This is a genomic window from Lacisediminihabitans profunda (assembly GCF_008040105.1).
Taxonomy (GTDB): Bacteria; Actinomycetota; Actinomycetes; order Actinomycetales; family Microbacteriaceae; genus Lacisediminihabitans; species Lacisediminihabitans profunda.
The window spans coordinates 736,748-791,708 of record NZ_VRMG01000005.1; the positions used below are offsets into that span (position 1 = coordinate 736,748).

Consider the following 54,961-nt stretch of genomic DNA (forward strand, 5'->3'; position numbering starts at 1 on the left):
GCCGCGCATGTTGTCGGGCACCGCGGTCTGCAGCATCGTCTGGCGGAAGATGCTGCTCACGTTGTCCGCCGCCCCCGCGCCGGCCAGCATGACCGACGCCACAACGATCGCGGCGATGTTCGGGCTTCCGACCGAACCGGCGACCTGGCCGAAGAGTCCGAGGCCGAGAATCGCCAGCACCACACCGAAGCCGACGATGAATGCGCCGTAGGTGAGGATCGCGTTCGTGATTTCGCGGCCGTGCCAGCGCCGATGGCCGACGCGGCCGGACAGCAGGCTGCTGAGCAGTGCGCCGAGCGCCCCGGCCGCGGTGAGCACGCCGACGGTGACCGGTCCGCCGCCGAGCACGAGCGCGCCGGCCGCGGGGAACAGCACGCGCGGCTGACCGAAGGTCATCGCGATGGTGTCGACGACGAAGGACATGCGGATGTTGGGAGCGGTGCGCAGGAAGGCGAGCCCATACCGGAGCGACTCCAGTCCCGGGCGATGGATGTCGCCCTCCGGCGCGAGTCGGGGGAGTGCGGCGATGCCGAGGAAGGCGCTGAGGAACAGCAGGACATCCACGGTGTATGTCCAGCCGAAGCCGACGGTGGCCACGAGCACCCCGGCGATGGCCGGCCCGACGGTGACCATGACCCCGAAGCTCGCCCCGGAGAGCGCGGCGGCCGCCGGCAGCAGCCGAGGCGGGAGTAGGCGCGGGAGCACGGCCGAGCGCACGGTGCCGATCACCGTCGCGGCGACCGCGTTCACCGTGGTGAGCAGGTAGAAGGGCCAGACGACCTCCACCCCCGTCCAGGCGAGCGCGGCGAGGGTGATCGTCGACGCCCACGCGACGATCGCGGCGACGAGAAGCACGAGCCGTCGGTCGAACGCGTCGGCGAGCATTCCGCCGTAGAGGCCGAACACGATCATCGGAAGCAGCGCGAAGGCCCCGACGAGGGAGACCGCGAAGGTCGACCCGGTGATCTGGTAAATGTGCAGCCCGACGGCGACGATCGTCATCTGAGCGCCGACGCCCGAGATCGAGTTGCCGACCCAGAGCTTGGCGAAGGCAGGGCTCTCCCGCAGCGGGGCGAGGTCGATCAGGTGCGACCGCGTGGGCGGCGCGGTGTCGAGGGGTGGGCTCACTCGATCCATTCTTGCGTGCTCGGGGCAACCCTTCCGAAATCCATGCAATTCTCGCCCGACACGCTGCCCGATGCGCAGTTGAGCGGCGTGTCGGCCAGGAATGCATGGATTTCGGAAGGGGGGACGTCGGGAGTGAGCGGTGCCATGCTTGAGCGGTGACGATTCTCGACGATGCCCTGCTCGCCCGCATCCACGACCGGGCGGCCGGCTACGACCGCGACAACCGGTTCTTCTCCGAAGACCTGGCCGAGCTGCGGGCCGCCGGCTATCTCGCCGCTCATGTTCCGGTGGAGCTCGGCGGAGCGGGACTCACGCTCGTCGAGCTCGCTCACGAGCAGGCGAGGCTCGCGAAGGCCGCGCCCGCGACGGCCCTCGCCGTGAACATGCACCTGGTCTGGACCGGCATCGCGAAGACGCTGCGCGATCGGGGGGATGACTCGCTCGAGTTCGTGCTCACCGAGGCGGCGGCGGGCGAGCTGTTCGCGTTCGCGATCAGCGAGGCGGGGAACGACCTCGTGCTCTTCGGGAGCACGACGGATGCCCGGCCGCTTCCGGGCGGCGGCTACGCCTTCACCGGCACCAAGATCTTCACGAGCCTCTCGCCGGCCTGGACGAGGCTGGGGCTCTTCGGCCTGGACACGATCTCGGACGACGCGCCGAAGCTCGTTCACGCCTTCGTGACCCGCGACGCCGCGGGCATCACGATCCTCGACGACTGGGACACGATCGGCATGCGGGCGAGCCAGAGCAACAGCACCAGGCTCGACGGGGTGGTCGCCGCCGCCGACCGCATCGTGCGACGGCTTCCCCCGGGCCCGAACGCGGACCCCCTCATCTTCGCCATCTTCGCCAACTTCGAGATCCTCGTCTCCGCCGTGTACCTCGGCATCGGCGAGCGTGCCCTCGAACTGGCCGTCTCCGCCGCTCAGTCCCGCGTCTCCGCCCGCACCGGAACGACGAAGGATCGCGACCCGGCGACTCGGTGGAAGATTGCGGATGCGGCGCTCGCGCAGGACGCGCTCTGGCCGCAACTGGAGTCCCTGGCGGGGGACATCGACGCGCTCGCCGACCGGGGCGACCAGTGGTTCCGTGCGCTCGTCGGGCTCAAGTGGCGGACCACTCGCAACGCCCGCTACGTCGTGGACCAGGCCGTTTCCGTGGCCGGCGGCGCGGCCTTCTCGACGTCGAGCGAGCTGGGTCGGCTCTACCGCGACGTGCTCGCCGGCGGCTTCCACCCCAGCAACGACGACTCGGTGCACGCGACCGTCGCGAACGCGATTCTCGGGCCGGACACCGACTAGGCTCATGCGCCGCCGCTGAGGGTTCGGCATCCCGGCCGAATCGGTTTGCCCGAGGGGATGCGGATCGCCCGAGAGGCTCCGCCTAGGCTGTAGTCATGTCGTCCAGTTTCGCCATCGACCCGTCCGCCGTCGTCTGGTCGGTCCCCGAGGCTGAGCGGGTTCAGGCGCTCGCGTCCCGGCCGTTGCTCGTACTCCTCCACGGCCGAGGGTCGCACGAAAACGACCTGTTCGCCCTCGCGCCGCTCCTTCCGTCCCAGGCGGTGATCGCCTCGGTTCGGGCACCCCTCGCCCTCGGCGACGGGTTCTCCTGGTTCCCGGTCGGTGAGCCCGGGCTGCCGAGCCTCGTCGCGGCCGACGCCGCGGTCTCCGCGGTGCTCGAGTGGCTCGACACCGTGCCCGCGATGGGCCCGGTCGGCCTGCTCGGCTTCTCGCAGGGCGGGGCCATGACCCTGCACCTGGCGCGCCACGCCCCCGAGCGGTTCGCCGCCTTCGTGAACCTCGCCGGTTTCGTCATCCAGGGCGAGGCTCCGGCCGACGAGCGGCTCGAGGTGCTGCGACCGCCCGTCTTCTGGGGGCGGGATGCCGCGGACCCGGTCATCCCCCAGTCGGCGATCGAGCGCACCGTCGCCTGGCTGCCGTCCCACTCGACCCTCACCACCCGGCTCTACTCGGGCATCGGGCACTCCATCTCGCGCGACGAGCTCGACGATGTCAACGAGTTTCTCGCGGCGAACCTCCGGTAGGGGCACCGGGCGGCGTCTTCGCGCGCCACGGGAGCACGACCTCGGTGCGCCAGGTGCGCGGATCCGGCTCGACGGCGGAATCGGAGTGGTAGATCTCCCAGTGCCCTCCGGCAGGTTCGCCCCCCTGCGCGATGATCCACTCACGGAGCGCCCCCACCGCGGCCTCGAGGTCTTCGTACGGGCCCACATGGGTCGTCACCGCGGCGGCGCCGCCAGGCAGGCTCCCGGGCACCACCCGCCCATCCGGCGTCACCGGGCGCTGCACCGGTAGGCCCGCCTCCAGTCCGATCGCGTCCGGATGAAAGACGTAGCGCGCGAACGGCATTCCGCCGGGTCGCACTCCCTGCCGTGCCAGCGCCTCGACGACCTCCTGGAAGGCCTCGGGGAGCCACTGCGGCACGTCGGCAAAGGGAAGACGGGCGCTGATCACGGCCGTCGGCTGTTCCTCGAGCGTTCGGGACTCCACCTGGTAGTTCACGACGTCCTCCCCTCCCGATTGCGCTGCTCGGCGCTCCGGCGGAAACTGCGGAGGCTGTCCACAGGGCGCTCATAGAAACCGCATAGGCGCGATCCCCACACTGTCACTATCGCGCGAGACGCGCAGCAACGGAAGGCGAAGACCATGAACCCACGGGAGTCGGGCAAGCGTAGGGCGAGAGCCCTCACCGCTGTGCTGGCGGTGGCCGGCGTGATCGGCTCGGCGGCAATGGGCGGCATCGCCCTTGCGGCCGGCCCAACGACGTCGGCCTCGACCGCCGCCACATCCACGAGCACCGGCGGATCGACGGCCTCGAGTTCCGGCTCATCGGTCGGGTCGAGTTCGGCCAGCAGCAGCCAGGCCCAGACGACCGGCTCCTGACGTGCCGGGGAACGCGGCCGACTGGCCGGTCTGGAGCACGACCGCCCGCGTGGTGGTCACGGAGCCGCACCAGCTCGATCGGGCGGTGGAGATCACCCGGCTGGTGCTGGATGAGGTCGACGCGGCGTGCAGCCGCTTTCGGGCAGACTCCGAGCTCGCCCGGCTTTCGGCGGACTTGCCGAACGGCGTCGAGGTGAGCGGGATGCTCGCGGAGCTCGTGCGCGAGGCCCTCCACGCCGCCGAACTCACCGACGGCGACGTCGACCCGACGCTCGGCAACGAGCTCGCCGCGCTCGGCTACGACCGCGACATCGCCCTCCTGGCTGATCGCACATCCGGCCTGACCGTCACCCGGGTGGCGATCGTGCCCGGCTGGCGGAGGGTTCTGCTCGACGGACGCCGTCTCACGGTGCCGTCGGACCTCGCCCTCGACCTCGGCGCGACGGCGAAGGCCTTCGCCGCCGACCTCGCTGCGGCCCGCGTCGCCGCCGAACTGCCCACCGGGGTGCTCGTGAGCCTCGGCGGCGACATCGCGACCGCCGGAGAATCGCCGGAGGGCGGGTGGGTCGTGCTCGTGCAGGACCTGCCAGCGGATCCCCGCTCCACGGTCACCCTCGCGGCGGGGTTCGCCCTGGCGACGTCGAGCACGCAGAAGCGCCAGTGGACCCGCGCGGGCGAACGGATGCACCACATCCTCGATCCGCGTCTCGGACGCCCGGCCGAGCCGGTCTGGCGGAGCGCCACCGTCTCGGCGCGCAGTTGCGTCGAGGCCAACACCGTGAGCACGGCGTGCATCGTGCGCGGGCACCGCGCGCTCGATCTGGTGCGCGACCTCGGCCTGCCCGCCCGCCTCGTGGACAGCGAGGCCCGCGTCGTCACTCTCGGCGGCTGGCCGGCCGAGGCGCCGGTCACCGAGGAGGTCGCGCCGTGAACGAGGCACTGTGGGCACTGGGTCGCGGGACCGGCGTCGTGGCGCTGCTGCTGCTGACGGTGTCGGTCGTGCTCGGGATCGTGACCCGCTCCGGGCGGCCGCTCCTCGGGCTGCCGCGATTCTCGGTCACCCTCGTCCACCGCAACTCCTCGCTGCTGGCGAGCGTCTTTCTCGTGATCCACATCGTCTCGCTCTTCTTCGACTCGTACGCCCAGCTCAGAGTGGTGGATTTCTTCGTGCCGTTCCTGGGCGCCGCCAAACCGTTCTGGCTCGGTCTCGGCACCCTCGCGCTGGACCTGATGCTGGCCATCATCGTCACGAGCCTGCTGCGGCGCTGGATCGGCCGGCGCGTCTTCCGCGTCGTGCACTGGTTCACCTACGCCCTCTGGCCGGTCGCCCTCGCGCACTCGATCGGAAACGGCTCGGACGGAACATCCGTCTGGTTTCTCGCCCTCGCGCTCGCCAGCGTCGTGCTCGTCGCGGTCGCGGTCGCCTGGCGGGTCTCGGCGAACTTCATCGAATTCGGGAACGCGCGGAAGGGAGAGACGCGATGAGCGGAATGGGTGGAGAAGTGCGACCGCCACGGGGCGCCGGGAGGCTGTTCGCCGCGCCGGCTTCCGACCTGACGAGCCACCTCGCCACCTTCGGCCCCGTGCCGGACGGGCCTGCGGCGTCCCACCTCCTGGACGAACTGCAGGCGTCCGGGCTGCAGGGCCGGGGCGGCGCGGCGTTCCCGGCCTGGCGCAAGTTCGCGGCGGCCGGAAGTGGCCGGGACCCGCGCTCTCGTGGCGGCGCGGCCGTGGTCGTGGCGAACGGGGCGGAGGGCGAGCCGCGGAGCGCGAAGGATGCCACCCTCCTGCGAGCCGCTCCGCACCTGGTGATCGACGGCCTTCTCCTCGCCGGGCGCACCATCGGGGCGCGGGAGCTCTACCTCGTGACGACGGCGGCCAGCCTGCCGTACGTGGCGCGGGCCATCGCGGAGCGCACCGACGCCACGGCCATCCGGCTGCGCGAGGTGCCCGAGGCGTTCCTCTCCGGCGAGGCATCGGCAGTGATCAGCTCCCTCGAGGGGGGACCGGCACTGCCCAGGGACAAGAGTCGCCGTCTGAGCAGCTCCGGGCTCGCCGGCCGGCCCACGCTGCTCAACAACGTGGAGACTCTCGCTCAGGTGGCGCTCATCGCGCGTTTCGGGGCGGAGTGGTTCCGGAGGCTCGGCACGGAGGAGGAGCCGGGCACGAGGCTCGTCACGGTGAGCGGCAGCGACCTCGCGCCGACCGTACGCGAGGTCGTGGGCGGAATGACGGTCGCGGCCATCGTGCGGGCGGCCGGCGGGAGCACGGACACGCTCGGCGCGGTGCTCGTCGGCGGCTACCACGGTGCCTGGCTGCCAGCCGAGCGGCTGGACACGCCACTCACCGGACACGACCTGGCCCCGTTCGGCGCGGCACCCGGGGCCGGCATCCTGGTGCTTCTCGAGTCGGCATCCTGTGGCCTGAAGGCGTCGGCGGCCATCGCCGGCTATCTCGCCGCGCAGTCGGCTCGGCAGTGCGGCCCCTGCGCCAACGGTCTGCCGAGGATGGCCGAGGTGCTCGAGAAGCTCGCCGGCGGCAGTCGCGACACCGCACTGCCGGCCGAGATCCGTCGGCTGGCCGCGCTCGTCACCGGGCGGGGGAGCTGCCACCACCCCGACGGCACCACCAGGCTCGTGCTGAGCGCCCTCACGGTGTTCTCCGCGGAGGTCAAGGCGCACCTGGCCGGAGGATGCCTCGCCGACCGGCGGGCGCGCGCCGGGGTGGCGGCATGAGCCGGGAGCGTCGCCCGGCGGCCACCCTGCACATCGACTGGACGCTGTGCGACGGTCGGGGCCTGTGCACAGAACTGCTGCCCGAACGCCTTGCGCGGGACGAGTGGGGCTACCCCCTCGCCCGCGACGGCTCGGGCGGCGACGTGCCGCTCGCCGCGTCCCAGCTCGAGGCGGCCAGGGATGCCGTCGCGCTCTGCCCGAGGCTCGCCCTCACACTCCGGAAGGACTGAGGACGGGGAGCTCTCGATCGCTGCCGCGGTGCTGCCGCGGTGCTGCCGCGGGGATGCTCACCCGCACAGACTCGTCGCCCGGTGCGGCACACTGTGCGGCTCTTCCGGGCGACGAGTTGATCTGGTTCCACCCTGCCCCTCGGGTGCCGGGATTGCAAGGTTTTTCTGCTCGCCGGCGCCATCCCGCGCGTGTCGCCACCCCGTTCTGGGGAGTTCGCGAGCGCCGGGATGTCGCTACCGTGGAGGAACGCGCACAACCGTTGGGGGACGGAATCATCATCGTCGAGGACTCAGCGGTTGGCTCGCCTGACGGGGCGGTCACGGGGTCTGTCGACTCGACAGTCCCGGTCCTGGCCGCGGTGCGCGAGATGATGCGGCGGCAGTCCGAGGCGACTCCGCTTTCCCCGTTCGCCCGGTTCTTCGGCATCGACCCGGTACCCCGGGCGTCGTCCCGGTGGTTTCGCGCAGCCATCGCCGAGCTGCGCATCGCGGAGGCGCTCGCCGAGCTCGGCGACGACTGGTTGGTGGTGAGTTCGGTGCCTATCTCGACGGAGCGGCCACGCCTCGAGTACCTTCTCGTCGGGCCGCCCGGCCTCATCGCCGTCAGCATGGCGTATTCGGTCGGTCAACACGTGTGGGTGGGGGAGCGGACCTTTCTCGTCGAGGACGAGCTGCGTCCGATCATCCAGGACTCCGAGGCGGATGCCCGGCTCGTCGGCGAGCTGGTGGCCGCGTCGGCGGGCACGGCGGCGCCGGTGACGCCGGCCATCGTCGTGGTCGAGCCGGCCGCCCTGGAGATTCGAGCCCACCCTCGCGCGGCGGAGGCCATCCACTCCAGCGACTTCTCGCGCTGGCTGCGCGATCTTCCGCGCCTGCTCGCCCCGTCGTCGGTGCGACGCCTCGCGGCCGCGGCGGCCGACCCGGCGACCTGGCCGCTCGGCGTCGACGCGCCGGCGGCGCTGCCGTCGCTTCTCGGCGAGTTCGAGACGTTGCGTCGGGAGGTCGCCCGGGCGCGGCGTCGCCGGCTCTCCTGGGTCGTGGTGGGGATCGCGCTCAGCTACGGACTGCTGTTCGTGCGTTTCGGCGGCCTCGCGGCGTTCGGCGTGCAGCTCGCATTCCCGGCCGATTTCCCGCTCTGAGAGCCGGCTCGGCCCTACTGTTCCCGCAGGTCGCCCTTCGCGGCGAGTCGGCTCGGCAGGAGGCGTGCGAGAGCCACGATCAGCTTGTAGCGCACGGTGGGGATCGACACGGCCCTCCCGCGCCGAACATCCGCGAGGGCCAGCCGCACGACCTGGTCGGCGTCAAGCCAGAGGAACCGTGGAACGGAGGCGCCGCTCACCCTCATGCGCTCGTGGAATTCGGTGTGCACGAGGCCGGGAGCGACGGCGGTCACGGAGACTCCGCGCGACCGGTAGGCGACGTTCGCCCAGCGACTGAAGCTCAGCAGCCAGGCCTTGGCCGCGCCATAGCTGCCCCGCGGGGTGTAGCCGGCCACGCTCGCGATGTTGACGATGGTGCCGGCACCGTGCGGCAGCATCTGGGCGAGCGCGGCGTGGCAGAGCCGCATCGGCGCCGTGACGAGCACGTCGAGCAGACGCTGCTCATCATCGATGTCGCTCTCGTCGAACGGCCGGCGCAGGCCGAACCCGGCATTGTTGACCAGCAGGGTGATGGGAACGGCAAAGTCGTCGGCGGGTTCGGAGACCGCCGCCCGCGCCTCCACCCTGGCCAGGGCATCCGCCTGCCCCAGGTCCGCGACCAGCACCTCCACGCGCACGCCGAACTCGAGCCTCAACTCGGCGGCCTTCCGCTCGAGCCGCTCCTCATCCCGGGCCACGATCACGAGATCGTGGCCGTCCGCGGCGAGCTGCCGCGCGAATTCGGCACCGATGCCGGCCGTGGCTCCCGTGATGAGCGCCGTCGGCCGGCGCGCGGTGGGCTTCGCGTCCATCGGCCCACCGTATCGCAGGGACGGGGTCGTGACAGACTCGGACGATGACCGAAACGATCTCGCTCGGCGGCGGAGCCTTCGAGGCCTATCTCGCCCGTCCCACCCTCGCGACGGGCGCGCGCCCCCAGGGCGCCATCGTGCTCATCCACGAGATCTGGGGCCTGGTGCCGCACATCACCGGCATCGCCGACCGCCTCGCGACGGAGGGCTACCTCGTGATCGCCCCGGACATCCTCAGCCGGATCGGCGTCCGCCCGCAGATCGGGCTCGAACTCAATGCCATCATGACGAGTCCGGATGAGCGGGTGCGCACCGAGGGCCAGCCGCGTCTTCGCGAGGCCTTCGCTCCGATGCGCGCACCGGAATATGCGGAATGGGCCATCGCCGCCCTCGTCGACTGTGTCGACTTCCTCGCCGAACAGCCGGGGATAAACGGTCGCATCGGGGTCATGGGATTCTGTTTCGGCGGCACATACAGCTTCGCCCTCGCCGCCGCCGACGCCCGTATCCGGGTGGCGGTGCCGTTTTACGGATCGCCGCCCGACCTCTCCCTCGTGCCGAGGATCACGGCGACCGTGCGGGCCTTCTATGGGGAGAACGACACATCCCTGATGGAGTCGCTGCCCGGGGTGACCGCCGCGATGCAGTCGGCGGGAATCGACTTCTCCTCCCGGGTCTACGAGGGGGCAGGGCACGCGTTCTTCAACGACACCAACCCGATCGCGTACCGCGAGGACGCCGCGACCGACGCGTGGGCCAGGGTGCTCGCCATCCTCGGCGAGAACCTCGCCGCCGATTAGCCCGGCGGGTGATGCCCGGCACTAGGCTCGGACGCCATGGCGCTGCGACTCGTTCAGGTGAATATCAAGGCTCGGGACGACTCACTGGTCGGGCGGTTCTGGGCGCAGGCGCTCGGCTGGGGAGTTTCCAGCGAGGGACCCGGGGTGACCAACGTCGAACCCCGGGCCTCAGCCCCGCGGCCTCCGCTGCCGAGCCGGAGCACCCTCCGGCCAACACGCTGGGCCTGCATCGCGTGATGTTCGCCGTCGACGACATGGTGCGGTACGAGAACAGCTACCGGCTCTGCTACCTGCGCGGCCCCGCGGGTATCATCGTCGCCCTGGCCGAACAGATCGGCTGATCCGCCGGGCGGTGACCCGCCGCCGCTCGGCCCAGGGACGCGACGCTCAGCCGCGCGTGCAGTGCCCGGATGAGACGGCCGACACGAGCGACGGCGCCTTCGCCACCACGGTCGTGAGATCGTTCGTGGTCATGGCGAACCCGAGTCGATCGGTCGTCGCCGACTTCGCGAAGATGACCCCGGCCACGCGCCCGCCCGCGTCGATAACGGGACCGCCGGAGTTGCCCTCCTGCACGTCGGCGGAGAGGTAGTACACCTCGCGCGGCGCGGGATTCGCCCCGTAGATGTCCGGCACCTGCACGGTGTTGACGCCTCGCACGGCGGCGGGCGCCGAGCTGAACGGCCCGCCGAGGGGATAGCCGTCGAACACCGCGGTGTCGCCCTGCCCGAGGTTCGCCCCGAGCGGAAGCACCCTGGTCGTGAGCCCGTCGACCGCGATCACCGCGAGGTCGTGCACCCCGTCGAAGAAGACGACTCGACCGGTGTAGGACCCGCCGGACGGCGTCTGCACCACCGGCTCGGTCACCCCCGCCACCACGTGGGCGTTGGTGATGATGCGCCCCTTCGCGGCGACGTAGCCGCTGCCGGACTGGTTCTGGCCGCACTGGTAGGCGTTACCGACGATCTTCACCACCGACGCCGCGGCCGCCTGCTGCGCGGCGGTGCCCGCGCCGGCGGCGGGAACCGGGATGTTCGTGTTGGAGCCGATCGCCTCGAACAGCCGGGGCAGGCCGTCCTGGGCGACGAGGCCGCGCACCTGAGCCTCGAGGGCCTTCACCGGGTCGGGGGTCACCCGGTCGATCGTCTGTACGACCGCCGAAGAGGAGATCGCGCTCGAGACGAACGGCACTCCGAGGGATCCGATGCCGAAGGCGAGCATCGACGTGACGACCGCGGCGACGACGAGGGTGACCATCGCCCCGAACACCCGGTCCAGGATGCGCAGGGGCGTACGGTCCACCCCCCGGCGAAGCGCCCGGCCGATCAGGGTGCCGGCGGCCTGACCGAGGCCGATGAGAACGACGACGGCGAGCAGGATGAGCGGAAGTCGCCACTGAGAGGAGGTGACCCACGAGGCGATGAGGGGGATCGCGAAGAAGGCCACGACGGCCCCGGCGATGAAGCCGGCGATTCCCGTGATGCTCAGCACGAAGCCGGCGCGGAAGCCGTGCACGGTGTAGGCGAGGAGCAGAATGCAGAGAATCACATCGAGCACGAGGGAGCCGGTCATTCGTGTTCCTCCGGGATCGCTGCGGTGCCGTCGTTCGCGGCCCTCCCCAGTTTCGCACGGCAGGATGACAGCTTCCTGCCGCTCTGCCGGGCGCAGCCCCGGCCCGCGCGACCGTTCCCAGCGGATTCATACCCTTCGCACGACCGGCTCAGATCCTGGCCATAGGGCATGCCGAGCGTATCGGAGGAGTGTCGTCCCCGACGGCACACCGAGAAGGGCGCGAATGATGGACAGCTTCGAGACAGGCGAGACAAGCACCGGCCACGCGGATGCCGGCCAGGCCCACACCGGCCAGGCCGGCGGCATCCCGATCGACACTCCGCCGGCCGAGGATGGGTCGCGCCGACGTCGCGGCCTGCTCGTCGGGGCGGTGGCCGCGACGATTCTGCTCGCCGTCGGGGCAGGGGGAGTCGTCATCGCCACCTCCCTCGCCTCCTCGACGGCGAAGTCGGCGAGTAACTCCGCCGGCCAGGCCGTGCTCCCCGACCAGCGCGTGGTTCCCGGTGACGGGCGTCAGGGCTTGGACCTCCGCGGCACGACCCAACGGGCGAGCGTCACGACCGGCGCCGTTCCCGCCACCGCGGCCGAGAAGGTCGGCGTCGTGACCATCGTCTCCGTGCTCGACTTCGACCGGAACAGCCAGGCAGCCGGCACCGGAACCGTCATGACCTCGAGCGGACTCATCCTCACCAACAACCACGTCATCGCGGGCGCCACGAGCATCGAGGTCACCGTCGAATCGACCGGGGTCGCGCACCGGGCAGAGGTCGTCGGCACGGACGCGACCGACGACATCGCCGTGCTCAAGCTCGCCGGGGCGTCCGGGCTGAAGACGGCGACCTACGACTCCGCCCAGTCGGTCTCGGCCGGGGACGCCATCTCGTCGGTCGGAAACGCCGAGGGCACTGGCGAGCTCGTCACCGCCACCGGCACCGTGGCGGCGACAGGACAGTCGATCACCGTGCAGGGCGAGTCGGCCGGCTCGTCGGAGAGCCTCAGCAACCTGATCGAGGTGGACTCGGATGTCGTCTCCGGCGACTCGGGCGGACCACTGCTCGACGCCCAGGGCGAGGTCATCGGTGTCGTCACCGCTGCGTCCTCCGGCATCCGGTCCGTCGTCGGCTACGCGATCCCGATCTCCTCGGCGCTCGGCATCGCCCGACAGATCGAGTCCGGCCAGGCCAGCGCCACCGTCACGATCGGCTACCCGGCCTTCCTCGGGGTGCAACTCGCGCAGGGTTCGGCCTCCGGCGCCACGATCGGCGGAGTGCTCGCCGGCACACCGGCGGCCACGCTCGGTCTCGCGGCGGGCGACACCATCACGGCCGTCGGTTCGACGCCGGTCGCCTCCGCGGCGGACCTGAGCGCGGCGATCGCCGCCCACTCCCCGGGCGACACCGTCTCGATCGCCTGGACGGATGACGCCGGCGCGAGCCACGCCGCGAACGTCACGCTCGCCGACGGGCCCGCCCTGTGATCCGCTCCACTGGCCGGCGGCGCAGTCAGAGCAGGCTCTTGATCGCCTGCTCCAGGGTCAGTCCGCGCGACGACGCCCTCGCCTCGAGCCGGCCGAGCTCGTCGGGGCTCAGGCGAACGACGAGAGTCGTGCCAGCGGCCTCGGCCGCTTCGTCCGCGTCGTCGAAGCCGAAGAGGGCCGGCGTGGGGGCCGGTTCCGTGGGCCGCCCGCCCGGCGTCCACGCCACGTCCTGGGCCGTGGCCGCGACGGCATCCCCGTCGCGCACCCACCCCGGTCCGCTCGGGATCGACCGACCGCGCTGGAAGGCCTCGGACACCGCGCGCGCGCGGGAATCCGCCGCCTCGTTGAGGGGATGGTTGTCGTGCCCCTTCACCCATTCGAAGAGGTAGCGGCGGCCGACGAGCGCCTCGTCGATCTCCTTGAGCAGTTCGACGTTCATCACGGGCTTGCCGTCGGCCTTGCGCCAGCCCTTCTTCTTCCAGCCCGGCATCCACTTGGTGACGCAGTTGATCACGTACTGGCTGTCGCAGAGCACGAGAAGGTCGTCGTCGAGGTGCGCGGTCGCCCGAAACAGCTGCAGAACGGCCATCAGCTCGGCCTGGTTGTTGGTGGCGTGCTTCCAGCCGCCGGCCGCCCAGCAGTGGTCGTCGACGTACCACGCCCAGCCGGCCGGCCCGGGGTTGCCTAGTGCCGAACCGTCTGCTGCTGCTCGAATCACGTGCTGCCTTTCGTTGCGGATACCGATTCAAGTGTGTACCAGCAGTCCCTCCCCGCACGACAGGGGTCTCGGCCGCCCGGCGTTTCGGGGACGTCGCCGCCGGACTCCTCCGTGTTCTGTGGGGGAAATCCCGAATTACCGCGAACGTGGACCATGTCGCGCCTGACTCGATAGCGGCGCGCCCCTCGCGTGTCGCGTGAGTCGGGGGCAGGGTGGAGTCATGGACGCCGTCGACGCGATAGTGGTGGGCTCCGGGCCGAACGGCATGGCCGCGGCGGTGACGCTGGCGCGGGCCGGCCTCACGGTGCGGGTCTACGAGCGCGCCCCCACCATCGGAGGCGGCGCGCGCACGAGCGAATTGACGCTGCCCGGATTTCATCACGACGTGTGCTCCGCCGTGCATCCGCTGGCCCTGGCCTCCGGATTCTTCCGTCGGTTCGAACTTCGGGAACGCATCGGACTCGTCGTTCCGGAGATCTCCTACGCGCACCCGCTCGCCGACGGTCGAGCAGGAATCGCGTGGCGAGACCTCGACCGCACCGCGGACGGCCTCGGGCGTGACGGCGCGGCGTGGAGGCGGCTCTTCGCGCCCCTCGTGCGGCGCGCGAACGATGTGGCGCAGTTCAGCGGCTCGGCGGTGCTGCAGGTTCCCCGGCATCCGCTCACCGTCGCTCGGCTCGGGCTGCGGGTGCTGGAGCAGGGCGGCCGCGGTTGGAATTCCCGCTTTCGGGATGACGTGGCGCCCGCCCTGCTCACCGGTGTCTTCGCCCACGCCGTTCGGCCGATGCCGAGCCTCGCGACGGCGGCCACCGGGCTCGTTCTCGGCACCACGGCCCACGCACAGGGCTGGCCCATCCCGATCGGCGGCAGCCAGTCGATCATCGACGCGATGGCGGCCGACCTGATCGCCCACGGCGGGCAGATCGTCACCGGCACCGAGATCGCCCACCTCGGGGACCTCCCGCCGGCGAGGGTGGTGCTCTTCGACACGAGCGCGCGGGCCCTGGCGAGAATCGCGGGGGAGCTGCTGCCCGAACGCTACCGGCGCGCTCTCGGCCGGTATCGATACGGGAACGCGGTCGCCAAGGTCGACTTCGCCCTCTCCGGCCCCGTGCCGTGGCGGAATCGGGATCTCGCGGCTGCCGGCACCCTCCATCTCGGGGGATCGAGGCGGGACATCGCCCGTTCCGAGGGTGAGGTCGCCGCCGGCCGCCATCCCGGCAATCCCTACGTGCTCGTCTCCCAGCCGACCCCGTTCGACGGGTCGCGGGCGCCGGCCGGCTCGCACGTGCTGTGGGCATACACGCACGTGCCGCGCGGCTCGACCGTCGACCGCACAGAGGCGATCACAGCCGCGATCGAGAGCCATGCACCGGGGTTCCGGGATGTCGTGCTCGCGAGCGCGAGCAGCACCGCCGAACAGGTGGAGGCCTACAACCCCAACTACGTGGGTGGAGACATCGCGAGTGGAGATGTGACGGTGGCCCAGCTCGTGGCGCGGCCGGTGTTCTCGGCCACGCCGTGGCGCACGCCGGCGAGGGGGATCTATCTCTGTTCCTCATCGGCATCCCCGGGCCCGGGAGTGCACGGACTCGCGGGCTACTACGCCGCGTTGACCGCCCTGCGGGACGAATTCGGCGCGACGTCCTCGCCCCCACTGGGGAGGACCGGGGCGGGACAACTGCCCTAGGCGCTCGCCGACTTCCGTGCGCGCGGCAGGGTGAACAGGGTCGAGATGCTCACGATGATCAGCAGAATCGACGCGATCGCCACAAACGTGCTGATCGCGAGGGCGGGCAGCACGAAAATGATGATGCCGGCGACTATGGAGAGGATGCCGCTCAGCCAGCCGAGCCAGCGGGGATTCCCGGTGCCGCGCACCGCGCCGATGATGTCGACGGCGCCCTCGGCGATCCAGCCGACGCCGATCACGAAGGCGAGCACGATGAGGGAACCGAAGGGGTTCGCGAGGCAGATCACGCCCGCGGCGACCACCAGGACGCCGACGATGCCGGTGAACCAGCGCAGACCGGTGCTCAACTGGTCGGCCACGAACGCCACCGTGATGCGGAAGATGCCGGAGGCGACCAGGTAGATGCCGAACAGGATGGCCACGGTGAGCAGCGTCGCCCGGGGCCAGACCAGGCCGATGATTCCCAGGATGAGTCCGATCACGGCGACGGCGACAAGCTCGCCTCGATGGATCTTGATCATGCCGACGGGGTAGCCGCCGAAGGGGTCAGTCGGATTGTTCACCGAGGTCGTCATAGCGTTCTCCTGTCCCGTGGTCACCCGTTTGTCGTGCTGCCCGGCGCTGGTCGGGCCGAGGCGTCGGCCGGCGTGCCCGGCTGGGGCGTCACCGCGACGTCGGAGAGGCTGGGGTCGCACAGGTGCACGATCAGGATGATGAGGCCGACGAGCGGGAGCAGGATCCAGAACAGGTCCGCCCAGCCGTGGCCGGCATCCCTCAGCCTCCGCACCGTCACGGCGAGGCTCGGGATGAGGATGACGATTCCGAAGACGCCGGACAGGCTCGCCCCGACGTAGAGAGTGCCCTGGGGCGTGAACAGGTTGAAGGCGTTCAGTGCGGCGTGGCCGAGTGCGCTGAAGAGCACGAACCACCAGAACTCGGAGCGCGAGGCACGTCCGGTGAACTCGGCGTACTTGCGAAAGACCGTCTGGATGGACTGGGCGAAGGTCACGGTGTTCCTCCCTGTGGTTTCTTCTAGCCCCATCCCACCGTTGCCCCTCGGGAGGATGAAGGGTCCAAGGTCCCGAATCCCCGGAGCCGCGGCAGGGCCGCGGCCCCTGGGTGTGGGTTGGGCACACCAGGGGCCGCGTTTTGTGCCCGCCTAGCCGGATGTCGGTTGGGGCTATCACGATCTTCTCGGGTAGCAAAGGGTGGTGGCCCCAACCGCAACCGGGCCTTATCCAGTCGGCGGGAACGACCACGGGTCGCCGGTGCTCGCCCCGTCCGGGCGCTCGGCGGACGCTGAGCGAGACCCCGGTGTGAGGTGGTGGAGCGGCATCATGACTACATCCTTTTGTTCAGGCTCGCAGTCAGGCGCCCCGTGCGATGTTCTGGACACGTCGACTAACTGACACGGTAGTCCTCGGGCTCGCCGTGCAATAGTGCGAAAGACCTTTTTTTTGAGCCGATTCGATGAGATACACCCACGCCGGTGGGTCGGGAGCGCTCCCGACCGTGGATACCCTCAGCGCGGGGTGCCCTCGTCGCGTTTCCTGGCCCGTTCGGCATCGGCCTCGGCGGCCTCCAGTGGGCTCGGCGCGGTGCCCCCGAGCGCACGCGGCTGCCACCAGGCGCCGGCGCCGTCCACCGGGTACTCGGCCTGGAGGCGGTCGACGAGGCCCTGTAGGGTGCGCCGAAGGCGCTCGGTCGCGGCGCGCATGTCATCCGTCGCCTCGACCACGATCGGGGCTCCCACCGCGAAGCTGACCGGCACCCCGAACCGCTCGCGCAGGCGGATCCGGCGATTCTTGGTGAGGAGACGCTGGCCTCCCCAGACCGCGACCGGAATGATGGGCACTCCGGCCTCCGCCGCCAACCGCGCGGCTCCGGTCTTGAGTTCTCGAACGGTGAAGGAGGCGCTCACGCCGGCCTCGGGGAACACTCCGATGAGCTCCCCGTCGCGCAGGGCGGCCACGGCGCTCGCGTACGCGTCCGCACCGGCCGCCATGTCCACCGCGATGTGATGCATCCCGCGCATCACGAACCCCAGGACCGGCCTCTCGAAGACACTCTTCTTGGTGAGGAAGCGGATGCGTCGGCGGTTGTGCAGCCAGGTCACCCATTCGATGAGGGCGAACTCCAGGTAGCCGAAGTGCGTCATCGCGAGCACGGCGCCTCCCGTTTCCGGAAGGTTGTCGAGCCCCGACTCGATTCGCCTCACCCGCAGCGCCCTAAACAGGGCGGTGCCGGCCACAATTGCCGTGCGATAGATGGGCTCGGCGCGTCGGGGTGTCACCCTGTAAATGATATTCTCAGAGCCTGCATGCGCACCCAGCTGCCGAACTGCCCTCCTTTGGGGGCTTTCCCGGGCCCGTGGCGCTCGCTTAGGTTCGGGACAGGCCATTCGGGATAGGCCACTTGAGGGGGAGCGCATGACGAGTGTCACCTCACGCGAAGGCGCAGAGTCGACAGTAGGAGCCTCGCCGTCGGCTCGTGGCGCGCAGATCCTTCGCGACCTGCTTCCCTCATGGAGGGTTCCCCGCGGCACGCCCGCCCGGCCCCGCGGCTGGCGCCGTCGTCCTCCCGTCGAGGCGGAGGTCGCCGCCCTCCTCGCCCAACTCGGTGACGGCTGGACCGTGTTGCGCGCATCGGACGCGCTCGCCGAACTCGGCACCGACTTCCTGGTCGTCGGCCCTTCCGGCGTCTTCACCATCACTTCCGCGCGACCGACCGGGGGAAACGTGTGGGTCGACGAGAAGGTGCTCTGGATCAACGGGCGTCCGACCGACCATGTTCGAGTCGCGCGTCGATGCGCGGACGGCGCGGAGACCATCATGTCCGACCTTGCCGGTGTGCCGGTCGCAGTGACGCCGGTCGTCGCACTGCTCGACCCGGTCGACCTCAGTTTCGGGGGCGACCCCGCGCGACGCGTGCGGGTGCTGCCGGCCGACATCCTCGTTCGCTCGCTCGTCGAGAACGCGGCAGTGCATTCGACCCAGGCTGTCGAATATCTCTCGTCGGTCGCCGAAGAGTGCTCAACCTGGAGCGCCACCCGTTGATCCGCCCGCGCTGATTCACCCGTACTGATTCAACGGTGCCGAGTCTGTCGCGCAGAGTGGACCGCACCGAGGTGATCGCCGCGTGCCTCCGGCGTCACGCGACCGTGCGTTCCCGCCGCGTGACCGCACCCGTTCTGGGGCTGCCGCGCGTCTCGCGCCGCCGCCTATGGTCGATATATCGGTGCTTGGGGGAGCGATGACAGACCTGGCAGAACGGGATCACGTGGAGTCCGTCGCGCCACCGGCACCGATCCAGTCGCTCCCGGTCCGGCCGGCACCGGTGGGCCCACCGCTGTCGCTCCGCTCGAGGGGACCGGCGTACGCCGTGATCCGCGAGTGCCTGGCCGTGCAGCAGAAGGCCGCACCGCTCGGGACCGTCGCCCGCGTTCTCGGGAGAAGCCCACTCGATCCGGCCGCCAGAACCTGGTACCACGGGGCCCTCGGCGAAATCGAGGTGGCGCGAGTGCTCTCGCAACTCGGCGCCGGATGGACGGTGTTGCACGCGGTCCCGGTCGGCTCGGGGCGCGCGGACATCGACCACATCGTGATCGGCCCGGCAGGCATCTTCACCATGAGCACCAGGAACCATGCCGACCGCCGCGTCTTCGTCGCCGGCAGCACCTTCGTGGTCGCCGGCCAGAAGCACGACCACCTCCGGGCGGCCCTGCATGAGGCCGAGCGGGCCTCCCAACTCTTGAGTGGCGTGACCGGTCGGCCAGTGACCGTCACGCCGCTCATCGTCGTCGTCAACCCGGCCTCGATCACGGTCGGCCGCAAGCGCCCCACCGTCGCGGTACTGGCTTCCAGCCGGCTGCGACGCTGGCTTCTCGCCCGGCCGCACGTGCTGTCGGCGAGGGCCGTCGTGCATTTCTCGATGTTCGCCGAGGAGCCGACCACCTGGCACACGCAGCCCTTCGTGAACGACGACAACGGTCCGCACCTCCAGGCGTTCGAGGAACTGCGCCGGCAGGTCGATTCCGCGCAGACCCGATCGGTGATCTGGCTCCTGGGGGTCGTCGCGGCCTTCATCCTGACCATCGATCTCCTGCTGCCCGGCATCCTCGATCTGCTCGCCGGGCTGGTCCGCCTGATCTAGCTCCCGGTCGGGTGACTCGGCCGGTGTCGACTCGGCCGGTGTCGACTCGGCCGGTGTCGACTCGGTCCGTGTCGACTCGGCCGGTGTCGACTCGGCCGTCGGTAAGTGCTGGCTGGGGCCGGTCGGGGAGCAGTTGCTGACGGTTGGGTTGCACGCCGTGCGCTCGAGTTCGGCGTGACGTGCGGGATTGCCCTGGGGGGCCGAACGGGCCCGCCCGGAGAGTCCGTTCGGCCCCGAACGGAGGGGCCTAAGGTCCCTTTCGTCGGGCCCGGTGGCCCCGTAGCGTCGCAGTGACGACTATCGAAGGGACATCATGAAGGCGCTCGTTTACAAGGGACCTGGTCAGAAATCGTGGGAAGACGTGCCGGATCCGGTGCTCAAGGAGCCCACCGACATCATCGTGAAGATGATCACCACCACGATCTGCGGAACCGACCTGCACATCCTCAAGGGGGACGTCCCGGCGGTGACTCCCGGTCGGATCCTCGGCCACGAGGGTGTGGGCACGATCACCGAGGTCGGCTCGGCGGTGACCAGCCTGAAGGTCGGCGACCAGGTGATCCTCTCCTGCATCTCCGCCTGCGGGCACTGCGACTACTGCAAGCAGGGCGTCTTCTCACACTGCCTCGGCGACGAGGGGCGCTCCGGAATCGGCTGGATCTTCGGTCACCTCATCGACGGCACCCAGGCCGAATACGTGCGTGTGCCGTACGCGGAGACCTCGGTCTACCTGCTGCCGGCCGGCGTCACGCCGCAACAGGGCACGGTGCTCTCCGATATTCTGCCCACCGGATACGAGATCGGCGTGAAGTACGGCCAGGTGAAGCCGGGCGACGTCGTCGCCGTGATCGGGGCCGGACCTGTCGGTCTCGCCGCGATCGCCACCGCGGGGCTCTACGGTCCCTCCCGGATCATCGCGATCGACGTGGACGCGAACCGCGTCGAGCAGGCGAAGAAGTTCGGCGCGACGGATGGCGTGGTCTCGACCGACGCCGACTGGAAGGACCAGGTGCTCGCCCTCACCGACGGGCTCGGCGTCGACGTGGCGATCGAGGCGGTCGGAATCCCGCAGACGTTCACGATGTGCGTCGACATCGTGCGCCCGGCCGGTCATGTCGCCAACGTGGGGGTGCACGGGCATCCGGTGGAGCTCGCGCTCCAGGATCTCTGGATCTCCAACATCACCATCAGCATGGGTCTCGTGAACACCGACACGCTCGGCACCCTGCTCAAGCTCGTCGCGCAGAAGAAGATCGTGGCCGAGAACTTCGTGAGCCACACCTTCACCCTCGACAACATCCTGGAGGCGTATGACGTCTTCGGCCGCGCGGCCGAAACCAAGGCGCTCAAGGTGATCATCAACGCCTGACCGAACGTGCGGCGGCCTGTCTCTTCGGGTGAGGCAGGTCGTCGCCCCTTCGCCCCCCTCGATCGATCACCCCCCTTCCGAAATCCATGCGTTTGTCGGCGACACGCCGCTCGGCCGGCCAGACACGCCGTCGCCTGGTGCGGATTGCATGGATTTCGGAAGGGAATTGCCCAGTTGCGCGGCCTACAATCGCGGTTATGACCGAGCAGCAGGCGTACGAGCTGATCCGTCACTACGACGGCTTCGAGTTGCGCCACTATCCGGACTACGTTCTCGTTCAGGTCAGCGCGCAGGGCGATTTCCTGCGTGCCGGAAACCTCGGATTCCGTCCCCTGATCGGGTACATCAGCGGGCGAAACGCCTCCTCCGCGCGCATCCCCATGACGGCCCCGGTGCTCCAGGAACCCATCACCGAGAACGCGCACACCGTGAGCTTCGTGCTGCCAGACGGCACGGACATCGCGTCAGTGCCTGTTCCGACGGATGCCCAGGTGAGCACCAGGGCAGTGCCCGCTCACGACGTGGCCGCTCGGCGTTTCGGCGGTGGCTGGAGCGAGGCGAAGTTCGAGGAGAACGGGACGGCCCTGCTCGAGGCGGTGGAGCGAGCCGGACTGCACCCGGTGGGGAGCCTCTACTTCGCCAGGTTCGATCCGCCCTGGAAGCCCGGATTCCTCAAGCACAGCGAGGCGCTCGTCGCGATCGGGAGCTAGCGGACGCGGAGACCCGACCGGCCCACGAGGAAGCGGGGTGTCCCCGAGATGCTAAACTCGCAAGGTTGCCGTCGAACGGCCGCGGACAAAGAGAGCTCGCACATCCAGTGACGGGCACCGCGCAACGAGTGAGAGGGGCCATCTATGCCATTAGCACCAGATGCCAAGAAGACGATTATCGACGAGTACGCCACCCATCCTGGTGATACCGGTAGCCCCGAGGTGCAGGTCGCAATGCTGACCGCACGCATCAAGGATCTCACCGAGCACTTGAAAGAGCACAAGCACGACCACCACTCGCGTCGTGGACTGCTTCTGCTCGTTGGCCAGCGCCGTCGCCTGCTGGGTTACCTGCAGGACATCGACATCTCGCGTTACCGCACGCTCATCGAGCGTCTCGGCCTGCGCCGCTAGGTCTCCCCTCGCTGCGCCGGATCGCGATCTGGCTCGAAGGCCCGCCCCCTGCCGGGGGGCGGGCCTTTTCGCGTCTCCACCAAGGAATCAAAAGCCCCCGTCAGACGTTGAATTGGTCAGGTGATGATTGCGCGGAGATTGCGCGGTCACGCCTCGAGCAGTGAAGGAGGTCCCAGTGGGAAGAGTGAATGAAGAAGTCGAAGACTCCACCGGGACGGTAGTGAAGTATCGGCGCCACGCCAACGGCAGCGGACTGGTTTCGCCCCGAGCGCGTGTGCAACCGGGCGCTTTCGTCTCGTCGACCGCCTACGTGGAGGCAGACGCCCGCGTCGGTGACGGATCGTCGATCGGCGCCGGAAGCTGGATCGACCAGGGCGTGACGATTGGCGAGCGCGTGTTCGTGGGACAGAACGTGCATGTCGGGCGCGACAGCACGGTGGGCAGCGGAGCCAGACTGGGCAGCCACTCCCGGATCGGCAGCAACGTGCACATCGCGAGCGGCGCGCGCATCGAGCCGGACGCAGTTGTTGCGGATGACGCGGTGATCAGCGCCCCGACTCGTCTGGAGCGCGCCCCCGGGCAGCTTCGTCGCCGCGTGCCCGGGCGATCGAGCCGGTATTCGGCGGACGAGGCCGCCTAGCCTTCGCGGTGGGGCCTGCGCGGTTGGCGGCGCGGCATCCGCCCGTCCGTCGTTCCGAAATCCATGCAATCCGCGTCGATTTGCGGCGCGTCGCGCAGGGGAAGCCGGCGTGTCGCGAGCGATGCATGGATTTCGGAAGGGGGATCGGCCGGGGAGCGGGGGTCGCTGTGGATAGCATCGTGACATGGCTTTCTGGAATCGCGACGAAGACACCTCCCTGCCCAAAGGCGATCGGGGGGCCGGATCGTTCAGCAATTACAAGTACGACCTGATTCCCTCGAATGGCCGAGTCACCCTCCGACTGGCGAACAGCAACCCGCACCAGGACGAGATCGCGAAGGTGCTCGAGAGCGGCGCGGAGGGCATCGAGACCGCCATCTCGCGGCGGAGCCCGGAGGATGAGCGCACCGACGCGCCCCTCGTCATCCGGCTGTTCGCCGGCGGCCGGGTGACGGGCGTCGTCGGAACGGTGCCGCGGGGTCTCGAGGCGGTCGTCGATGAGGCCCTCAGCCGGCTGGAGAAGCGCGGCGTGAAGGTGCGGATTCCCGCGAAGGTCGTGAAGACCCGCGACGGCCTGAGGGTGGACCTTCTGATGGGCCAGACCCGCTGATGGGCCAGTCCCGCTGATCGGCCAGCCCCGATAGGGCATTCCGGCCCGCGACACGCGCCGGACGGTGCGAGAATTGCTGTATGGCACGGTCGCGCCGATGGGCCGCGACGCTGGCCCTTCTCGCCGGCGCTGTACTTCTCGCTGGGTGTGCGACCGCCTCCACCCGGGAGGTCGTCTCGCAACAGGACCGGCATCGCATCGCGTCGGAGATCATCAACTCGAACTGGTCGACGGTGGCAGACGAGTTCCCGGGCACCGAGCAGCCCGTCGTCGTGATCACTCGGACGATCCCCGACGAGGCCTGGGCCGGGACGATCGTGGCCTGCCTTCGCGACAGTGGTTTCAGCGCCATCGTGCTGCGTGACGGCCTCACCTACACCGCCCCGCCCGACTTCTCGGCCGCCCGGGTGGCGGTCTCCCTCTATGTCTGCAACACCTCGACCCCGACGGTGACCGAGGTGACGCGGTACCTCAATCGCCCACAACTCGACGCCCTCTACCGCTACTACGTGGGGTCGGTGCGCCCGTGCCTGCTGGTGGCCGGGGCGCCGTCGAGCCCACCGCCCGACTGGTTCGCGTTCGTCACGGGTGCCTTGAGCAAACCGATCTGGCACCCGTTCGACCTGGCCTGGCGGGCGTTGCCCGACCCCGTGGTCCGCTACCTCGAGCAGCGCTGCCCTCCCGTGCCGCCGTGGCTCGACCTCGGGCGGTGACGGCGCCCCGGTTCCCTCGAGGCGATGGCGAACCAGTGCGACACTGGAGCATGGTCTTTCGGGGCTGGGTTCCGCGTGGTGTGGCGCTCGCGGCATCCGTGCTGCTCCTCGCCGGGTGCTCAGGGGGGCCGGCGACGTCCCCGCTCAGCCAGGCGGACCGGGTGAGCATCCGGACCGAGCTCCTGGATGCCCGCTGGCAGAGTGTGACCGACCAGTACCCGGAGGCGTTGCGGCCGAGGCTCTCGATCGCGCCCACCGTGCCCGACCACGACTGGCCGGCAGCCGTGATCGTCTGCCTGCATCGGCTCGGGTTCGTCGCGGTGCAGTCGGGCGGCGGCGTGGAGTACCGCAACGGCCGCGGAAAGACGCCGCTGGAGTACGCGGTGGCGCTGTATACCTGCGAGGGGAGCCATCCCGCGGAGTCCGCGGTCGCCGCCCGCCTGGGGCCGCGGCAGTCGGCGTCGCTCTACGGGTACTACCTCAACGTGGTGCGGCCGTGCCTCCTGCTCGCCGGTGCGCCCTCCCCGGCCTCTCCCGACCGATCGGCGGTCGAGAGCCTCGCCGGCCTCGCGGGGTGGAATCCCTACCAGGTGATCTGGACGAGCGGCGTCCCGGCCAGCCGGCTCGACTACCTGGAGCGACGCTGCCCGCCGGTGCCCGCGTGGCTCGACCTGGGCAGCGGATGACCGGCCGGCGTCGTGCACGGCTCGGCCCGCTGGTGGCCGCCGCCCTGGTGGCCGCTCTGCTTGCGGGCTGCGCCCCGGCGGCGGCGCGCTCACCGGTGAGCGCCGCCGACCTGCATCGCGTGCGCCAGACCTACATCGACGCCGCCTGGGCCGGTGTCACGCATGGGCACCCGGAGGCTCTGCGCCCCCGGGTGCCGGTGACGAAGGTCGTGAGCGACTGGAACTGGCTGCGATCCCGGGTGGGCTGCCTGCGCGCAGCCGGTCTGAAGGCCACGCTGTCCGGTGACGGGTCGAGCTACAGCCTCAGCTCCACGGTCGGCCAGACCACACTCGAGGTCGCGATAACGAACTACAACTGCGCGGCGCAGTTCGCGCCGGTCAGCACCTTCAGTTCCGGCCTGCCGCAGAATGACTACAGGTCGCTTCGCTCCTACTTCGTCGGCTTCGTGCGGCCGTGCCTGCTCGCCTCCGGGCTGCCCTCTCCCGCTCCGCCGGGGCGCGCCGCCTTCATCTCCGGCGACAGCCAGGGTCGGTTCTGGAATCCCTACGAACAGGTGTGGCTCGGCGGACTTCCGGATGCCACGATCGACTACTTCGAGCAGCGCTGCCCGCCGGTGCCGTCCTGGCTGGCACTCACGCGCTGAGACTCAGCCGGCCCAGCGGTACTCGAGCTCCGGCCGACCGGGGGTGCCGTACCGCGGGGACCGGGTGACCTGGCCGGCCTCGGCGAGGTGCTCGAGGTAGCGGCGAGCAGTCACCCGTGAGAGGTGGAGCGGCTCGGCAAGTTCCGCGGCGGAGAGTGCCCGATCCGCGCTCCGCACATGCTCGAGAACCGCCTCGAGTGTCGCGCCGGCGAGCCCCTTGGGAATGGGCAGGTCTACCGGGGAGCGCAGGGAGGCGATCATCCCGTCCACGTCCGACTGGGTGGCCGACGACGACGCCGCCTCGAGCCGCCGCCGATAGTCGAGATAGGTTCCGAGCTTGGCGGCGAAGGTGGCGAAGCTGAACGGCTTGATCAGGTACTGCACGATGCCGACCGAGATGGCGGTGTGCACCACCTCGATGTCCCGCACCGCGGTGATCGCGATGATGTCAACGGCGACCCCGGTGGCGCGGAGCCGGCGGGCGAGGTCGATTCCGCGGCCGTCCGGCAGGTTCATGTCGAGCAGCACGAGGTCGATCGGGCCGCCACCAGGGGCGGCCCTGATCGCCGCGAGCGCCTCGGTGAGGGAGGCGACGACACCCGCCACCTCGAAGCCGTCGAGGCGGCCGAGGTAGGCGGCATGGGCCTCGGCGGTCAGGGCGTCGTCCTCCACGACGAGCGTGCGGATCACGAGCCGGCCGAATCGTCGGCCGAGGCGGGGATCTGCGCCACCGCGATGGGCCAGCGGGCGCGGAATTCGGTGGCCGAGCCCGGCAGCAGTTCGATGGTGCCGCCGTGGATCTGCAGCACCTGGCGGACGACCGCCAGCCCGAACCCCCGTCCGGTGGCGCCAGCCGGCTTGGTGGAGAATCCCGGGGAGAAGATGCGCTCGCCGAGGGCGTTCTCGACCCCGCGTCCGCTGTCGCTCACGGTGAGCTCCACGCAGCCGTGTTCGTGATTGGTGCCGAGGGTCACCCTCACCCACGGCGCGGCGGAGCCGGCGGCCGCGGCATCCATCGCGTTGTCGACGAGGTTGCCGACCACCGAGACGAGATCCGCCGGGTCCATCGCCGAGGGGGCGAGGTTCTGCTCGATCTCGAGGCGCAGTTCGATGCCGCGCTCGCCGGCCTGGGTGGACTTGCCCAGCAGCAGCGCGGCGAGTGCTGGCTCGTTGACCGCACCGACGACGTCGTCGGCGAGCGACTGGCTGAGCTGCACCTGATGGGCGATGAGGTCGATCGCGTCCCTCGTGCGACCGAGCTCGAGGAGCGAGACCACCGTGTGCAGCCGGTTGGCGTACTCGTGGGTCTGCGATCGGAGGGCGTCGCTCAGCGTGCGAACCGACTCGAGCTCGCCGGAGAGCCGCTGCACCTCGGTGCGGTCGCGCAGCGTCATCAGCGTGCCGACCGAGGCGCGGGTCGAGCCGCCGGGCGGTGTCGCCGACTCCTGGTTCACCACGAGCACCCGGTGGCCGGCGACGTGCGACTCCTCGACCGCCCGCCGCCCGCTCGTCACCAGGGTGGCGATGGTCGGAGGCAGGTCGAGCTCCGTCGACGTCCGGGGCTGCAGGTCGTTCGTCACGGGCGGAAGGCCGAGCAACTCGGCGGCCTCGTCGTTGTAGAGCACCACCCGTCCGGTGGCGTCGGCGAGGATGAGTCCCTCGCGCACCGAGTGGAGCACCGACTCGTAGTAGTCGACCATGCGCGACAGCTCGGACGGTCGCATCGAACCGGTCATGCGGCTGAGCAGGCGCCGGGCGGCGAAGGCTCCGATGCTGCCGACGATCACCAGCAGCGCGGCGGCCCCGATCACGAACGGGATGCGCGGGGCGAGGGACGCGGCCACATTGGTGACGGTCTCTCCCGCCGCCACGATCCCGATCACCGTGCCGTCGACGACCACGGGGACCACCGAGCGCACCGACGGCCCGAGGGTGCCCGTGTAGGTCTCGGTCAGTGTCTTGCCGCGCTGCGCGAGGGAGATCGTGCCGATGAACTTCTTGCCGATCTCGGCGGGATTCGGATGCGTGAAGCGTGTGCCGGTGGGGTCCATGATCGTCACGAAGTCCACGCCGGTCGATCGCATCACCCGCAGTGCGAATGGCTGCAGTTCGGCGCTCGGATCGGGGGACCGGACGCCGGAGACGACCACGGGGTCCGTCGCCAGGGTGTTCGCGACGGCGAGCGTCACCCGGCCGGCGTTCTCGTTCGCGGAGTCGCGCAGGCTGAGCCACAGCACGAGGGTGAGGCACCCGCTCAACACGATCACGGCAGCGAGCTGCACGGCGAAGACGCGGCTCGCAATGCTCCACCGACTCGCCAGTCGCACCATGCCCACCTCGCCGTGTTCGCCGGACCGTGTCGATCGATCCGTGCCGTGATCAGTATGACCACAAGTAGTACCGCGCCACCCGAGGGACAAGGCTAACGCCATCGCCACGAACCGTGGTCGGGCACAAAGACGTTCCGATTGAATAGGACAAGCACATGGCACACAAGCTGGGCGCCCTTCGGCGCATGGATCGAAACCACTACCTCTACATCGCGGTCATCGTGGCCGTCGTGGCCGGGGCAATCGTCGGCCTCGCCGCCCCGGAATTCGCCAAGACCCTCGACCCGATCGGCAAGGGCTTCGTCGCCCTCATCAAGATGATGATCGCCCCGGTGATCTTCTGCACCATCGTGATCGGCGTCGGGTCGATCGCCAAGGCGGCGACCGTCGGCAAGATCGGCGGCCTCGCGATCGGCTACTTCACGGTCATGTCCACCTTCGCGCTCGGGATCGGGCTCGTCGTCGGCAACATCCTGCACCCCGGTACCGGGCTCAACATCGCCTCCTCGAGCTACACCGCGGTGGGGGAGGCCGTGAGTGGAACCGATTTCGTGCTCGGCATCATCCCGACGACGCTCTTCTCGTCGTTCGTCTCCGGCAGTATCCTGCAGGTGCTTCTCGTCGCCCTGCTCGTCGGATTCGCGTTGCAGGGCCTCGGCTCCCGAGGCACCGCCGTGCTCGAGGCCGTGAAGAGCCTGCAGGCCGTGGTCTTCCGCATCCTGAGCATGGTGCTCTGGCTCGCCCCGCTCGGCGCGTTCGGGGCGATCGCCGCGGTGGTCGGCAACACCGGCGGCGGCGCGCTGGTGAGCCTCGCGACACTGCTCGTGGGCTTCTACATCACCTGCGCGGTGTTCATCATCGTGATCCTCGGCGGACTGCTGCGTCTCGTGACGGGCGTCAACATCTTCGCCCTGATGAAGTACCTCGGCAAGGAGTACCTGCTCATCGTCGGCACCTCGTCGTCCGAGGCCGCGCTGCCGAGGCTCATCGCCAAGATGGAGCACCTGGGAGTGTCGAAGTCGGTCGTGGGGATCACCGTCCCGACCGGCTACTCGTTCAACCTCGACGGCACCGCGATCTACCTCACGATGGCGTCGCTGTTCATCGCGAACGCCATGGGGACCCCGCTGGCCCTCGGAGAGCAGATCGGTCTGCTCGCGTTCATGATCATCGCCTCCAAGGGCGCCGCGGGAGTCACCGGGGCGGGACTCGCCACGCTCGCCGGCGGCCTGCAGACCTACCGGCCGGACCTGGTCAACGGCGTCGGCGTGATCGTGGGCATCGACCGCTTCATGTCCGAGGCGCGCGCCGTGACCAACTTCACCGGCAACGCGGTGGCGACGGTGCTGATCGGCCGCTGGACCCGCCAGATCGACGCGGAACAGGTGCGGCTCGTGCTCGCGGGCTCGCGACCGTTCGACGAGGCGTCGTTGGCGGGCGCACACGAGCCGGCCTCGACGACCGCGGAGCTTGCAGCGATCGTCGACTCGAGCGCCGTGCCCGTCGCCGACCGGGCCGGGCGATGACCCGAGCTCTCGGCGGCCAGGCGGGCACCACCGAAAGGGTGGTGCCCGCGCGGCTCGCGCGATCCTGGCACCTCGTCTCGGCCCTGCGGCTGGACGAGGCGCACGGATCGCTCGCGGACTCGATCGTCATCGATCTCGAGGACGCGGTGCCGGCGGCGCAGAAGCCGGGGGCTCGGGAGGCTGCCGCCGGCTGGCTCGCCACCGGGTCGGCCTGGGTGCGCGTGAACGACGCCACCTCGGGCGAATGGAGGGCGGACCTCGCCGCCGTCTGCCGGGTCGCCTGCCTCCGCGGGGTCATGCTCGCCAAGGTCGAGACCCCGGAGCAGATCGAGGCGACCGCCGCCGGGCTGCCAGCCGGCACGCGCATCGTCGCCCTGATCGAGAGCGCGCGGGGCCTCGAAGCGGCCGCGGACATCGCGCGGTCGGCCGGCACCTTCCGGCTCGCGTTCGGCTCAGGGGACTTCCGCCGGGACACCGGCGTCGGGGACGACCCCCTCGCCCTGGCCTACGCACGGTCTCGGCTCGTCGTGGCGAGCGCCGCGGCCGGCATCCCGGGGGCGATCGACGGTCCGACCATCACCGAATCGCCGGACGCCCTGACGGCGGCCGCCCGGCACACCCGCACCATGGGGCTCACCGGCAAGCTCACGTTGCGCGGAGACCACGCTGCGCTGATCAACGACGCGCTGAGCCCATCGGCCGACGAGCGCGAGTGGGCGGCCGGGCTGCTGGGGAGCGCGCCGAGCCGTGACGCCAGGGACGGCAGCTACCTTCCCATGCTCGCGCGGGCGAGATCGATCGTCGCGCTGGCCTCGGCATTCGGTCCGCTCGCTTCCTAGAATCGGCGTCTACGTCGCGGTTCGCGCCGCCGACTGGGGTGCGGGAATAACTCTCCCGTGTGCCCCGTTGAGTAGGCTATTCATGCAAATGCATGGAAAGCGGATGAGCTCCGCGCGCGAGAACAGGACTGGACAGCAGCATGCAATTCGGAATCTTCACCGTCGGCGACCTCACGACGGATCCCACCAACGGTTCGACTCCCTCCGAGCACGAGCGCATCAAGAACATCCTGACCATCGCCCAGAAGGTGGAAGAGGTCGGCCTGGACGTCTTCGCGCTCGGTGAGCACCACAACCCACCGTTCGTGCCGTCGAGCCCGACCACCATGCTCGGCTACATCGCGGCGAAGACCGACCGCATCATCCTCTCCACCTCCACGACTCTCATCACGACCAATGACCCGGTGAAGATCGCCGAGGACTACGCGATGCTGCAGAACATCGCGGACGGCCGCGTCGACCTCATGATGGGTCGCGGAAACACGGGGCCGGTCTACCCCTGGTTCGGCAAGGACATCCGCGAGGGCATCCCGCTCGCGATCGAGAACTACGCGCTGCTGCACCGCCTGTGGCGTGAGGACTACGTCGACTGGCAGGGCAAGTTCCGCACGCCCCTCCAGGGCTTCCAGTCGACCCCGCGCCCGCTCGACGGGGTGCCGCCCTTCGTCTGGCACGGCTCCATCCGCAGCCCGGAGATCGCCGAACAGGCCGCCTACTACGGAGACGGCTTCTTCGCGAACAACATCTTCTGGCCGAAGGAGCACTACATGCGCCTCATCGGCTACTACCGTGAGCGCTTCGAGCACTACGGGCACGGCACGGCGAGCCAGGCGATCGTCGGTCTCGGCGGGCAGGCGTTCATGCGTAAGAATTCGCAGGATGCCGTCAACGAGTTTCGGCCCTACTTCGACGAGGCCCCCGTCTACGGGCACGGCCCGTCGCTCGAGGAGTTCACCGAGCAGACGCCGCTCACCGTCGGGAGCCCGCAGCAGGTGATCGACCGCTACGCCGGGATGCGCGATCACTTCGGCGACTACCAGCGCCAGCTGTTCCTCATGGACCACGCCGGACTCCCGCTCAAGACGGTGCTCGAACAGCTCGACATCCTCGGCGCAGAGGTCGTGCCGGCGCTCCGCAAGGAGTTCGCCACGAACCGCCCGGCGAACGTGCCGGACGGCCCGACGCACGCGGCGCTCGTCGCCGCCCGCGCCGCCGCCGCGTCCGCGTCATCCGCTCCCGCGACATCCGCTTCCGTGTCGTCCGCTTCTGCATCGTCCGCTTCTCCGGAGGTTTCGGCGCTTTCGGCGAACGAGGTGCGGTCATGACCGCGTTTGAGGGCGGGAACTCCGGAGAAACGCGGGTCACGCGCCGGATCGCGGTGATCTCGGCCGGGCTGAGCCAGCCGTCGTCGACTCGGCTGCTCGCCGACCGGATCGCGCAGGCGACGGTTCGGCGGCTCGTCGAGCTGGGCGTGGATGCGACGGTCGACGTCGTCGAGCTTCGAGACACGGCCCAGGATGTGACCAACAACATGCTCACGGGCTTCGCCAACCACAAGCTCGAGGCGGTCATCGAGTCGGTGACGAGCGCCGACGGCCTGATCGCCGTCACGCCCATTTTCACCACGAGCTACAGCGGGCTGTTCAAGTCGTTCATCGACGTGCTCGACCCGCAGTCCCTCACCGACATGCCGGTGCTCATCGCGGCCACCGGGGGCAGCGAGCGCCACTCGCTCGCCCTCGACTACGCGATCCGGCCGCTGTTCAGCTACCTGCACGCGTCGACCGTTCCGACGGCCGTCTACGCGGCGTCGAGCGACTGGGGCACTGGGGCGGATGCCGCCACCAGTTCCCTTCCCGAGCGAATCGAGCGGGCGGCAGGCGAGCTCGCCGCGCAGGTGCGCGACTCCGACCGATCGAGCCGGGTGCAGGATCCGTTCGCACTGCCGGCCGGGTTCAGCCCGATCGGGGCGTACGGAGCGCAGTAGCGCATCGCTGGGTCAGCGCCAGCGGCTGCCGTCCACCTGGACGGCGACCACGTACAGGTGCTGGCCCAGCTCGATCTTCTCGACCTCGTAGACCCGGAGCGGAACGCGAACGCCCGCGTCTGCCGACCCGCCGATGCCGATCCCGAAGGTGAGCGTTCCCTCGAAGTCGCCCGCCGGTGCCCAGCGCGAGATGGCCTTGTGGCCGATCGCCGTCTGCGGCTTGCTGACGACCGTCGACTGGCCGTTCTCGTCGTGCGCCTGGGCATCGCGGAAGACCACCCGCAGGATGGACCCGGCCCCGGGAAGGGGAACCGGATTGCCGCTGCCGTCCATCGAGAGCTGGCTCACGTAGTCGATCGTGTAGCTGGGGAATCCGCCCTTGAAGCGGAAGCTCAGCTGGTCGTAGGGCGGCGCATCATTCGGATGCGTGCCCTCGCCGATCTGGTAGAGGTACGGAACGGGCGGCAGGGGTGGTGAGGCGATCGGTGGGGTCACCGGGTGGCTCGCCGAACAGACGGCGCTCGGCGACGGCACTCGCCAATCGCACCCGATCCTCGACGCGATGACGTGGTCCCCGGCCTGGGGCTGGGCCGTCTCATCGCTGTCCGGCGCCGACGAGTTGGACGGCGCCGGGCTCGACGGCCCGGTGGTCGGCGCCTGGGACTGGCTGCCGCTCGGCGCGGGAGCCGGTTGCACGCAGCCGGCGAGCAGGACCAGCAGCGGCGCGAACAGGAGGACGGCGGTGCGACCGCGATGAAACATTTCTGGCCCCTCCCTCGAGAGCGTCTATGGTGAGGCTAGGTCTCCGCTCGACCCGGCGGAGTGCCGAAGGTCCCGCGGTGCAGCCGCGCCCGGTGGTGGTTCGGCCCCGCCGTGGCACCGGCGCGCGATGCCTCATCTTGTCCCGTGATCGAACGGTGCCCGCCGCTGCCGGCCCGGATCGAGGGTGACCGGGACCGTTCAGAATGGCCGGGCATGATGGGGGGATGTTCCGCCGTCATCCGCTGCTCACCCTGGTGACTCTCGCCTACCTCGCATTCGTGGGTTGGGTGACGCTCGGACCCCAGCCGATCGGGTCCGGCAACGACGCGTGGCTGTGGCGGCTGCTGCGGTTCTTCTCCGGTCACGAGCTCACGAGCTGGCTCACCTACTCGCGGGTGGAGTTCCTCGCGAACGTGGCCATGTTCATCCCGATCGGGGTCTTCTTCCTTCTGCTCTTCGGCCGGCGCCTGTGGCTTCTCGGCGTGGGGGCCGGAGTGGTGCTCACCCTCGCGATCGAGGGCGCGCAGCTCTTCATCCCGGGTCGGGTGTCCGACCTGCGCGACATCGCGGCCAACTCTCTCGGCGCCCTCGTCGGCGTGGTGGCGGCGCTCGTGATCACCGCTCCCGCCGCCCGCCGCCTCCGCCGACAGCGCGCCTGAGGGCGTCGAGCACCCTCGGTCGCGGTTGCGCACCAGGTCGAGGGGGGCGCACTCGAACCAGGCTCCGGCCGCCGGCCCTCCGTTGCAGGTGCCGTCGCTCGCGCCTGGTTCGAGAGCACCGTGTCGAGCTTTCCGATGCGGAGACGACGCCCGGGTTTCGGCCGAGGGCCACTGCGCCTCCCGACACGCGTTTCTCCGGAGGTTTCCTGCTGCGGGGGTCCGAATCCGGCGGAAAGGGCAACTTTTCGGCAAGATTTCACGAAACCTCCGGAGAAACGCGTGATGGGAGCGGATGTCGCGGGTGGGACGGCGCCCTCGGGTCGCGATCGGCCCGGTGCCGATCCGGCTGGCGGCCGATCCGATCGCCTCGGCCGCCCAGCCCCTCGCCCGCGAGCGGCGACGCGCCCCGGCCGAATGCTAGGCCGCGAGAACTCGGCCTGATAGCATGGACGAGGTTGTCTGGTGTGTCGTTCCCTCTCAGGGACGGGCGCCGGCAGCCACGGAGCAGGCCGGCAAGAAGCTGGTCAGTAGTGGTGACGTTCTGAACTCGCCGTCCGAGTCTTGTTGGTCGAGGCCGGGTTCAGCGCCTTTCTACTGTTGACCAGAGCTGTGTTCGCGAGTGAAGACTCCGGACACGCCGCCAAAGCGACACCGGGCACCCATCGATCGATGATGTGGCCCGAGCGCCCCTTTCTGCTTATCTCCTGCTCCTAGACGAGTCGCCTCCCATGCGGGGAGACGACGTAAAACAAAGGAGAAACCCCCCAATGGAGGGTCCAGAAATCAAATTCGCCGAAGCCGTTCTCGATAACGGCAAGTTCGGCACGCGCACCGTGCGCTTCGAAACCGGTCGTCTCGCCCAGCAGGCCCAGGGAGCAGTCGCTGCCTACCTCGACGAAGAGACCATGATCCTCAGCGCCACCAGCGCTGGCAAGCACCCCCGCGAGGGCTTCGACTTCTTCCCCCTGACGGTGGATGTCGAAGAGCGCAGCTACGCCGCCGGCAAGATCCCCGGATCGTTCTTCCGCCGAGAGGGCCGCCCGTCCACCGAGGCAATCCTCGTCTGCCGCCTGATCGACCGCCCGCTGCGCCCGACCTTCGTCGAGGGCCTGCGCAACGAGGTGCAGATCGTGATCACCGTCCTGGCCATCGCGCCGGACGAGTTCTACGACGCCCTCGCCATCAACGCGGCCTCGCTGAGCACGCAGATCTCCGGTCTGCCGTTCTACGGGCCCATCGGCGGCATCCGCCTCGCCCTCATCGGCGACCAGTGGGTTGCCTTCCCGAAGTACAGCCAGCTCGAAGAGGCCGTGTTCGACCTCACCGTCGCCGGTCGCCTCACCACCAACGACAACGGTGAAGAGGATGTCGCGATCATGATGGTCGAGGCCGAGGCCACCGAAGGAAGCTGGGACCTCATCAAGGCCGGCGCGACCAAGCCGGACGAGACCGTCGTCGCCCAGGGCCTCGAGGCGGCGAAGCCGTTCCTCAAGCAGCTCATCAAGGCCCAGCTCGAGGTCGCGGCCCAGGCCGCCAAGCCGATCCAGGACTTCCCGCTGTTCCCGCCGTACGCCCAGGCCACCTACGACTCCGTCGCCGGTCTCGCCTACGACGACCTCAAGGGCGTGTACCAGATCGCCGACAAGGTCGAGCGCCAGAACGCCGACGACGCCCTCAAGGATCGTGTCAAGGGACACATCGCCTCCGAGGTCGAGGCGGACCGCCTGCCGGCATCCGCTCTCTCCGAGGTCTCCGCGGCGTACAAGTCGGTCAGCAAGAAGGTCATGCGCACGCGCGTGCTCACCGAGGGCATCCGCATCGACGGCCGAGGACTCAGCGACATCCGTGCCCTCGACGCGGAGGTGCAGGTCATTCCTCGCGTTCACGGTTCGGCGATCTTCCAGCGCGGCGAGACCCAGATCCTGGGCGTCACCACGCTGAACATGCTCAAGATGGAGCAGCAGATCGACTCGCTCGCTCCGGTGAAGAAGAAGCGCTACCTGCACCACTACAACTTCCCGCCGTACTCGACCGGTGAGACCGGCCGCGTCGGATCGCCGAAGCGTCGCGAGATCGGGCACGGCTTCCTCGCCGAGCGCGCCCTCGTGCCGGTTCTGCCGCCGCGCGAGGAGTTCCCCTACGCGATCCGCCAGGTGTCCGAGGCTCTCGGCTCCAACGGCTCGACGTCGATGGGTTCCGTCTGTGCCTCCACCCTCTCGCTGCTCAACGCCGGTGTGCCGCTGCGCGCGCCGGTCGCGGGCATCGCGATGGGGCTCATCTCCGACGAGGTCGACGGAGTGACGCGCTACGCGGCGCTCACCGACATCCTCGGCGCCGAAGACGCCCTCGGCGACATGGACTTCAAGGTCGCCGGCACGTCGGAGTTCGTCACGGCGATCCAGCTCGACACCAAGCTCGCCGGACTTCCGTCCTCCGTGCTCGATGGCGCGCTCAAGCAGGCGAAGGAGGCTCGCACCGCGATCCTCGCCGTGCTGAACGCCGCGATCGACTCCCCGGACGAGATGGCCCCGACCGCGCCCCGCGTGATCTCGGTGCAGATCCCGATCGACAAGATCGGCGAGCTGATCGGCCCGAAGGGCAAGACGATCAACCAGATCCAGGACGACACCGGAGCCGACATCTCGATCGAGGATGACGGAACCGTCTACATCGGCGCCGTCGACGGTCCGTCCGCCGAGGCGGCTCGCGCGGCGGTCAACGCCATCGCGAACCCGCTGAACCCCGAGGTCGGCGAGCGGTTCCTCGGAACCGTCGTCAAGATCGCGACCTTCGGTGCGTTCGTCTCGCTCACCCCCGGCAAGGACGGCCTGCTGCACATCAGCGAGGTCCGTAAGCTCGCCGGTGGCAAGCGCGTCGAGAACGTCGAAGACGTGCTCGCCGTCGGCCAGAAGATCCAGGTCGAGATCACCAAGATCGATGACCGCGGAAAGCTGTCGCTCTCGCCGGTCGAGGCGGACGACGCCGAGATCGCCTCCTCCACCGAGGACGAGCCGGTTCCCGCGATCTAGTCCCAGCCATGACGAAGCCCGTCCCGCCTCCCGGCGGGGCGGGCTTCTTCGTCACGCGGCGCCTCGAATGATTTTCTCGAATTCGCCGGCGGAGGGGTCTAGCGTTGGCCGCATGACCAGACGCCCGCTTGGTGCGACCTCCGTCCTCGTCGCGGCCGCCATCGCCGTGGCGGGCGCGCTGCTGTCCGCCGCACCGGCCGAGGCCGCCGGCGCGCTCACGGTCAGCGTCACGATCGCCGTCGGCTCGACCCAGACGGCCGTCTCGGCCAATCCGGCCAACCCCACCCAGGTCGCCGTCGGGTCCCCGACCGAGGTCGTGACGGTGGCCAACGGCACGGCCGACACCTTCACCCTGACCGGCATCACCTCCCTTGCCCTCACGGCCTGTGACCGCACGGTGATCGCCCCCGGGGCGAGCGCGGTGTGCACCGGGCCCGTCACGGTGGCCGCCGGCCTCGCATCCCTGGCCTACGAGGCGACCGGTTATTTCGCCGCGGACCCCGCCGCCGTCGGCGTGCAGGCCTCCGTTCCCACCTCCCTCTTCGGGGTCGTCTACGACCTCCAAACCGTGTTCTTCGGCGATTTTCCGCCCCCGCTGGGAGGCTCGGCGCCGGCCTCGGATTCGCGCTTCCGCAGCCTGCCGCTCGGCTACTTCCTGGTCATGCACGTCGGCTTCGTCAACGCCTCGAACGTCGCCATCAGCGGGCTGACCCGCACGGGCCTCGCGACCGGCTGTGTACCCCTCCCGGCAACCCTCGCCGCCGGGGCGACCATCCCGCCGACCGACTGCACGTTCACGGCGCCGACACCGGTGACCTGGCAGGACCAGTCACCCTTCACGGTCGGGGCGACGGCGACCGGGGTGCTCGGCGACACGGTGACCAGCTCGGCGAGCCTCGTGTACGGTCCGGGCGAGGACGAGTGCAACACGACAGCGCCGACGGTCGGTCAGGGCGAACGTGTCACGGTGACGTGCTTCGGATTCCTGCCGGGCATCGATGTGGCGGCTACCCTCCACAGCGCGGCAATCCCGCTCGGGGTGAAGAACACCGGTCCGACGGGGGACTTCAGCTTCAGCTTCGTGGTGCCGGCGGCCCTCGACCCCGGATCCCACCGCGTGGAACTGTCGCTCAACGGGACGACGCTGACGATGACCGACCCCTTCACGGTGACCGCGAGTCTCGCCCCCACGGGCGCCGACGGCGGGCCGATGCTCGTCGGAGCGACCGGGGCGGTACTCGTCGGCAGCAGCCTCGTGCTGCTCGGCTTCCTCCGGCGTCGCCGACCGATCCGGTGAGCCGCGGGCCGTGGCGGTCATTGTGATTCCCAGCATTCAGCCGTAGCCTCGAAGCACTCCCGGCAATGTCGCCGGAGCGCAGGCGCCGGTCACAAGCCGATGCCTGTTGGAGAGGGATACACCAGTGGCTCACCCGCCGCGGTGGATCCAGATCGTGAGGCCCTATGTTGCGTCCATCCGCATCCAGTGACATCCGCAATGACATCCGCAGCACCGAGCTGCTCGTCCAACTATTGAATCCCGACGGCGACCGAGTCCCCGATCCGGAGTTCGACCACTGGGTTGCCGACGTCACCGGCGAGCAACTCCGCTCCCTCTACGAAGACATGCTCGTCGTCCGCCGAATCGACACCGAGGCGACGGCGTTGCAGCGCCAGGGCGAACTCGGACTATGGCCGCCGCTGCTCGGGCAGGAGGCCGCGCAGATCGGCTCGGCCCGGGCCCTGCGCGCGGACGACTTCGTCTTCTCCAGCTACCGCGAGAACGCCGTGGCCTACTGCCGCGGGGTGCAGATGGGCCAGTTGCTCGCCGTCTGGCGGGGCACCGCGCTCAGCGGGTGGAACCCGTTCGACGTGGGGATGGCGACCCCGGCCGTGATCATCGGGGCGCAGACGCTGCACGCCACCGGCTACGCGCTGGGCTGCCTGCAGGACGGGGTCGACTCCGTCGCGGTCGCCTACTTCGGCGACGGGGCGACGAGCGAGGGCGATGTGAGCGAGGCCATGGTGTTCGCCGCCAGCTTCCAGGCACCGGTGGTGTTCTTCTGCCAGAACAACCAGTGGGCGATCTCCGAACCGGTTGCGCTCCAGGCGCACCGTTCGATCGCGGACCGCGCACCCGGCTTCGGCATCCCGAGCCTGCGCGTGGACGGCAACGACGTGCTCGCGGTCATGGCCGCGACGAGGATTGCGCTCGACCGCGCCCGGAGCGGGGGCGGACCCACCTTCATCGAGGCCGTGACCTACCGCATGGGGCCGCACACGACATCCGACGACCCCACCCGGTATCGCGATCCGGCCGAGCTCGAGAGGTGGGCGGCGAAGGATCCGATCAGCCGGCTGCGCGCCTACCTCGAGCACGAGGGCCTGCTCACCGAGGAGTTCGAGGCGTCGGTGAAGGCGAAGACGGATGACGTGGCCCGGGAGCTGCGTGCAGCCTGTCTCGCCCTCGACCCGCCGCACGCCCTCAGCGTGTTCGACAACGTGTACACCTCGGCCCATTCGGTGCTCGAGCGGCAGAAGAGCCAGTACGCGGCCTACCTCGCGATGTTCGAGGAGGTGGCGGAGTGACCACCACAGCAGCGACGCCCACCGAGCTCACCCTCGGCAAGGCGCTCAACGCCGGCCTTCGCCGCGCCGTCGCCGAAGACGATCGCGTGGTGCTGCTCGGCGAGGACATCGGCAAGCTCGGGGGAGTGTTCCGGGTCACGGACGGGCTGCTCGACGACTTCGGACCCCGCCGCATCGTCGACACGCCGCTCGCGGAGTCCGGCATCATCGGCACGGCGATCGGACTGGCCTTCCGCGGGTTCCGCCCGGTCTGCGAGATCCAGTTCGACGGGTTCATCTACCCCGGCTTCGACCAGATCGTGGCCCAGGTCGCCAAGCTGCACTACCGCACGGGCGGAGCGGTGACGATGCCGATCACCATCCGCGTCCCGTTCGGCGGCGGCATCGGCGCCGTCGAGCACCACTCCGAGTCGCCGGAGGCGTACTTCGCCCACACGGCCGGGCTGCGGGTGGTGAGCTGCTCAAATCCTCAGGATGCCTACGACCTGATCAGGCTCGCGATCGCGAGCGACGACCCGGTGCTCTTCTTCGAACCGAAACGGCGGTATTGGGCCAAGGGCCCCGTCGACCAGGCGCTCGCCAACCCGCTGCCGCTCGAGAGCGCGCGCGTGGTGCGCGAGGGAACGGATGTCACCCTCGTGACCTACGGGCCGCTTGTGATGACCGCCCTCGACGCGGCGATCGCGGCCTCGGACGACGGGGTCTCGATCGAGGTCATCGACCTGCGTTCGCTCTCCCCGATCGACCACGCGACGATCGAGGAGTCGGTGCGCAAGACCGGTCGGCTCGTCGTCACGCACGAGGCCGCGCAGTCCGGGGGACTCGGAGCGGAGATCACCGCGAGCGTCACCGAACGCTGCTTCGACTTCCTCGAGGCGGCGCCAGCGCGCGTCACCGGATTCGACGTGCCGTACCCGGCCGCGTCGCTCGAAGACCACTTCCTGCCCGACCTCGACCGCATCCTCGATGCCGTCGACCGGGTGCTCGGCAGACGCAACTCTCTCACCGGGTGGAGCGCGGCGAAATGAGCGAACTCAGGGACTTCCGCCTCCCCGACCTCGGGGAGGGTCTCACCGAATCCGAGATCGTCGCCTGGCGCGTGGCCGTCGGCGACACCGTGGAACTCAACCAGATAATCGCCGAGGTGGAGACGGCGAAGGCGCTCGTGGAACTGCCGTCGCCCTTCGCCGGGGTGATCGGCGCGCTGTACGCCGAGCCCGGACAGGTGGTGCAGGTGGGCGCGCCACTCGTGGGCTTCGAGGCGGAGGAGTCGGCGGAGGTGCCGGCCCAGGACGCCGAGGCTCGGTCCCAGGCTCCGGATGCCGCGGCTCCCGTTCAGCGGGAGGCGGTGCTCGTCGGCTACGGGCCGAAGATCGACGGCGGGAGTCGTCCCCGGCGCAAGGCGCGCTCGGCCGGCTGGCTCGAACGGCCGGACACCGCCCACGACTCGCGTTCACATCGCCCGGCGCCGCCCCTGCGCAAGCTCGCGAGCGATCTCGGAGTGGACCTCGACGCCGTCACCGGTTCGGGCACGGGTGGCCTGATCACTCGGGACGACGTGCGCAGGCACGCCACGGCGCCGCCCGCGACGGCCGCGCGCGAGACCCGTACGCCGATCCAGGGCGTGCGCAAGCTCACCGCCCAGGCCATGGTCGCCAGCGCCTTCACGGCCCCGCACGCGACCGAGTTCCTCACCATCGACGTCACCCCGTCGATGGAGCTCCGCGAGCGCCTCAAGACGTCGAGCGCCTTCCGGGGCGAGCGGCTCACCATGCTCACCGTCGTGGCGAAGGCCGTCTGTCTGGCCGCTGCCCGCACCCCCGTCGTCAACTCGCGCTGGGACGAGAAGGCCGACGAGATCGTGCAGTTCGGTTACATCAACCTCGGCATCGCCGCGGCGACGCCGCGCGGTCTGATGGTGCCGAACGTCAAGGACGCGCAGGGCCTCGACCTCTTGTCACTCGCTCGGGCGCTCACCGCGCTCGTCGAGCGGGCCAGGGAGGGCAAGAGCACGCCGGCCGAACTCGGTGGAGGCACGATCTCGATCACCAACATCGGAGTCTTCGGCATCGACGCCGGAACTCCGATCCTCAATCCGGGGGAGGCGGCGATCCTCGCGATGGGCGCCGTGCGCCGCGCACCATGGGAGTACCACGACGCCGTGGCGCTGCGGCACGTGATGACCCTGAGCCTGTCGTTCGACCATCGACTCGTCGACGGGTCGGAGGCCTCGCGATTCCTCGCCGACGTGGGAACCATCCTGTCCGACCCCGGGATGCTCCTGACGATGGTGTGAGGGCCCGGCGAGGGTCAGCGTTGAAGTCGGCAGGCGCCGGGGCGTTGCTCGTTCGGGAGCGAGCCCTCAGCCGAGCAGCGCCCAGGCCATCTTCTCGAGCTCGTCGTGCATGGTCGAGCGGGGCAGCGACCGGCTGCTCGAGTGCGGAGTCGAGTTGAGCAGCCCGAACGTGGCATGGGCCCGCATCCGCAGCACGGCCGTGTCTTCCCCGGGACTCAGCCTGGCCAGCACGCCCACCCACAGCTCGACGTACCGGCGTTGCAGGGTGCGCACGGCGTGGCTGTCCTCGTCGGCCAGGCTCTCCAGGTCGCGATCCTGCACCCGGATCACCTCCGGATTCGAGAGCGCGAAGTCGGTGTGGAAGCGGATGAGCGCGCGAAGCGCGGCCGGGTCGTTCGCCGCGGCGTCGACGACGGCGAGCCCGCCGGCCAGCAGGTCCTCGCTCACCCCCACCAGCAGGGCGGCGAGCACGGACTGCTTTCCGCTGAAGTGGCGGTAGACCGCCGGGCCGCTGATCCCCACGGCGGAGCCGAGGTCTTCGATCGAGACGCCGTTGAAGCCGCGCGCCGCGAAGAGCCTCGCGGCCGCGGCGAGCAGCGCGTCGCGCCGGTCCGCCTTCGCCCGGCTGCGCTCGGTCGCCTGCTCTGCCGGAGCGTCGGCCATGGGTGTCCCTCTTCCGCGTGTCCCGCTCAACTATAGACATTCCCAGTTAATGGACGCTAACCTGATTTGAGTTAACGCGCACTAACCGAATTCGCGGTGGCGCACGAGGGACTCGTCGATGAAGACACTGAGCGACCGGCAGGACACCTCGAGCGCGACCTTCCGTCGCAACGACGCCGCCCAGCGGGCCCTCGTGGCGGACCTCCGCGAGCGGCTCGCCGTGGCAGCCGCCGGCGGCCCCCAGGCCTCCCGGGATCGTCACGTGGCGCGCGGAAAGCTCCTGCCGCGCGAGCGCATCGACCGGCTTCTGGATGAGGGCAGCCCCTTCCTCGAGATCGCGCCGCTCGCCGCCAACGGGTTGTACGACGACGAGTGCCCCGCCGCGGGAGTGATCGCCGGAATCGGCCTCGTGCACGGACGGCACGTGCTCGTGATCTGCAACGACGCCACGGTCAAGGGCGGCACCTACTACCCGATGACGGTCAAGAAGCACCTGAGGGCCCAGGAGATCGCCCTCGAGAACCGCCTCCCGTGCGTCTACCTCGTCGACTCGGGCGGCGCATTCCTCCCGCGGCAGGACGAGGTCTTCGCCGACCGAGACCACTTCGGCCGCATCTTCTTCAACCAGGCCAGGATGTCGGCGGCCAAGATCCCTCAGATCGCCGCCGTGCTGGGCTCCTGCACCGCGGGTGGCGCCTACGTTCCGGCGATGAGCGACGAGGCGGTGATCGTGCGCGGCCAGGGCACCATCTTCCTCGGCGGCCCTCCGCTCGTGAAGGCGGCGATCGGCGAGATCGTGACTGCGGAGGAACTGGGTGGGGGAGACGTGCACGCGAGGATCTCCGGGGTCACCGACCACCTCGCCGACAATGACGCGCACGCCCTTCAGATCGTGCGGGACATCATCGAGACGCTCCCGGCGCCGTCCGCTCCGGGCTGGGCGGTGCTGCCGAGCCGTGAGCCGGTCGCCGACGTGACCGAGCTCTACGGGGCGGTGCCCACCGATGTTCTCGAGCCGTACGAGGTGCGGGCCGTGATCGCCCGGCTCGTCGACGCGAGCGAGTTCCACGAATTCAAGAAGGAGTACGGCCAGACCCTCGTCACCGGCTTCGCGCACCTGCACGGGCATCCGGTGGGAATCGTCGCCAACGCGGGCGTGCTGTTCAGCGACTCCGCGCTCAAGGGTGCGCATTTCATCGAGCTGTGCGACCAGCGGGGTATCCCGATCGTCTTCCTGCAGAACATCTCCGGCTTCATGGTGGGCCGGGATGCCGAGGCGGGAGGCATCGCCAAGCACGGGGCCAAGATGGTCACCGCCGTCGCGACGGCGCGCGTTCCCAAGCTCACGGTGGTGATCGGCGGGTCGTTCGGCGCCGGCAACTACTCGATGGCCGGCCGCGCGTACTCTCCCCGGTTCCTCTGGATGTGGCCGGCCAGCCGGATCTCGGTGATGGGAGGGCCGCAGGCCGCGTCGGTGCTCGCGACCGTACGCCGGGAGCAGCTCGAGTCCCGTGGGGAGGAGTGGTCGGCCGACGAGGAGGCCGCCTTCACCGCCCCCATCCGCGAGCAGTACGAGACGCAGGGCAGCCCGTACTACTCCACCGCCCGCCTCTGGGACGACGGCGTGATCGACCCGGCCGACACTCGAACCGTGCTCGGCCTGGCCCTCGGGGTGTGCGCAAACGCCCCCCTCGGCGAGACCGCCTTCGGCCTGTTCAGGATGTGACCCCCGTGACCACTGCACCCGTCTTCGAAACCGTGCTCGTCGCCAATCGCGGCGAGATCGCCTGCCGCATCATCGGCACGCTCCGCCGGCTCGGCATCCGTTCGGTCGCCGTCTACAGCGATGCGGACCGGGGGGCGAAGCACGTCGCGCTCGCCGACCTCGCCGTGCGGATCGGTCCGGCCCCCGCACGGGAGAGCTACCTGAACATCGACGCGATCCTCGCGGCCGCTGCCGCCTCCGGGGCGCGGGCCATCCATCCCGGCTACGGCTTCCTCTCCGAGAACGCGGAGTTCGCCGAGGCGTGCGCCGCGGCCGGCATCGTCTTCGTCGGACCGGCGGTGGAGGCGCTCGAGATCATGGGCGACAAGATCCGGGCGAGAAAGCACGTCGCCGAGCACGGCGTCGCGGTGATCCCCGGCATCGCTGAACCAGCCCTCGGCGACGAGCAACTCACTAGCGCCGCCCGGTCGATCGGCTATCCGCTGCTCGTCAAGCCGTCGGCCGGCGGCGGGGGCAAGGGCATGGAGATCGTGCGCGATCCGTCCTCCCTTGCCGCGGCGCTCGCCACGGCGCGGAGGCTCGCCGGGGCCGCCTTCGGCGACGACACCCTGTTCCTCGAGCGCCTCGTGTCGCCGGCCCGCCACATCGAGGTCCAGGTGCTCGCCGACGGGGCCGGCAACGTCATCCACCTGGGCGAGCGGGAATGCTCGCTCCAGCGCCGTCACCAGAAGGTGATCGAGGAGGCTCCGTCCCCGCTGCTTGGGCAGGATGCCCGCGCGCGAATCGGTGAGGCGGCCTGCGCCGTCGCCAGGAGCGTCGGCTACACGGGGGTGGGAACCGTCGAATTCCTCGTCGGCAACGACAACGCGGACGAGGCGTTCTTCATCGAGATGAACACCCGGCTGCAGGTCGAGCATGGCGTGACGGAACTCGTCACCGGGGTGGACCTCGTCGAGTGGCAGCTGCGCGTCGCGGCCGGGCAGACGCTCACGCTGAGCCAGGGCGACATCCGACTCGACGGGCACGCGATCGAGGCCAGAGTCTACGCCGAGGACCCGGAACGCGGCTTCCTGCCGAGCACAGGGAGCGTGCTCGCCCTGCACGAGGCGACGGGCGCCGGCGTTCGCGTGGACAGTTCACTGCTGCTCGGCCTGGTCGTCTCCGCCGACTACGACCCGCTGCTGTCCAAGGTCATGGTCTGGGGAAAGGACAGGGCGACAGCGCTCGCCCTGCTCGACCGGGCGCTCGCCGACACCACCGTCCTCGGCGTCGGCACGAACATCGAATACCTGCGGCTGCTCGTCGCCGACCCGGACGTGCAGGCCGGTCGCATCGACACCGAACTCATCGATCGCCGCCTGCCCGAGCTCGCCTTCCAGCAGCCGGACGACGCGCTGTACGCCGCCGCCGCTCTGCTCGAGCACGCATCCCGATGGGACGCCGCGCCGACGGGACACGTGACCGAGCCCTGGACGCACCATGCCGGCTGGCGGATCGGCGAGCCGCGACCGAGCCGGTACAGCTTCACCGCCGCGGCGGGGACGGCCGTCGAAGTGTCCGTCGTCGGGCGGCCGGACGACGCCACCGTCACCCTCGGGAGCGTCCAGAGCGCGAGCCTGAAGGTGTCGGGCGACGGCCTCACCCTCGAGTTGGACGGAATTCTGCAGTCGTTCCGCTTCGCGCGGGACGGTCAGACCATCTGGCTCGGGCGGGGCGGCTTCTCCCGGGGGCTTCGCCTGCGGTCCCGCGAGGAACAGCTCGTGGCCGCCGTCGCCGTCGACGGGCCGCGCAGCCCGGAGGTGCGCACGCCCATGCCGGGTACCGTCGTCGGGGTCTCGGTGGCCAGCGGGGACACCGTCGAGGAGGGGCAGACCATTCTCGTGGTCGAGGCCATGAAGATGGAGCACCGGGTCACAGCAACAACGAGTGGCATCGTCACCGTGGCCGTCCTGCCGGGGGACGTGGTCAGATCCGACCAGGTCGTGGCCTCGGTAGTGTCGCAGGAACAGAGTGCAGGGGAGCAACCGTCATGACCGAGGAACGCCGCATCGTGGAGCAGCGCGGGCTCTACTTCGAGGAATTCGAGTTCGACGTGGTGTACCGCCACAGTCCGGGGCGCACCGTGACGGAGGCCGATAACGTTCTCTTCACGACCCTCACCATGAACACCCAGGCCCTTCATCTCGATGCGGCGTGGGCCGCCACGCAGCCGTTCGGCGAACGGCTCGTCAACTCGATGTTCACGCTCGCGACGATCGTGGGCGCCTCGGTCAGCCAGCTGACCCAGGGCACGATCGTCGCGAACCTCGGCTTCGGGGAGGTCACCTTCCCGCATCCGCTCGTTCATGGCGACACCCTGTACTCGGAGACCGTCGTTCAGGCCAAACGACTGTCGGCATCCCGGCCAGGCCAGGGGATCGTCACCCTCGCGCACACCGGCCGCAACCAGCGCGGAGTAGTCGTCGCGACGGCGCTGCGCTCGGCGCTCGTCTGGTGCGAGGGAGCCGAACGGTGACCTTCACAATGGGACCGTCCCTGCTGTTCTGCCCGGCGGACCGGCCAGACCGATTCGTGAAGGCCCAGGAGCGGGCGGATGCCGTGATCATCGACCTCGAGGACGCGGTGGCCCCGCGGAACCGCGCGGCGGCTCGCGAGGCGCTCATCGCCACCCCTCTCGACCCCGAGCGCACCATCGTGCGAATCAACCCGGCGTCCACCCCCGACTTCGTGCTCGACCTGGAGGCCCTCGAGCTCACCTCGTACCGAACGGTCATGCTCGCCAAGGCGCAGGGCGTGCGGGACCTCGACGACCTCGCGGGACTCGAGGTGATCGCCCTGTGCGAGACCGCCGCGGGCGTGCTCGCCGCGCCGGCACTCGCCGCCGCGCCGGAGGTCGTCGCGCTCATGTGGGGCGCCGAGGACCTCATCGTGTCCCTGGGCGGCTCCTCCAGCCGGCGAGCCGACGGAGGCTACCGCGACGTCGCGCGCCACGCGCGTTCGGCGGTGCTCCTCGCGGCGGCGGCGTCGGGGGTGGCGGCGATCGACGCGGTGTTCCTCGACCTGCCGAATCTCGCCGGTCTCGCCGACGAGGCGCGGGATGCCGCCGAGAGCGGCTTCGCGGCGACGGCCTGCGTGCATCCGAGTCAGGCCTCGGTGATCCGCGAGGCGTACACGCCGGACGACGAGCAGCTGCGGCGGGCGAGGGAACTGCTGGCGGCCGCCGAGAAGGAGTCAGGAGTCTTCCGCTTCGACGGGCAGATGGTGGACGGACCGATCCTCGGCCACGCCAGACGGCTGGTCCAGCGCGCCGGTCACTGACCGTACGTTCGGCCGTCGAATTGGCGAAGGGCCGCCCGGCACCCGAAGCCGGCGGCCCTCCTGTCGCCCGTTTAAAGTCGGCGCGAGACTGTGACGAAAACGCCGCGCGCTGTGGGCGGCGGTTCCTCGGATGCGGTGCGCATCCTCACGCCTTCGAACCTAGGCACCGGACCTTCGATTTGCCAGCGGACTCGAGGAATCCCCGGCAGCCGCAAAGGATTCTCCCAGCATTCGCCGTTTGTGCGGCGCGAATGATAACGATTCGGGCACGTAACGCACAATTCACTCGAGGTTCCGCGGTTTGTCACACGGCTGTCCTATGGTCGAAATCAGAGCGCTGGTTACCCGATTTCTCCGGCGGTCGATAGATAACACCGGGGGGTGGAAATGACACGGGTATTGCCCGACATTGCGAAGGCCGCAGAGAGCGCATCGGCGCTTGGGGACACCCAGCCGATGGTGCTGACGCGCGCCCGCCGCCGACTCGGCCAGTCCGACCTGCGTGTGTTTCCGCTGGCGATCGGCGGCAACGTCTTCGGCTGGAAGGCCGACACCGACACCACGACGGACATTCTCGACACCTACGCCGAGCACGGCGGAAACTTCATCGACACGGCCGACTCCTACGCGGGTGGCCGCAGCGAGATCATGATCGGCAACTGGATGCGCGACCGCCGCAACCGGGCGGAGATCGTGGTGGCGACCAAGATCGGCAAGAGCGCCGACAACCCCGGGCTCTCGGCCGGCGCTGTCCGCCGCGCCGTCGATGCCTCGCTGGAGCGGCTCGGCACCGACTACATCGACCTGCTCTACCTCCACATCGACGACCACACCGTCGACTTCGAGGAGACGCTGCTCGCCGTCGACGACCTGGTGCGCGCGGGCAAGGTGCGGTTCTCCGGGGCCTCCGACCACTCGGGCAACCGGCTCATCGAGGCGAGGGTCATCGCGGCCCAGCTCGGTGTGACCCCCATGGTGGCCCTGCAGAATCACTACAACCTCGTGCACCGCAAGGAATTCGAGGGCGACCTCGCGCGGGCGGCACGCCAGCAGCGCCTCGGCGTGATGCCCCGCTTCTCTCTCGCGAGCGGCTTCCTCACCGGCAAGTACCGCACCAGGGCCGACCTGGCGCGCAACAGCCGGGGCAAGGAATCCGCACAATACCTCAACAAGCGCGGCCTGCGCGTACTCGCGACCCTCGATCAGGTGGCCTGGGAGCAGCGGGTGAGCGTCGGGGCGGTCGCCCTCGCCTGGCTGCTGTCCAAGCCGGACATCGTCGCGCCCGTCGCGAGCGCCACGGGCGCGGATCAGGTGCGCGAACTCGTTGCGGCGGCGCACGTGCAGCTGAGCCGCCACCAGCTGGCCGAACTCGACCGCGTCTCGGTCTGAGCGCGGCCGACCGGCGTCGTTAGCCGAGGCCCGGGATGTGCAGCCAGCCGGCAGCGATGAGAACGACGACCGAGTTGAGCACGAGCGCGATGAACGTGGCCGTCGACGAACCGCCGCGGCGTTTGCCCGGCAGGATCACGAGCGCGATGAGCACGGCCTCGAGTACGAGCGAGAAGACGAACGTGGTGAACGGCACCGGGAGCGCCACGAACACGGAGACGAGCATGAGCCCGGCCAGTACGAGTTCGGCGACGGCGAGGAACGAATTGCCACGCTTGCCCTGCAGCCTGACGATTCCGTCGTAGATGGCCAGGGCCGCGGCCAGAATGGTGATGATCAGCAGCCAGGTGAGCGTGACGGTCATGGGGTCCCCTCGACGAATGACGGCCGACAGGCGACGACCGCTCCCAGACTAACGAAGGGCGAGGAAGGCCGAGGGGGAGGGAAGCTCGAGAACGCTCAGCGTCGGCTATCGGCCAGGATGCGCTCGGCGACTCGCTGCAGGGCGGCGACCGCGGCGATCGAGTCGCCCACGTATCCTCCGGTCAGTGCGCCGTCGCGAGCGAGAACGAACTCGTCGCCGGCGTCCCCGGGCAGCGGATGCCCGATCGCCTTGAAGAGATCGGTGATCACGCCCGCGTACCAGTCGCGGTGTTCGAGCACCAGTTCCCGCACCGGGTGGCGGACGTCGGTGAACTCGATGGCCGCGTTGATGAACGCGCAGCCCCGGAAGCCTGGTGCCTCGATCGTGGCGACGATGCCGTCGATGTGCGCTCGAATGGCGTCCACGGGAAGGGGATGGGCGTCGACGAGGGCATTGAGATCGGCGACGAAGCTCTGGTGGCGCGCCGTGATGTAGTCGAGGATGAGCCGGTCCTTCGACCCGTAGTGCTTGTAGAAGGTGGCCTTGGTCACGCCGGACTCGCTGATCAGCCGGTCGATTCCGACGCTGCGGATGCCCTCGTCGTAGAAGAGCCGGTTGGCGGTCTCCAGGATGCGGATCTTGGCGGGCGCTGGGGGGAGCACCCGGTGCGGGGCCCGGGCACGCTGGCCGATCGGATCAGTCTCAACAATCGGCACAGCGTGGCTCCCTCGGGCTAGTCGGCTAGGTGTCCTCAAGCCGTTCGGCAGCGGCCGGACCTCGGGGATGGTCCGGCGTTTTGCCCCGCAAGCGTTGTGCTTGCGGTGTGTTGTGTGGTTCGCTCGCCTCGGGTGGCGGGCTGTCCGGAGAACCTTCGGGTGGTTTCTCTGACGCTTCAAACACTAACACAGCAGTGAGGACAGACAAGTCGGTTTGTCCTCTTTTTTCGGAGGGGGTCCACCCCAGTTTGGGGGGCCACCCCACGCGTCCCCGAATCCCTCGTCCGGCCCTCGTGACGTAGGCTCTGTGCAATGACTGGTGCAGCCCCGCTTCCCCTCGACCAGGCCGAATTGACCTTCACCGCATCCGGCGACTCCCTCGTGCGACGCAGCGTTCTGCCGAGCGGCGTGCGTGTGCTGAGCGAACAGGTGCCGGGGGCGAGAAGCGCGACGATCGGCTACTGGGTGGCCGTCGGTTCCCGCGACGAGGTGGTCGCCACCTACGGCAGCACCCACTTCCTCGAGCACCTCCTCTTCAAGGGCACCGCGAATCGCACGGCCCTCGACATCGCGGTGAGCTTCGATGCCGTCGGCGGCGAGCACAACGCGATGACGGCGAAGGAGTACACCTGCTACTACGCGAAGGTGCAGGACAAGGACCTTCCGATGGCGGTCGAAGTGCTCTCCGACATGATCACGTCGTCGGTCATCGACCCGACCGAGTTCGAGAACGAGCGCGGAGTGATCCTCGAAGAGCTCGCCATGGCGGACGACGACCCGTCTGACGTCACCAGCGAGCGATTCTTCGAGGCCGTGCTCGGCGAGCATCCGTTGGGCCGCCCGATCGGGGGAAGCCCGGAGACCATCCAGGCGGCCACCCGAGAGTCGGTCTGGGAGCACTACCGAGCCAACTACCGGGCCCGCGACCTCGTTATCACGGTGGCCGGGGCGGTCGACCACGACGAGCTCGTCGCCTGGGTCACTCGGGCGCTCACCGCGGCGGGCTGGGACCTCTCCATCGAGGCGGCTCCCGTCGAACGGCGAGACGCCACCCACGACGTGATCGAGCGCGGCAGCCCCCTCGTGGTGGTGCACCGCCCGATCGAACAAGCCAACATCCTGCTCGGCGTTCCGGGCATCCCCGCGGCCGACGACCGCCGTTCGACGCTCGCCGTGCTCAACTCCGTGCTCGGCGGCGGAATGTCGTCTCGCCTCTTCCAGGAGATCCGGGAGAAGCGCGGCCTCGCGTACTCGGTCTACTCGTTCTCGCCGAGCTACTCGGATGCCGGGCTGTTCGGCCTCTACGCCGGCTGCTCTCCCGCGAAGGCGGCCCAGGTCACCGAACTGCTGCTCTCCGAATTCCGGCGTCTGGCCACCGGGGGAATCACCGACGACGAGATGCGCCGCGCCGTGGGGCAGCTCAGCGGAGCATCCGCCCTCGCGCTCGAAGACTCCGACACTCGGATGTCGCGTCTCGGCCGCTCGGAGATCACGCTCGGCGAGTTCGCCGACCTCGATGAGTCGCTGCGCCGGTTGTCGCTCGTGACCGCCCACGATGTCCGAGAGCTCGCGGTCGAGCTCGTGGCACGACCGCTCTCGATCGCCGCCGTCGGCACGATCGACGCGGCGACGTTCGATGGACTCGCTCTCGAGCCCATCGCCGTGTGAACAGCACAGCAAGGAATTCAGGAACAACGATGTCCCACTTCATCTATCTAGTCAGGCACGGCGAACAGCAGGATGCGGAGCACGGCCTGCCGGACGGACCGCTCTCTGCTCGCGGGGCGCGCCAGGCGAAACTCCTCGCCGACCGCCTGAGCGGCGTGCCGTTCACCGGGGCGTGGCACTCGCCGCTGCAGCGTGCGGAGGAGACGGCGAAGATCATGACGGCGAGCATGCCGAGCCTCGACGTCCAGCCGTCCGCGCTGCTCTTCGACTGCATCCCCTCCGGCCCGACCCCGGACATGCCGCACGCCTTCGAGCCATTCTTCGGGTCGGTCACCCGCCAGGAGATCGAGGCGGGCGAGGCGCAGATGGCGGATGCCGTTGCCGAGTGGCTGACGCCGGCGCGGGAGGACCGCCACGACCTGTTGATCACCCACAACTTCGTGATCGCCTGGTTCGTGCGCGAGGTCTTCAGCGCCCCGGCCTGGCGGTGGATGGGTCTCAACCAGGCCAACTGCGGCCTCACCATCATCCGGGTGCGGTCGGCCAAGCCTCCCGTGCTCATCACCCACAACGACCTCGGGCACCTGCCGGCCGAGCTGCGTACCGGGTTGCCGGACGGGCAACCCTTCTAGTCCAGCCGTTTCGAATACCAGTTGGTGGCGTTCGGGTTGTCGTTGTAGGCGGGGATATTCACGAAGCCGCTGGAGCGGTAGAGGCCGCCCGCGGCGGTGAGGCTCGAGTTGGTGTCGAGCACCAGTTCGACGGCGCCGAAGCCGCGTGCCTCCCGCTCGAGCTCGCCGAGGAGGGCCCGGCCGAGTCCGCGGCCCCTGGTGACTGGGCGAAGGTAGAGGTGCTTGACCTCGAATCGACGGCCGGTCGCTCCCGCCGCGATCTCGCGGATCCCACCGCAGCCCACGTCCGCCGGCAGCCCACGGTCGTCGACGTCTTCGACGACGAGGAACACTCCCCGGGGCGGCACGAACTGATCGGCCGTGGGGAAGACGGTGCGATAGGCCCCTGGACCCCCCGGAAAGTCGGCGGCGCGGGCCTCGAAATACTCGGTGAGCAACCGGTGCGCTGCCGCGTCGTCGACGGACTCTTCTCGCCAGGACACCATGCCTCCAGCCTAGGCCGGGCGACGGATGCCTCGCGAGAGCGGTGAGGAGGCGCCGACGCGGGTTGGTAGATTTGCCCCATGACAATCAGGGTCGCCGTTGTCGGCGCAACGGGCAGGATGGGCCGGCTCGTCTGCCGGCTCATCGAAGAATCGGCCGACCTTGAGCTCGCCGCTCGAATCGGGTCGACGGGGGATCTCGCCGAGCTCCTCACCGCGGACATCGCCGTCGACGTGACCCTCCCCGCGGTGAGCGAGGGGATCGTGGCCTTCGCCGTGGCGAACGGCGTGAGCATCCTGGTGGGAACGAGCGGCTGGTCGAGCCAGCGCATCGCCGCCCTCGAGAGCAGGGTGGCCGAGCAGAACCGCACCGGGATCGATCGGGTGGGTGTGATCATCGTGCCCAACTTCTCCATCGGGTCGGTGCTCGCCACCTCGTTCGCGGCGATGGCGGCCCGCTTCTACGACTCCATCGAGATCATCGAGACCCATCACGCCTCCAAGGTGGACTCGCCGTCCGGCACCGCGGTGCGCACGGCGGAGCTCATCGGCGCCGCGCGTTCCGCCCTCGGCCCGGTCATCGCCCCGCACGCCGACCAGCGTGCCCGCGGGCAGCAAGTCGCCAGCGTTCCCATCCACAGCCTCCGGATGCAGGGAGTCGTGGCCAGGCAGGACGTCGTGTTCGGCGGCCGGGGCGAGACCCTCACCCTCAGCCACGAGACCCTCGACCCCTCGTCGTACGAGGCCGGGATCCTGCTGGCGCTGAGTGCGCTGCCCGGCACGGAGGGCGTCGTCGTGGGTCTCGACCGGCTCATCGACCTCGCGAGGGTCGAGGCGGAGGCCGTCGCGCCCGTTCCACCGGAAGACGCGCGGCCGGAAGGCGCGCAGCCAGAATGAAGGGTCGCATTGCGGCGATCGTGATGGCGGCACTGCTCCTGCTGTATCTGGTCGTGGTGGCTCAGCTGGCCATCCGACTCATCGCCGTCGACAACGGCGTCTCGAAGGCGCTCGGCGTCGCCCTCATCGTGCTTCCCCTGATCGGGGCGTGGGCGCTCGTCGCCGAGCTTCTCTTCGGTATCCGCAGCGAACGGCTGGTGCGGCGCCTGCGGGAGGCCGGGGAACTGCCCGTCGACACGCTGCCGAAGCGCACGAGCGGCCGACCCGAGCGCAGCGCGGCCGACGCCGAATTCCCCCGCTACCGGGCCGAGGTCGAGGCCGACCCGGGCAGTTGGCAGGCGTGGTTCCGGCTCGGGCTCGCCTACGACGCGAGCGGTGACCGTCGTCGTGCCCGGCAGGCGATCCGCAAAGCGATCACGCTCGAGCGTTCGGCCGGCTGAGCAGGGCGTCGATCGCCTCCTCGGCGGTGCGGTGACGGAACTCGAATCCGTCGGCGAGAAGCTTCTCGGGAATCACGTTCTGGCTGCTGAGCAGCAGATCGTGTGCGGCATCCCGCAGAACGGTCTCGAGCAGCCGGGTCGGGGCGACGAAGGAGTACCAGCGGTGCAGGCGCTCGGCCAGATAGCTCGTGATCCGGTCCGAGGTGGCCGGCGTCGGCCCGACGAGGTTGACCGGCCCACTCAGCTTCGACGTGAGCAGGTGACGGATCGCGGCCGCCTCGTCGTAGAGGCTGATCCAGGGCCAGATGTCGCCGCCGGTGCCGAATCGCGATCCGAGCCCCAGCCTGGTGAGGGTGAGGATCGGCGCCATCGAACCGCCGTTGCCGAGCACGAGTCCGGTGCGAAAGGTCACGAGGCGCGTCTTTGCCGGACGGATCTGGGCCGCCGCCTCCCATGCCTCCACGACGTCGGCCAGGAAGCCTTCGCCTCGCCGCGACTGCTCGGTGAGACGCTCACCCGGTCGGTCGCCGTAGATGCCGACCGCCGAGGCGCTGAGGAACACCGCCGGGGGCTTCGACGCCATCGTCATCGCTTCGGCGAGGGCCTTCGTGGTCTGCAGGCGGGAGTCGAGGATCTCCTTGCGATAGCCGGCCGTCCACGGGAGCCGGCCGAGCGGGGCGCCGGAGAGATTGACCACAGCATCCACCGAGTCGATGAGTCCGGAGTCGAGGATGCCGGCGCTCGGCGCCCAGTTGATCTCGTTCTCGGCCCGGGGCTGCCGCCGCACGAGCACCCGCACGTCGTGGCCGTCGGCCAGCAGCTGGGTGGTCAGCTCGCGACCGATGAATCCGGATGCACCGGAGACGAGAACCTTCAGCGAACGCTTGTCGCGTAGTCGACGGGGAACGACGGGACGCTCGGATGCAGGCACTATGCGAGAGTAGCTTCCAGCGTGATCGGGATGCCGGATAACGCGCGCGAAACCGGGCAGTTGGCCTTCGCCTCGTCGGCGATGCGCTCGAAGTCCGCCTCGCTGATGCCGTGTACGCGCGCACTCACCAGCAGGTGGCTGCCGGTGATGCCCGTGCCGGGCGCGAAGGTCACTGCCGCGGTCACCTGCAGGTCCTGCGGTGGCGTGCCGAAGGTCGCGAGCGCGCTGGCGAGCGCCATCGAGAAGCACGCCGAGTGGGCGGCTCCCAACAGCTCCTCCGGGTTGGTCATCCCGGCGACACCCTCCGCGCGAGCGGCCCAGCTCACCGCCACCTTGGCGGCCCCCGACGAATCGAGGGACGTGGTGCCGGAGCCCGACTTCAGGTCGCCGACCCACACCGTTGTCGCTTCACTGGTCACAGCCATGATGCCTCCTCCATTGGAGACTCCAGACTATGCCAGCGGCTACGCGACCGGCCGGGCCTTGAAGACTCCGCCGCGCAGCAGCAGGAGGTAGATCTGGCAGCCCAAGCAGTAGTCGAAGACGGAGTTGAGGAACGCCGCGACGAAGGCGAGG

Annotated in this window: 58 protein-coding genes (2 of these 58 cut by a window edge); 40 read left to right on the forward strand and 18 right to left on the reverse strand. The window is 69.7% G+C overall.

Annotated features, from left to right (window positions below):
* Nucleotides 1-1,137: the 5' portion of an MFS transporter gene (locus FVP33_RS07985; RefSeq protein ID WP_147783058.1), read on the reverse strand. The gene continues 198 nt to the left of window position 1, outside the view; the window shows 1,137 of its 1,335 coding nt (coding positions 1-1,137); it begins with the start codon at nt 1,135-1,137; its stop codon lies beyond the left edge, outside the window.
* A 146-nt stretch (nt 1,138-1,283) separates the two neighbouring features.
* On the opposite strand from FVP33_RS07985, the gene FVP33_RS07990 reads away from it, so the two are divergent.
* Both FVP33_RS07990 and FVP33_RS07995 read left to right on the forward strand, forming a co-directional pair.
* The gene (locus FVP33_RS07990) at nt 1,284-2,429 is read left to right on the forward strand and encodes an acyl-CoA dehydrogenase family protein (protein ID WP_147783059.1); all 1,146 of its coding nucleotides are present in this window, start codon (nt 1,284-1,286) and stop codon (nt 2,427-2,429) included.
* 95 nt (nt 2,430-2,524) lie between these two features.
* Entirely contained in the window at nt 2,525-3,172 is a 648-nt protein-coding gene (locus FVP33_RS07995; protein ID WP_147783060.1) for an alpha/beta hydrolase, read from the forward strand.
* Here the strand turns inward: FVP33_RS07995 and FVP33_RS08000 are convergent.
* Nucleotides 3,141-3,650 carry a GyrI-like domain-containing protein gene (locus FVP33_RS08000; protein WP_147783061.1) on the reverse strand — a complete coding sequence of 170 codons (510 nt, stop codon included), beginning with the start codon at nt 3,648-3,650 and terminating at the stop codon, nt 3,141-3,143. The two genes, FVP33_RS07995 and FVP33_RS08000, sit on opposite strands and share 32 nt — an antisense overlap.
* 144 nt (nt 3,651-3,794) lie before the next feature.
* On the opposite strand from FVP33_RS08000, the gene FVP33_RS08005 reads away from it, so the two are divergent.
* The 6 genes from FVP33_RS08005 (at nt 3,795) to FVP33_RS08030 (ending at nt 8,135) form a co-directional block, all read left to right on the forward strand.
* Nucleotides 3,795-4,031: a hypothetical protein gene (locus FVP33_RS08005; protein ID WP_147783062.1), complete on the forward strand. Its 237-nt coding sequence runs from the start codon at nt 3,795-3,797 to the stop codon at nt 4,029-4,031.
* Nucleotide 4,032: 1 nt separating this feature from the next.
* Nucleotides 4,033-4,962, forward strand: coding sequence for an FAD:protein FMN transferase (locus FVP33_RS08010; protein ID WP_147783063.1), 930 nt, complete (start codon nt 4,033-4,035; stop codon nt 4,960-4,962).
* Nucleotides 4,959-5,516: a ferric reductase-like transmembrane domain-containing protein gene (locus FVP33_RS08015; RefSeq protein ID WP_147783064.1), complete on the forward strand. Its 558-nt coding sequence runs from the start codon at nt 4,959-4,961 to the stop codon at nt 5,514-5,516. Before FVP33_RS08010 ends, FVP33_RS08015 begins: the two co-directional genes overlap by 4 nt.
* Before the next feature lie 17 nt (nt 5,517-5,533).
* On the forward strand, nt 5,534-6,766 hold the full coding sequence (locus tag FVP33_RS08020; RefSeq protein ID WP_222706650.1) for an NADH-ubiquinone oxidoreductase-F iron-sulfur binding region domain-containing protein: 1,233 nt from the start codon (nt 5,534-5,536) through the stop codon (nt 6,764-6,766).
* Complete coding sequence (locus FVP33_RS08025; RefSeq protein WP_147783065.1) at nt 6,763-6,996, forward strand: ferredoxin; 234 nt, start codon at nt 6,763-6,765, stop codon at nt 6,994-6,996. The genes FVP33_RS08020 and FVP33_RS08025 overlap by 4 nt, the downstream gene beginning before the upstream one ends.
* A gap of 239 nt (nt 6,997-7,235) precedes the next feature.
* Nucleotides 7,236-8,135: a hypothetical protein gene (locus tag FVP33_RS08030; protein ID WP_147783066.1), complete on the forward strand. Its 900-nt coding sequence runs from the start codon at nt 7,236-7,238 to the stop codon at nt 8,133-8,135.
* A 14-nt stretch (nt 8,136-8,149) separates the two neighbouring features.
* Here FVP33_RS08030 and FVP33_RS08035 read toward each other — a convergent pair whose 3' ends face one another.
* Nucleotides 8,150-8,947, reverse strand: coding sequence for an SDR family NAD(P)-dependent oxidoreductase (locus FVP33_RS08035; protein WP_147783067.1), 798 nt, complete (start codon nt 8,945-8,947; stop codon nt 8,150-8,152).
* A gap of 44 nt (nt 8,948-8,991) precedes the next feature.
* Here FVP33_RS08035 and FVP33_RS08040 point away from each other — a divergent pair, with 44 nt between their 5' ends.
* On the forward strand, nt 8,992-9,747 hold the full coding sequence (locus FVP33_RS08040) for a dienelactone hydrolase family protein (RefSeq protein WP_147783068.1): 756 nt from the start codon (nt 8,992-8,994) through the stop codon (nt 9,745-9,747).
* A 387-nt stretch (nt 9,748-10,134) separates the two neighbouring features.
* On the opposite strand, the gene FVP33_RS08055 is transcribed toward FVP33_RS08040, so the two are convergent.
* Nucleotides 10,135-11,319: a MarP family serine protease gene (locus FVP33_RS08055; RefSeq protein ID WP_147783069.1), complete on the reverse strand. Its 1,185-nt coding sequence runs from the start codon at nt 11,317-11,319 to the stop codon at nt 10,135-10,137.
* Nucleotides 11,320-11,542: 223 nt separating this feature from the next.
* Here FVP33_RS08055 and FVP33_RS08060 point away from each other — a divergent pair, with 223 nt between their 5' ends.
* Entirely contained in the window at nt 11,543-12,796 is a 1,254-nt protein-coding gene (locus FVP33_RS08060; RefSeq protein ID WP_246142230.1) for a S1C family serine protease, read from the forward strand.
* Between the two features lie 25 nt (nt 12,797-12,821).
* Here the strand turns inward: FVP33_RS08060 and FVP33_RS08065 are convergent, their stop codons facing one another.
* The gene (locus FVP33_RS08065) at nt 12,822-13,514 is read right to left on the reverse strand and encodes an RNase H family protein (RefSeq protein ID WP_147783070.1); all 693 of its coding nucleotides are present in this window, start codon (nt 13,512-13,514) and stop codon (nt 12,822-12,824) included.
* 220 nt (nt 13,515-13,734) lie between these two features.
* Here FVP33_RS08065 and FVP33_RS08070 point away from each other — a divergent pair, with 220 nt between their 5' ends.
* Nucleotides 13,735-15,204: a phytoene desaturase family protein gene (locus FVP33_RS08070; protein WP_147783071.1), complete on the forward strand. Its 1,470-nt coding sequence runs from the start codon at nt 13,735-13,737 to the stop codon at nt 15,202-15,204.
* Here the strand turns inward: FVP33_RS08070 and FVP33_RS08075 are convergent.
* The 3 genes from FVP33_RS08075 to FVP33_RS08085 all read right to left on the reverse strand — a co-directional run bounded on the left by FVP33_RS08075 (nt 15,201) and on the right by FVP33_RS08085 (nt 17,500).
* Nucleotides 15,201-15,782, reverse strand: a complete 582-nt coding sequence (locus tag FVP33_RS08075; protein ID WP_147783072.1) for an HdeD family acid-resistance protein — start codon at nt 15,780-15,782, stop codon at nt 15,201-15,203. The two genes, FVP33_RS08070 and FVP33_RS08075, sit on opposite strands and share 4 nt — an antisense overlap.
* A gap of 20 nt (nt 15,783-15,802) precedes the next feature.
* Nucleotides 15,803-16,216, reverse strand: a complete 414-nt coding sequence (locus tag FVP33_RS08080) for a DUF805 domain-containing protein (protein ID WP_147783073.1) — start codon at nt 16,214-16,216, stop codon at nt 15,803-15,805.
* Nucleotides 16,217-16,729: 513 nt separating this feature from the next.
* Nucleotides 16,730-17,500, reverse strand: a complete 771-nt coding sequence (locus FVP33_RS08085) for a lysophospholipid acyltransferase family protein (protein ID WP_246142231.1) — start codon at nt 17,498-17,500, stop codon at nt 16,730-16,732.
* 136 nt (nt 17,501-17,636) lie between these two features.
* On the opposite strand from FVP33_RS08085, the gene FVP33_RS08090 reads away from it, so the two are divergent.
* The 10 genes from FVP33_RS08090 to FVP33_RS08140 all read left to right on the forward strand — a co-directional run bounded on the left by FVP33_RS08090 (nt 17,637) and on the right by FVP33_RS08140 (nt 25,145).
* A complete protein-coding gene (locus FVP33_RS08090; RefSeq protein WP_147783075.1) occupies nt 17,637-18,263 on the forward strand; it encodes a hypothetical protein in 627 nt (208 codons plus the stop codon).
* Nucleotides 18,264-18,459: 196 nt separating this feature from the next.
* Nucleotides 18,460-19,359: a nuclease-related domain-containing protein gene (locus tag FVP33_RS08095; RefSeq protein ID WP_187270618.1), complete on the forward strand. Its 900-nt coding sequence runs from the start codon at nt 18,460-18,462 to the stop codon at nt 19,357-19,359.
* 313 nt (nt 19,360-19,672) lie between these two features.
* On the forward strand, nt 19,673-20,728 hold the full coding sequence (locus FVP33_RS08105) for a zinc-dependent alcohol dehydrogenase family protein (RefSeq protein ID WP_147783078.1): 1,056 nt from the start codon (nt 19,673-19,675) through the stop codon (nt 20,726-20,728).
* A gap of 197 nt (nt 20,729-20,925) precedes the next feature.
* Nucleotides 20,926-21,438, forward strand: a complete 513-nt coding sequence (locus FVP33_RS08110; protein ID WP_147783079.1) for an SOUL family heme-binding protein — start codon at nt 20,926-20,928, stop codon at nt 21,436-21,438.
* Nucleotides 21,439-21,582: 144 nt separating this feature from the next.
* Entirely contained in the window at nt 21,583-21,852 is a 270-nt protein-coding gene (gene rpsO / locus FVP33_RS08115) for a 30S ribosomal protein S15 (RefSeq protein WP_147783080.1), read from the forward strand.
* Nucleotides 21,853-22,027: 175 nt separating this feature from the next.
* Entirely contained in the window at nt 22,028-22,492 is a 465-nt protein-coding gene (locus tag FVP33_RS08120; RefSeq protein ID WP_187270619.1) for a DapH/DapD/GlmU-related protein, read from the forward strand.
* Between the two features lie 184 nt (nt 22,493-22,676).
* Nucleotides 22,677-23,102: a hypothetical protein gene (locus tag FVP33_RS08125; RefSeq protein ID WP_147783082.1), complete on the forward strand. Its 426-nt coding sequence runs from the start codon at nt 22,677-22,679 to the stop codon at nt 23,100-23,102.
* A gap of 80 nt (nt 23,103-23,182) precedes the next feature.
* Nucleotides 23,183-23,815 carry a hypothetical protein gene (locus FVP33_RS08130; protein WP_147783083.1) on the forward strand — a complete coding sequence of 211 codons (633 nt, stop codon included), beginning with the start codon at nt 23,183-23,185 and terminating at the stop codon, nt 23,813-23,815.
* A gap of 50 nt (nt 23,816-23,865) precedes the next feature.
* Nucleotides 23,866-24,501: a hypothetical protein gene (locus FVP33_RS08135; protein WP_222706651.1), complete on the forward strand. Its 636-nt coding sequence runs from the start codon at nt 23,866-23,868 to the stop codon at nt 24,499-24,501.
* On the forward strand, nt 24,498-25,145 hold the full coding sequence (locus FVP33_RS08140; protein WP_147783085.1) for a hypothetical protein: 648 nt from the start codon (nt 24,498-24,500) through the stop codon (nt 25,143-25,145). The genes FVP33_RS08135 and FVP33_RS08140 overlap by 4 nt, the downstream gene beginning before the upstream one ends.
* Before the next feature lie 3 nt (nt 25,146-25,148).
* On the opposite strand, the gene FVP33_RS08145 is transcribed toward FVP33_RS08140, so the two are convergent.
* Together FVP33_RS08145 and FVP33_RS08150 are read right to left on the reverse strand one after the other, a co-directional pair.
* A complete protein-coding gene (locus FVP33_RS08145) occupies nt 25,149-25,835 on the reverse strand; it encodes a response regulator (RefSeq protein ID WP_147783086.1) in 687 nt (228 codons plus the stop codon).
* Nucleotides 25,832-27,475, reverse strand: a complete 1,644-nt coding sequence (locus tag FVP33_RS08150) for a sensor histidine kinase (protein WP_187270620.1) — start codon at nt 27,473-27,475, stop codon at nt 25,832-25,834. The genes FVP33_RS08145 and FVP33_RS08150 overlap by 4 nt, the downstream gene beginning before the upstream one ends.
* 155 nt (nt 27,476-27,630) lie before the next feature.
* Here FVP33_RS08150 and FVP33_RS08155 point away from each other — a divergent pair, with 155 nt between their 5' ends.
* From FVP33_RS08155 to FVP33_RS08170, 4 genes are all read left to right on the forward strand, one after another.
* Nucleotides 27,631-29,001 (forward strand): cation:dicarboxylate symporter family transporter, encoded by a 1,371-nt coding sequence (locus FVP33_RS08155; protein WP_147783088.1) that lies wholly within the window; start codon nt 27,631-27,633, stop codon nt 28,999-29,001.
* Complete coding sequence (locus tag FVP33_RS08160; RefSeq protein WP_147783089.1) at nt 28,998-29,840, forward strand: HpcH/HpaI aldolase/citrate lyase family protein; 843 nt, start codon at nt 28,998-29,000, stop codon at nt 29,838-29,840. Before FVP33_RS08155 ends, FVP33_RS08160 begins: the two co-directional genes overlap by 4 nt.
* A gap of 140 nt (nt 29,841-29,980) precedes the next feature.
* A complete protein-coding gene (locus FVP33_RS08165) occupies nt 29,981-31,165 on the forward strand; it encodes an LLM class flavin-dependent oxidoreductase (protein ID WP_147783090.1) in 1,185 nt (394 codons plus the stop codon).
* Nucleotides 31,162-31,827 carry an FMN reductase gene (locus tag FVP33_RS08170; RefSeq protein ID WP_147783091.1) on the forward strand — a complete coding sequence of 222 codons (666 nt, stop codon included), beginning with the start codon at nt 31,162-31,164 and terminating at the stop codon, nt 31,825-31,827. The genes FVP33_RS08165 and FVP33_RS08170 overlap by 4 nt, the downstream gene beginning before the upstream one ends.
* 12 nt (nt 31,828-31,839) lie before the next feature.
* On the opposite strand, the gene FVP33_RS08175 is transcribed toward FVP33_RS08170, so the two are convergent.
* The gene (locus tag FVP33_RS08175; protein WP_147783092.1) at nt 31,840-32,589 is read right to left on the reverse strand and encodes an AMIN-like domain-containing (lipo)protein; all 750 of its coding nucleotides are present in this window, start codon (nt 32,587-32,589) and stop codon (nt 31,840-31,842) included.
* Between the two features lie 224 nt (nt 32,590-32,813).
* On the opposite strand from FVP33_RS08175, the gene FVP33_RS08180 reads away from it, so the two are divergent.
* The 6 genes from FVP33_RS08180 to FVP33_RS08210 all read left to right on the forward strand — a co-directional run bounded on the left by FVP33_RS08180 (nt 32,814) and on the right by FVP33_RS08210 (nt 41,159).
* Nucleotides 32,814-33,248, forward strand: coding sequence for a VanZ family protein (locus tag FVP33_RS08180; RefSeq protein ID WP_246142232.1), 435 nt, complete (start codon nt 32,814-32,816; stop codon nt 33,246-33,248).
* 767 nt (nt 33,249-34,015) lie between these two features.
* Complete coding sequence (locus tag FVP33_RS08190) at nt 34,016-36,277, forward strand: polyribonucleotide nucleotidyltransferase (protein WP_147783093.1); 2,262 nt, start codon at nt 34,016-34,018, stop codon at nt 36,275-36,277.
* 112 nt (nt 36,278-36,389) lie between these two features.
* Nucleotides 36,390-37,574, forward strand: coding sequence for a hypothetical protein (locus FVP33_RS08195; protein WP_147783094.1), 1,185 nt, complete (start codon nt 36,390-36,392; stop codon nt 37,572-37,574).
* A gap of 164 nt (nt 37,575-37,738) precedes the next feature.
* Nucleotides 37,739-38,863, forward strand: a complete 1,125-nt coding sequence (gene pdhA, locus FVP33_RS08200; protein WP_147783095.1) for a pyruvate dehydrogenase (acetyl-transferring) E1 component subunit alpha — start codon at nt 37,739-37,741, stop codon at nt 38,861-38,863.
* Nucleotides 38,860-39,891, forward strand: a complete 1,032-nt coding sequence (locus tag FVP33_RS08205; RefSeq protein WP_147783096.1) for an alpha-ketoacid dehydrogenase subunit beta — start codon at nt 38,860-38,862, stop codon at nt 39,889-39,891. Before pdhA ends, FVP33_RS08205 begins: the two co-directional genes overlap by 4 nt.
* Nucleotides 39,888-41,159: a dihydrolipoamide acetyltransferase family protein gene (locus tag FVP33_RS08210; protein WP_147783097.1), complete on the forward strand. Its 1,272-nt coding sequence runs from the start codon at nt 39,888-39,890 to the stop codon at nt 41,157-41,159. The genes FVP33_RS08205 and FVP33_RS08210 overlap by 4 nt, the downstream gene beginning before the upstream one ends.
* Before the next feature lie 66 nt (nt 41,160-41,225).
* Here FVP33_RS08210 and FVP33_RS08215 read toward each other — a convergent pair whose 3' ends face one another.
* Nucleotides 41,226-41,822, reverse strand: coding sequence for an SACE_7040 family transcriptional regulator (locus tag FVP33_RS08215; protein WP_147783098.1), 597 nt, complete (start codon nt 41,820-41,822; stop codon nt 41,226-41,228).
* Nucleotides 41,823-41,940: 118 nt separating this feature from the next.
* Here FVP33_RS08215 and FVP33_RS08220 point away from each other — a divergent pair, with 118 nt between their 5' ends.
* The 5 genes from FVP33_RS08220 to FVP33_RS08240 all read left to right on the forward strand — a co-directional run bounded on the left by FVP33_RS08220 (nt 41,941) and on the right by FVP33_RS08240 (nt 48,255).
* Nucleotides 41,941-43,548, forward strand: coding sequence for a carboxyl transferase domain-containing protein (locus tag FVP33_RS08220; RefSeq protein ID WP_147783099.1), 1,608 nt, complete (start codon nt 41,941-41,943; stop codon nt 43,546-43,548).
* 5 nt (nt 43,549-43,553) lie between these two features.
* Nucleotides 43,554-45,581 carry an acetyl/propionyl/methylcrotonyl-CoA carboxylase subunit alpha gene (locus FVP33_RS08225; protein WP_147783100.1) on the forward strand — a complete coding sequence of 676 codons (2,028 nt, stop codon included), beginning with the start codon at nt 43,554-43,556 and terminating at the stop codon, nt 45,579-45,581.
* Nucleotides 45,578-46,063, forward strand: a complete 486-nt coding sequence (locus FVP33_RS08230; RefSeq protein WP_147783101.1) for a MaoC family dehydratase — start codon at nt 45,578-45,580, stop codon at nt 46,061-46,063. The genes FVP33_RS08225 and FVP33_RS08230 overlap by 4 nt, the downstream gene beginning before the upstream one ends.
* Complete coding sequence (locus FVP33_RS08235; protein ID WP_147783102.1) at nt 46,060-46,866, forward strand: HpcH/HpaI aldolase/citrate lyase family protein; 807 nt, start codon at nt 46,060-46,062, stop codon at nt 46,864-46,866. Before FVP33_RS08230 ends, FVP33_RS08235 begins: the two co-directional genes overlap by 4 nt.
* A gap of 387 nt (nt 46,867-47,253) precedes the next feature.
* The gene (locus FVP33_RS08240) at nt 47,254-48,255 is read left to right on the forward strand and encodes an aldo/keto reductase (protein ID WP_147783103.1); all 1,002 of its coding nucleotides are present in this window, start codon (nt 47,254-47,256) and stop codon (nt 48,253-48,255) included.
* A gap of 19 nt (nt 48,256-48,274) precedes the next feature.
* Here the strand turns inward: FVP33_RS08240 and FVP33_RS08245 are convergent, their stop codons facing one another.
* Nucleotides 48,275-48,619 carry a hypothetical protein gene (locus tag FVP33_RS08245; protein WP_147783104.1) on the reverse strand — a complete coding sequence of 115 codons (345 nt, stop codon included), beginning with the start codon at nt 48,617-48,619 and terminating at the stop codon, nt 48,275-48,277.
* A 95-nt stretch (nt 48,620-48,714) separates the two neighbouring features.
* Nucleotides 48,715-49,335, reverse strand: coding sequence for a TetR/AcrR family transcriptional regulator (locus FVP33_RS08250; protein ID WP_246142233.1), 621 nt, complete (start codon nt 49,333-49,335; stop codon nt 48,715-48,717).
* A gap of 312 nt (nt 49,336-49,647) precedes the next feature.
* Here FVP33_RS08250 and FVP33_RS08255 point away from each other — a divergent pair, with 312 nt between their 5' ends.
* On the forward strand, nt 49,648-51,003 hold the full coding sequence (locus FVP33_RS08255) for a M16 family metallopeptidase (RefSeq protein WP_147783105.1): 1,356 nt from the start codon (nt 49,648-49,650) through the stop codon (nt 51,001-51,003).
* Between the two features lie 29 nt (nt 51,004-51,032).
* Complete coding sequence (locus tag FVP33_RS08260; RefSeq protein ID WP_147783106.1) at nt 51,033-51,635, forward strand: histidine phosphatase family protein; 603 nt, start codon at nt 51,033-51,035, stop codon at nt 51,633-51,635.
* On the opposite strand, the gene FVP33_RS08265 is transcribed toward FVP33_RS08260, so the two are convergent.
* Nucleotides 51,632-52,120, reverse strand: a complete 489-nt coding sequence (locus FVP33_RS08265; RefSeq protein ID WP_147783107.1) for a GNAT family N-acetyltransferase — start codon at nt 52,118-52,120, stop codon at nt 51,632-51,634. The genes FVP33_RS08260 and FVP33_RS08265 overlap by 4 nt on opposite strands.
* A gap of 78 nt (nt 52,121-52,198) precedes the next feature.
* Here FVP33_RS08265 and dapB point away from each other — a divergent pair, with 78 nt between their 5' ends.
* Both dapB and FVP33_RS08275 read left to right on the forward strand, forming a co-directional pair.
* The gene (gene dapB, locus FVP33_RS08270) at nt 52,199-53,014 is read left to right on the forward strand and encodes a 4-hydroxy-tetrahydrodipicolinate reductase (protein WP_147783108.1); all 816 of its coding nucleotides are present in this window, start codon (nt 52,199-52,201) and stop codon (nt 53,012-53,014) included.
* A complete protein-coding gene (locus tag FVP33_RS08275) occupies nt 53,011-53,454 on the forward strand; it encodes a tetratricopeptide repeat protein (RefSeq protein ID WP_187270621.1) in 444 nt (147 codons plus the stop codon). Before dapB ends, FVP33_RS08275 begins: the two co-directional genes overlap by 4 nt.
* Here the strand turns inward: FVP33_RS08275 and FVP33_RS08280 are convergent.
* The 3 genes in view from FVP33_RS08280 to FVP33_RS08290 are tightly spaced (at most 39 nt apart) and all read right to left on the reverse strand, a layout consistent with a single transcriptional unit that may run on beyond the window.
* Nucleotides 53,429-54,385 carry a TIGR01777 family oxidoreductase gene (locus FVP33_RS08280; RefSeq protein WP_246142234.1) on the reverse strand — a complete coding sequence of 319 codons (957 nt, stop codon included), beginning with the start codon at nt 54,383-54,385 and terminating at the stop codon, nt 53,429-53,431. The two genes, FVP33_RS08275 and FVP33_RS08280, sit on opposite strands and share 26 nt — an antisense overlap.
* Nucleotides 54,385-54,810, reverse strand: a complete 426-nt coding sequence (locus FVP33_RS08285) for an OsmC family peroxiredoxin (RefSeq protein WP_147783109.1) — start codon at nt 54,808-54,810, stop codon at nt 54,385-54,387. Before FVP33_RS08285 ends, FVP33_RS08280 begins: the two co-directional genes overlap by 1 nt.
* A 39-nt stretch (nt 54,811-54,849) precedes the next feature.
* Nucleotides 54,850-54,961, reverse strand: the 3' portion of a protein-coding gene (locus FVP33_RS08290; RefSeq protein WP_147783110.1) for a DUF4395 domain-containing protein. The gene runs 440 nt beyond the window's last position; the window shows 112 of its 552 coding nt (coding positions 441-552); its start codon lies off the right edge, out of view — the gene reads right to left on this strand; its stop codon occupies nt 54,850-54,852.

What these genes read in the sequence shown, in the direction of transcription:
- FVP33_RS07995 (WP_147783060.1), top strand. Translation starts at nt 2,525, where the DNA reads ATGTCGTCCAGTTTCGCCATCGACCCGTCCGCCGTCGTCTGGTCGGTC.
- FVP33_RS08005 (WP_147783062.1), top strand. Translation starts at nt 3,795, where the DNA reads ATGAACCCACGGGAGTCGGGCAAGCGTAGGGCGAGAGCCCTCACCGCT.
- FVP33_RS08025 (WP_147783065.1), top strand. Translation starts at nt 6,763, where the DNA reads ATGAGCCGGGAGCGTCGCCCGGCGGCCACCCTGCACATCGACTGGACG.
- FVP33_RS08035 (WP_147783067.1), bottom strand. Translation starts at nt 8,947, where the DNA reads ATGGACGCGAAGCCCACCGCGCGCCGGCCGACGGCGCTCATCACGGGA.
- FVP33_RS08040 (WP_147783068.1), top strand. Translation starts at nt 8,992, where the DNA reads ATGACCGAAACGATCTCGCTCGGCGGCGGAGCCTTCGAGGCCTATCTC.
- FVP33_RS08055 (WP_147783069.1), bottom strand. Translation starts at nt 11,319, where the DNA reads ATGACCGGCTCCCTCGTGCTCGATGTGATTCTCTGCATTCTGCTCCTC.
- FVP33_RS08060 (WP_246142230.1), top strand. Translation starts at nt 11,543, where the DNA reads ATGATGGACAGCTTCGAGACAGGCGAGACAAGCACCGGCCACGCGGAT.
- FVP33_RS08070 (WP_147783071.1), top strand. Translation starts at nt 13,735, where the DNA reads ATGGACGCCGTCGACGCGATAGTGGTGGGCTCCGGGCCGAACGGCATG.
- FVP33_RS08075 (WP_147783072.1), bottom strand. Translation starts at nt 15,782, where the DNA reads ATGACGACCTCGGTGAACAATCCGACTGACCCCTTCGGCGGCTACCCC.
- FVP33_RS08090 (WP_147783075.1), top strand. Translation starts at nt 17,637, where the DNA reads ATGACGAGTGTCACCTCACGCGAAGGCGCAGAGTCGACAGTAGGAGCC.
- FVP33_RS08095 (WP_187270618.1), top strand. Translation starts at nt 18,460, where the DNA reads ATGACAGACCTGGCAGAACGGGATCACGTGGAGTCCGTCGCGCCACCG.
- FVP33_RS08105 (WP_147783078.1), top strand. Translation starts at nt 19,673, where the DNA reads ATGAAGGCGCTCGTTTACAAGGGACCTGGTCAGAAATCGTGGGAAGAC.
- FVP33_RS08110 (WP_147783079.1), top strand. Translation starts at nt 20,926, where the DNA reads ATGACCGAGCAGCAGGCGTACGAGCTGATCCGTCACTACGACGGCTTC.
- rpsO (WP_147783080.1), top strand. Translation starts at nt 21,583, where the DNA reads ATGCCATTAGCACCAGATGCCAAGAAGACGATTATCGACGAGTACGCC.
- FVP33_RS08125 (WP_147783082.1), top strand. Translation starts at nt 22,677, where the DNA reads ATGGCTTTCTGGAATCGCGACGAAGACACCTCCCTGCCCAAAGGCGAT.
- FVP33_RS08130 (WP_147783083.1), top strand. Translation starts at nt 23,183, where the DNA reads ATGGCACGGTCGCGCCGATGGGCCGCGACGCTGGCCCTTCTCGCCGGC.
- FVP33_RS08135 (WP_222706651.1), top strand. Translation starts at nt 23,866, where the DNA reads ATGGTCTTTCGGGGCTGGGTTCCGCGTGGTGTGGCGCTCGCGGCATCC.
- FVP33_RS08140 (WP_147783085.1), top strand. Translation starts at nt 24,498, where the DNA reads ATGACCGGCCGGCGTCGTGCACGGCTCGGCCCGCTGGTGGCCGCCGCC.
- FVP33_RS08150 (WP_187270620.1), bottom strand. Translation starts at nt 27,475, where the DNA reads ATGGTGCGACTGGCGAGTCGGTGGAGCATTGCGAGCCGCGTCTTCGCC.
- FVP33_RS08155 (WP_147783088.1), top strand. Translation starts at nt 27,631, where the DNA reads ATGGCACACAAGCTGGGCGCCCTTCGGCGCATGGATCGAAACCACTAC.
- FVP33_RS08160 (WP_147783089.1), top strand. Translation starts at nt 28,998, where the DNA reads ATGACCCGAGCTCTCGGCGGCCAGGCGGGCACCACCGAAAGGGTGGTG.
- FVP33_RS08165 (WP_147783090.1), top strand. Translation starts at nt 29,981, where the DNA reads ATGCAATTCGGAATCTTCACCGTCGGCGACCTCACGACGGATCCCACC.
- FVP33_RS08170 (WP_147783091.1), top strand. Translation starts at nt 31,162, where the DNA reads ATGACCGCGTTTGAGGGCGGGAACTCCGGAGAAACGCGGGTCACGCGC.
- FVP33_RS08175 (WP_147783092.1), bottom strand. Translation starts at nt 32,589, where the DNA reads ATGTTTCATCGCGGTCGCACCGCCGTCCTCCTGTTCGCGCCGCTGCTG.
- FVP33_RS08180 (WP_246142232.1), top strand. Translation starts at nt 32,814, where the DNA reads ATGTTCCGCCGTCATCCGCTGCTCACCCTGGTGACTCTCGCCTACCTC.
- FVP33_RS08190 (WP_147783093.1), top strand. Translation starts at nt 34,016, where the DNA reads ATGGAGGGTCCAGAAATCAAATTCGCCGAAGCCGTTCTCGATAACGGC.
- FVP33_RS08195 (WP_147783094.1), top strand. Translation starts at nt 36,390, where the DNA reads ATGACCAGACGCCCGCTTGGTGCGACCTCCGTCCTCGTCGCGGCCGCC.
- pdhA (WP_147783095.1), top strand. Translation starts at nt 37,739, where the DNA reads ATGTTGCGTCCATCCGCATCCAGTGACATCCGCAATGACATCCGCAGC.
- FVP33_RS08210 (WP_147783097.1), top strand. Translation starts at nt 39,888, where the DNA reads ATGAGCGAACTCAGGGACTTCCGCCTCCCCGACCTCGGGGAGGGTCTC.
- FVP33_RS08215 (WP_147783098.1), bottom strand. Translation starts at nt 41,822, where the DNA reads ATGGCCGACGCTCCGGCAGAGCAGGCGACCGAGCGCAGCCGGGCGAAG.
- FVP33_RS08220 (WP_147783099.1), top strand. Translation starts at nt 41,941, where the DNA reads ATGAAGACACTGAGCGACCGGCAGGACACCTCGAGCGCGACCTTCCGT.
- FVP33_RS08230 (WP_147783101.1), top strand. Translation starts at nt 45,578, where the DNA reads ATGACCGAGGAACGCCGCATCGTGGAGCAGCGCGGGCTCTACTTCGAG.
- FVP33_RS08240 (WP_147783103.1), top strand. Translation starts at nt 47,254, where the DNA reads ATGACACGGGTATTGCCCGACATTGCGAAGGCCGCAGAGAGCGCATCG.
- FVP33_RS08245 (WP_147783104.1), bottom strand. Translation starts at nt 48,619, where the DNA reads ATGACCGTCACGCTCACCTGGCTGCTGATCATCACCATTCTGGCCGCG.
- FVP33_RS08255 (WP_147783105.1), top strand. Translation starts at nt 49,648, where the DNA reads ATGACTGGTGCAGCCCCGCTTCCCCTCGACCAGGCCGAATTGACCTTC.
- FVP33_RS08260 (WP_147783106.1), top strand. Translation starts at nt 51,033, where the DNA reads ATGTCCCACTTCATCTATCTAGTCAGGCACGGCGAACAGCAGGATGCG.
- FVP33_RS08265 (WP_147783107.1), bottom strand. Translation starts at nt 52,120, where the DNA reads ATGGTGTCCTGGCGAGAAGAGTCCGTCGACGACGCGGCAGCGCACCGG.
- dapB (WP_147783108.1), top strand. Translation starts at nt 52,199, where the DNA reads ATGACAATCAGGGTCGCCGTTGTCGGCGCAACGGGCAGGATGGGCCGG.
- FVP33_RS08275 (WP_187270621.1), top strand. Translation starts at nt 53,011, where the DNA reads ATGAAGGGTCGCATTGCGGCGATCGTGATGGCGGCACTGCTCCTGCTG.
- FVP33_RS08285 (WP_147783109.1), bottom strand. Translation starts at nt 54,810, where the DNA reads ATGGCTGTGACCAGTGAAGCGACAACGGTGTGGGTCGGCGACCTGAAG.